This window comes from Ferrovum sp. (genome assembly GCF_027317285.1).
Lineage (GTDB): Bacteria > Pseudomonadota > Gammaproteobacteria > Burkholderiales > Ferrovaceae > Ferrovum.
The window spans coordinates 1-52,610 of the sequence record NZ_DAHVHV010000009.1 but is presented as its reverse complement, the minus strand read 5'-3'; the positions used below and the strand labels follow the sequence as shown (position 1 = coordinate 52,610).

Here is a 52,610-nt window from a genome sequence, read left to right as displayed (position 1 = left end):
AGCCCCGCCAGGCGCAAGCGCGCAAGATCAACCAGGGCCGGTTCCCGGGAATGCTGAACAACCCACTCCAGTTCTCCCTGGGCGTCACCGTCCTTGCCCTGAGCATGGCAGATCGCCGCAGCAATCAGGGCGCCCCGGGTAGCCAGGGCGCTGTCGGGCTGCTGAGACTGCAAGGCGCGGGCAGCCCCCAGAGTGGGCGTCACCGCTCCCGTGCGGGCAGCCACCCGTATGGCTTCAAAGGCGCGTCCGGCTTCCTTGTCCTGACGGTGTCCGTACCAGAGCCAGCCATTGTATCCGCCGACCCCCAGCAGGGCTGCCGCCGTCCCCACCATCACCCACTTGCCATACTGGCGCCACCAGGCTTTCAGAGAATCGATTTGTTCCTGTTCTTCGAGATCGTACATGGATTCACTCACTTGACTTGATTTGTTGGATCGCTTCCATGACATCCAGTGTCGACTGGGCACCCTGACCACGCAACGGCTTGAGCGAAACCTTCTGGTGCGCCGCCTCCTCTTCGCCCAGAATGATGGCCCACCCCGCACCACTGGCGTCGGCACGCTTGATCTGGGACTTGAAATTTCCTCCGCCCGCATGAAAGTGCACGTCCAACCCGGAGGAACGCAGCGTCTCGGCCACGCGCAGGGCCCAGGCTTCCTGCCGCTGGTGCATGACATACACCCCGGGATGAACGCCGAATCGCTGCGCCCAGTGCGGTTGCTGTTCCAGCAAAGCCAGGAGCCGCTCCATTCCAAGGGCAAAACCACAGGCCGGAGCAGGTTTCCCGCCCAACTGCTCCAGCAGCCCATCGTACCGTCCCCCGCCGCAGATGGTGCTCTGGGCCCCCAGCAGGGGAGTCATCCATTCAAACACCGTGGCATTGTAATAGTCCAACCCGCGCACCAGACGCGGATCGATTTGATACGCCACGCCATTCTGCTGCAACAGCCCTTGCAAGGTCTCGAAATGAACGCGGGATTCCTCATCCAGATCATCCATCAGTCGGGGGGCATTCTCGATCAGCCCGGTCATGGCCGGATTCTTGCTGTCCAGGATACGCAAGGGGTTGGTGGCGAGGCGTCGCCGCGAGTCCTCGTCCAGACGATCCGCGTGGGCCGAAAAATAGGTCTGCAGGCGCGTACGGTAACGCGCCCGAGTGGCACTGGACCCAATGGTATTGAGGTGCAGGGAAACATCGCTCAGTCCCAGGCGCTGCCAGAGCCGGGCGGTCATGAGAATCAGTTCGGCATCCATCTCGGGGCCGGCAAAACCCATCGCTTCCACGCCACACTGGTGAAACTGCCGGTAGCGTCCTTTCTGGGGACGTTCATGGCGAAACATGGGGCCCATGTACCAGAGTCGCTGAGGTCCGGCGTGCAACAGATGATGCTGGATGACCAGCCGGGCGCAGGAAGCCGTTCCTTCGGGACGCAAGGTCAAGGCCTCCCCGTTGAGGGAATCCACGAAACTGTACATCTCCTTTTCCACGATATCCGTTGCCGTCCCGATGGAACGGACGAACAGACCGGTGGGTTCCACCACGGGGAACCGGACCTCCCGATACGCGTAAGCACGCAACCACTGGCGAATTTCTTCCTCGAGAAAAGCCCACTGCTCGCTCACCCCCGGGATGACGTCGTTCATCCCGCGGACAGCCTGAAACTGTTCACCTTTCATGTACCCACTCCGTAGCGCCGAGCCACATAGGTCTCCACCAGCGCCTGAAACTCTTCTGCAATCCGTTCGCCCTTGAGCGTTACGGTCTTTTCTCCATCCACATAGACGGGGGCCACCGGACGCTCGCCCGAACCGGGAAGGCTGATGCCGATATCGGCCAGCTTGCTTTCGCCAGGACCATTGACCACACACCCCATCACCGCCACCTGCAGATGCTCCACGCCCGGATACCGATCCCGCCAGAGGGGCATTTGACGGCGCAGGTAAGCCTCGATCTGTTGGGCCAGGGACTGGAAATAGGTACTGGTGGTTCGCCCGCATCCGGGACAGGCCGTCACCTGAGGCACAAAAGCGCGCAGCCCCTGGGACTGAAGAATCTCCTGGGCCACCCGAACTTCCAGGGTGCGGTCGCCGCCGGGCTCCGGCGTCAGCGATACCCTCAGGGTATCCCCGATCCCTTCCTGCAACAGCACAGCCAGGGCCGCCGTGGAGGCCACGATCCCCTTGCTCCCCAGGCCGGCTTCCGTCAAACCGAGGTGCAGCGGGTAGTCACAGCGCCGGGCCAGATCCCGGTAAACGGCGATCAGATCCTGAACCCCGCTCACCTTGCAGGACAGGACGATGCGCTCGGGCGCCAAACCCCAGGCCACTGCCTGCGCGGCACTTTCCAGTGCCGAAGCCACCAGCGCCTGGCGCATGACCCGGGAAACCGGATGGGGCTCGGCCAGACGGGCATTTTCATCCATGAAGCGGGCCATGACCTGGGGGTCCAGACTGCCCCAGTTCACGCCGATCCGGATCGGTTTATCATGGGTCCGCGCGAGTTCGATCAACCGGGCAAACTGCTCGTCGCGCCGGGAACCCTGCCCGACATTGCCGGGATTGATACGGTATTTGGCCAGCGCCCGGGCACACTCGGGAAACTCACTCAACAGTTTGTGTCCGTTGAAGTGAAAGTCCCCCACCAGAGGAACGGCATATCCCGTTCGGTCGAGGGCCTGGCGCAGCGCAGGAACCTGGCGGGCGGCTTCTGCCGTATTCACGGTCACCCGCACCAGTTCCGAGCCTGCCTGGGCCAGGGCCTGGATCTGCTGGAGGGTCGCCTCGAAATCCGCCGTATCGGTATTGGTCATGGATTGCACGACGATGGGTGCATCCCCGCCAATCCACAGGGACCCGACCTGAACCGGACGGGAATGGCGCCGCTGGATCCCTTCCTGCATGGAGCTGCTCATGGCTGCCCCGTCACCGATCCCTGTGGCGGCACAGGGTGCGCGGGGGAAGCAGCGGACGACCGGGGCAGCCTGTCTTCTTCAGAGAGTTTCCCGGCAGGAAGGGGTTGCGCCGGTTCTGCCTGGACGGGTGTGGATTCCAGGGGAGGAAGTGCATTGGAAAAAGGAGACCGGAGGGAAGATGGATGCGCCACGGTGGTCGCTTCCAGGGGATTCTTTCCCGAAAAAACGCCCGTTTGCCAACCCGCCACGCCAGCTGCGCCCAGAATAAGCACGATCAGCAGCACCCCCACCGGGAACGCACGCGGCACCTGTTTCCAGGAAGCCGAAATTTCCCGGCCCCAGGGTCGCTGTCTCCTGGGCTGAACAGGCGGGGAAGTCTGCGGCACGAGGTGCGGGGGGCGTGCATCCTGCCGCTCCCGCTCGAGTTGGGCCAGCAGGGCGGCAGGAGATTCTCCCAGTTGACTGGCATAGGCGCGCACCAGCGCACGCACAAACATGATGTCGGGCAAGGCATCGTAGTCGCCCGCTTCCAGCAACTGCAACTGGTGCGGAGAAAAACGCAGGCGCTGCACCATGTCCTGGAGCGTGAGCCCCTTCTGCTCGCGCAGTGCGGTGAGGCTTTGCCCAACGTGGGACTGTCCGCCACTTTCCTGATTCATATCCGCTCTTCCTCGCGTTTTTCGTGCCGCCGGCTGCGATCCACCACCTTTCCCGCCAACTGACCACAGGCGGCATCGATGTCATCCCCGCGGGTCCTGCGCACCGTCACGACCAGCCCCGCAGCCATGAGGAGGTCACGAAAACGGGCGATTCTTTCCGGTGCAGAGCGTCGATACCCGGACCCCGGAAAGGGATTGAAGGGGATCAGGTTGAACTTGCAGGGGACGTCCCGCACACAATCGATCAATTGCCGTGCCTGCTGGTCGGAATCGTTGACCCCGGCCAGCATCACATACTCAAAGGTGATGAAATCACGGGGCGCGGCCTTCAGATAACGCCGACAGGCCGCCATCAGGGCTGCAAGGGGATATTTCCGGTTGATCGGCACCAGTTGGTCGCGCAACTCGTCGGTGGGGGCGTGCAGGGAGACCGCCAGAGCCACCGGAGCACGTTCGCTCAAACGATCCAGGGCAGGAATCACGCCCGAGGTGGACAGAGTCACACGGCGCCGCGACAATCCATAGCCAAAATCGTCCAGCAGAATATCCAGGGCCGCCACCACCGCGTCATAATTGAGCAGGGGTTCGCCCATGCCCATCAGAACGACGTTGCTGATGACCCGTTCATGCGACTCGTTGGCGCCCAGGGCCTGGTTGGCCCACCAGACCTGTCCGACGATCTCGGCGGTCGTCAGGTTGCGATTGAACCCTTGCCGCCCGGTGGAACAGAAAGAACATTCCAGGGCACAGCCCACCTGGGAGGAGATGCACAGCGTCCCGCGGTGGGCTTCGGGAATGAAAACCGTTTCGATGGCATTCCCGGGGCCCAGAGAGAGAACCCACTTGCGCGTCCCGTCCTCGGCCGTCTGCTCGGAAACCAGGGCGGGCACCTCCACATGGGCGTGTTCTGCCAGACGTTGGCGGGCCGTTTTGGACAGGTCGGTCATCTGGCCGAAATCTGCCACGCCTTCCTGATGAATCCAGCGCATCACCTGCCGGGCGCGAAAAGGCTTCTCCCCCAATCCTGTCAGAAACTGGGTGAGCTCAGCGCGGTTCAAGCCCAACAGGTTGATGGTCATCGTTCATCAAATCAACGGGAATGAATCTGGGCGGCCGGAAAAAAGTAAGCGATTTCAACCGCGGCAGTCTCTGCACCATCAGAACCATGGACGGCATTGGCGTCGATGCTTTCGGCAAAATCCGCACGAATCGTGCCAGGAGCCGCTTTTTTGGGATCGGTGGCGCCCATCAGGTCGCGATGCTTGAGGATCGCATTTTCGCCTTCCAGTACCTGGATCATCACCGGCCCGGAAATCATGAATGAAACCAGATCCTTGAAAAAGGGACGTTCGCGATGGACGGCATAAAAGCCCTCGGCTTCCCGTTGGGACAGCCAGGCCATGCGGGCCGCTATCACCTTGAGGCCCGCCTTTTCAAAGCGGGTGTAAATCTCACCGATCACGTTCTTGGCAACGGCATCCGGTTTCAAAATGGATAGGGTTCTCTCGAGGGACATACAGGGACTCCAAAAAAGTATAGGGAAAACCCTTCGATTCTATCATGAGCCCAAAGAAAACGCAGCCCGTCCTCCCGGATGGATCAGGAAAACTCCTGCCCGGCAGGGGGCGAAATCCGCCAGTATCCCTGACGCCGCACCAGGGTCCAACCGGCCCAGCGAATTTCCGGATGGTGGTCCGGACGTGCCTTGCCCTGGCGCAAAATCTCCTGCAAACGCTGTTCCGAGCAGGCGGGGGCCCCCTGTTGCCGAATCCACCAGCGCAGCAGATGGAGCGCACGAGCCTCCGTCAAGGGCTGCAATGCCGCGACTTTCAGGCCCCGTTCATCGGAAATCTCTTGCCAGTCCTGGGCGGACAGGTCATCGAGGACGGCCTGCGCCTGCGCCAGATGACGCGCGCTGCGACTCAATGTGGCCCGCCAGGCCGGAAAAGCCTCGTCCAGCAAGGGACCCACGCGCTGGCGCAGAAAGTTCCGCGCATGACGGGGATCCCGATTGGAGGGGTCCTCGACCCAGTCCAGCTCCCGTGCCTCGGCGTAAGATTGCAGGACGGCACGCGGAACCCCCAGCAGGGGACGCACCAGGCTCGGTCCGTCCGGACCCAGCAAACGCTGCTGAGGCATGGCCTGCAGCCCCGGCAACCCGGCCCCCCGCAGCAACTGCAGCAATACGGTCTCCGCCTGATCGTCCTGATGATGCGCCAGGGCCACCCACTCCGCCGACTGACGGGCAAAAACCTCATAACGCCGGGCACGGGCCACCGCCTCCAGGCTTTCCCCCCCCTTCCGGGTCACCGTCACGACAGATTCAGCGCAGGGGATCTGCCACTGCTGACATAACCGCGCACAGAATGCCGCCCAGTCGTTGGCCGCAGATTGAAGTCGATGATTGACGTGCACCGCGCTCAAACGGAAGCCCAGTTCGGACTGGAGCCCGCGCAACACATGCAGCAACACGACCGAATCCAGTCCGCCGCTCAGGGCCACCACCAGACGTTGCCCCGGTTGCAGGAATCCGGTCAGTTGCCGGGACACCTGCCGGGACAGGGGATCAGTGGTTTTCCTTGAACTTTCCATACCCCATCAGGCGATCATGACGTCGCGCCAGCAATTCATCCAGGGTCAGGGCATCCAGGGATTTCAAGGTGTCCTGCAGCGCACGACGCAGGTTCTGCATCATGGTCACCGGATCCCGGTGCGCCCCCCCGAGCGGTTCCGCCACCACTTTGTCCACCAGGCCCAGCGATTTCAGACGCGCGGAGGTAATGGCCAGGGCTTCCGCGGCATCGCTGGTCTTTTCGGGCGTTTTCCACAGAATGGCGGCACAGCCCTCCGGAGAGATCACCGAGTAAATTCCGTACTGGAGCATCAAGGTGGCGTCGCCCACGCCCACCGCCAGGGCTCCCCCCGACCCGCCCTCCCCAATCACCGTGCAGATGATCGGCGTTTGCAGGGCCGCCATTTCCAGCAGATTGCGCCCGATGGCCTCCGACTGCCCCCGTTCCTCGGCCCCGATCCCCGGATAAGCGCCGGGCGTGTCGATAAAGGTGAAAATCGGCAGGTGGAATTTCTCGGCCAGACGCATCAGACGCAGCGCCTTCCGGTAACCTTCCGGACGCGCCTGCCCGAAATTCCGGTAGATGCGGTCCTTGGTATCGCGTCCTTTCTGATGACCGATCACCACGACCGGGCGTTCACCAAAACGGGCCACCCCACAGACGATCGCCGGGTCGTCGGAAAAACTCCGGTCGCCATGCAATTCTTCAAACCCCGTAAACAGCGCTTCGATGTAGTCCAGGGTATAGGGGCGCTGGCTATGGCGGGCCACCTGCGCCACCTGCCAGGCCTTGAGGCCCGCATAAATATCCTTGGTCAGGGTCTGACTCTTCTTTTGCAACCGTTCGATTTCCTGGGAGATATCCACCGCCGAATCTTCCTGCATGAAACGCAGTTCCTCGATTTTGGATTCCAGTTCCCCAATGGGTTGTTCAAATTCCAGAAATACCGTTTTCATCGCCCGTCCTCAGAGATAAGCCCAAACCGCCAGCCCACAGCCCACCAACGCTCCCACGCCGGCTGGCCAGAGCAGCCAGCGCCGCTGGGTCAGCGCAGTCACCGAAGCCAGGGCGATGGCAATTTGTATGAAGGTCATGGCCAGCGCCAGGGCATGGTGTGGATGAAAATACTTGTCGGCCAATTCGTTCTCGTAGCGCGATTGTGCCTCAAAAGCCTCGGCCCGCGCCTTGATCTCCTTCTTTTCCGTCTCGTAACGCGCCAGATCGGCCGCATAACCCCGCCGCCGGTCTTCCGGAGCCAACTGGGCCGCCAGGGACATCAGATGGGCCTTGGTGCTCTTGGCCTGATAAAAACTCCACTGATCGCTGGCATGGGCTTTGTAGAGAACCGCTTCATTCTTGTGCATGAGCGATTCATTCTGCGTATTCCCCCCCAGGTAACTGACCACGGCCCCGATCGCCGCCAGAATCGCCGTAAAAATCGCCACCTGCTGGGCCAGCGCCACCGTCCCTCCATGCCCCTGGGCCGCGTGCTCCAGTTCGTGTTCATGAGCGCCATGAACGTGAAAATCATGTTCCATCGTTCATTCCTCCTCGTCTTCCCGGGCCCGCCGGGCCCGCACCGCCATCCCCAACTCTTCCAGGATGTGCGCGGTCTGCGGCATGGCCAGACATCCATCGGTGATGCTCTGACCGTAGACCAGGGGTTTCCCCGAAACCAGATCCTGACGCCCCGAGCGCAGGTGACTCTCGATCATGACCCCCATGATGCGCTGTTCGCCCTGGCGCAACTGCAACGCCACATCGTGCCCCACATGCACCTGGTTCTCCGGATTTTTGGCGCTGTTGGCATGACTGAGATCGATCATGATGCGCGCGCTCAAGCCGCCCTGGGCCAGTTGGCTGGCGGCCTCCTCCACGTGGAGCGCCTGATAGTTGGGCGCTTTTCCGCCCCGCAGGATCACGTGGCAATCTTCGTTGCCTCGCGTCGCCACGATGGCCGAACGACCCGCCTTGGTCACCGACAGGAAATGATGGGGCTGCTGGGCCGCCCGGATGGCATCCACCGCAATCCGCAGGTTTCCGTCGGTTCCATTCTTGAACCCCACGGGACAGGACAATCCCGAAGCCAGTTCGCGATGCACCTGACTTTCCGTGGTACGCGCCCCAATGGCGCCCCAACTGATCAGATCGGCCAGGTACTGAGGGGTGATCAAATCCAGAAATTCAGTCCCCGCGGGAACCCCCATCTCGTTGATGGCCAACAGCAGACGACGCGCCACCCGCAAGCCTTCATTGATCTTGAAACTGCCGTCGAGTCCGGGATCGTTGATCAACCCCTTCCAACCCACCGTGGTGCGGGGTTTCTCGAAATATACCCGCATCACGAGGAGCAGTTCCTGCTGCCAGTGCTGAATCAGGGGAAACAACCCCCGGGCGTATTCCAGCGCGGCGATGGGATCGTGAATCGAGCAGGGTCCCACGATCACCAGCAGACGATCATCCACCCCATGGAGGATGCGATGAACCTGCTGGCGGGTGTCGAAGACCACCCGGGCGGCGGCGGTCGTGCTGGGAATCTCGCGCAACACCTGGTCCGGGGTCACCAATTCCTCGATGCCCTGAACCCTTACGTCGTCGTTCTCTGGTAAAACATCCTTCATTTCCCGAATTCCCGACTGGCCAAAAGCGACATTCTACCAAAGGGGGGGCTAGACCGTCCCGCCCACCGTCAGACCATCGATGCGCAGGGTCGGTTGGCCAACGCCCACGGGCACACTTTGCCCCTCCTTGCCACACACCCCCACCCCGGGGTCCAGCGCCAGATCATGACCGATCATGGAGACCCGGGTGAGCACATCCGGCCCATTGCCGATCAGGGTTGCGCCCCTGACCGGATACAGGCATTTCCCGTTTTCCACCCACCAGGCCTCGGACATGGAAAAAACAAATTTTCCGCTGGTGATGTCCACCTGGCCACCGCCGAAATTCACCGCATAGATCCCCCGGTCCAGGGAGGCAAGGATCTCCTCGGGCGGGCGATTTCCGTTGCGCATGTAAGTATTGGTCATGCGCGGCAAGGGCAGATGGGCGAAGGATTCGCGCCGTCCGTTTCCGGTGGGCGCCATGTTCATCAGGCGGGCATTCAGACCATCCTGCAGATAGCCCCGCAAGATCCCGTCCTCGATCAGCGGGGTACATTGTCCCGGCTGGCCTTCGTCGTCCCACTGCAGGGAGCCCCGTCGTCCCGGCAAGGTTCCGTCATCCACCACCGTCACGCCCGCAGCCGCGACCCGTTGTCCGATTCGTCCGCTGAAGGCCGAGGTTCCCTTGCGGTTGAAATCCCCTTCCAGGCCGTGACCGATGGCTTCATGCAGGAGGATTCCCGGCCAGCCGGACCCCAGGACCACCGTCATGGTACCGGCCGGGGCGGGGCGGGCCTCCAGGTTGAGCAGGGCCTGCTGGACGGCTTGACGGGCATACCCTTCCAGGATGGCGTCACTGAAATATTCGTAGCCGCTGCGTCCGCCCCCCCCCGCCGAACCCTGTTCGCGCACCCCCCCCTGCTCGGCAATCACCTGCAGGGAAACCCGCACCAGCGGGCGGACATCGGCCTGGAATCCCCCATCGCTGCGCGCCACCAGGACCACTTCGTATTCGCCGGCCAGCGAAGCCATGACCTGGACGACCCGCGGGTCGATCCGGCGCGCCATTCCCTCCAGACGCTCCAGAAGCCGTACCTTGGCTTCGTCGGGCAAGGTCGACAGGGGGTCCTGGGGGGCATAGAGAAGTGCCGCCGGGTGTGGTTTCGCACGCAACAGGGGACAGACCGCCTCCTGACCGGAACGTCCGATGGCTCGCGTGGCCCGGGCCGCCTGTTCCAGCGCCTCCCTGTGAATGTCGTCGGAATAGGCAAACGCGGTCTTTTCTCCGCTGATGGCGCGAATGCCCACCCCCTGCTCGATATGGAAGGACCCCGACTTGACGGCCCCCTCCTCCAGGCTCCAGCCTTCCGAGCGGGAATACTGGAAATACAGATCGGCATAATCCACATCGTGGGTCAGCATCAAACCCAGGGTTCGGGACAAATCTTCCTCTTCAAGGGCAAACGGTGCCAGCAACGTCGCTTTGGCAATCGAAATGGGGTCCATGGACATGATCCTAAATATTCCTGTACGAGATGAAATGAGGCGCCGCCATGCAATCAGACCCGCCCTTTTTCCCAGGGAACCCGGCGCCGGGACAAGGCGGGCAACTGACTGCGCAGATCGGCCTGATGGACGGGATTGACGCCGGCCATCACCACCCCCGACCCCCGCGCCAACTGATCCAGAATCACGCCCCAGGGATCGACGATCATGCTGGCGCCGTGGGTTTCCCGCCCGTTCATGTGGTAGCCGCCCTGGGCCGGCGCCACGACATAGGCCAGATTCTCGATGGCCCGAGCCCGTACCAGAGGTTCCCAGTGAGCCCGACCGGTGGTTTCCGTGAAAGCCGATGGAATGAAAATCAGGTCCACTTCGCCCATGGCGCGGTACAGTTCCGGAAAGCGCAGATCGTAACAGACGGATAACCCGATCCGGCCAAAGGGAGAATCGAAGGTCACCACCTCGTCGCCCGGCTCGATGGTCTGTGCCTCGTCATAACGTTCCTGAGCCCGTTGAAACTCGAACAAATGGATCTTGTCGTAGCGTGCCACGCAATGCCCCTCTTTGTCGTAGACCAGGCAACTGTTACGGATGCGCCGGTCGTCATGCCCCTTGAGGGGCACCGTCCCCCCCACGAGCCAGACCCCGAAGCGGCGTGCGCTGCGCGCCAGAAACTCCTGAACCGGTCCCCGACCGAAGGGTTCTGCGATGTCCACCTTGTCCGAATCCCGCATCCCCATCAGGGCAAAAAACTCGGGTAGGGCCACCAGGGACGCTCCGGCATCGGCCGCCATCTTGATCAGCCGCTCTGCCTCACACAGGTTGGCATCGAGATGGGGGCCCGAGGCCATCTGTATCGCCGCCACCCGGAAACTGCCCGGCAGGGGACGCGCTTTGCCGAACCCGGCATCGATGGACCCTCCGGCCGTTTCAAGAACCCGCTTCATCATTCATTCTCCCTATGGACTGTGTCATTCAAGGATGACCCACAGATTGTATCCGAGGATCGTCCCAAGGTCCCTGAATCGTGTAGGCATAACTCAATACCTGGTCAAAGGGGTTGCCCAGGATCTTCTGCAACACCCAGGAAGCCGCCCCCACCACCGGCCCCCCCACCACGGTGGAAGCCAAAGCCACACTGCCCTCCACCGAGGGGGCCACCTGGGCAGTCAGATCGCTGGTTTCATGGGCCAGATCCACCTTCCCGAACAACTTGACGCGGGCTGCGGGTCCGACCATCTCGAAATCGCGCGTATCCAGTTGGGAATGATCCAGGGCAAGGTCTGCGGTCAGATGATCAAAGGCAAAGCCTGCCGAAAAGACATCGTTGAAATCCAGGGTGATCCGGCGTGGCAACGTTTGCAGGCTGAACAAACTGATCAGACGCCCCAGCCCCCCCGTTTGTACCTTGGAGAACTGTCCATCCTTGAGATCCAGGGATGCGTGCCCCGACAGCCCCGTCAGATCGAAGTCTTCCAGCGCGCCGTCCCACTGGATATGTCCGTGCCCCTCCCCATGCCCACGGGCCACCAGCCCGGGATACCCCAATCCGACCAGGAGGTTCCCCAGATCCTCCGTCTTGACTTCCCATTGGTAGTGATTTTGCGGCTTGGGCTGATCCTGCCAGACCCCTTCCATCTGAATCTGGGTTTCCGGAGAAACCAGCGTCAGGGTCTGCAGATGCCAGATACCTGCGCCCTCCTGGGTGCCCACCAGGTGTGCATGCCCCGCCAACCCGTCCGGCAGGGCCAGATGATCCACCTGCAGGTCCATCGTGGGCATGTGCGCAGCCAGGGCCCGGGAATGATCCTCTGCCCCGGAGGAGGCACCGGGAGGGGAACCCGCCGGAATGACGAGATGCGCCAGATGCCCCGTCAGACGGCCCGGTTCCCCCTGCATCCCGATCAGGTCCCCGGCCACGCTGCGCCCTTCGGTCCGGATCAACCACTGTTTCCCCTCGACCCGGGCATCGACGCCGACTTCCGGCCAGAGTCGCCCGGCCCAGGACACGGCGCCAAACTTCACATGGACATGACTCACCCTGCTCTCGCCGGCTGGAGCAGCCGTCTCCGCGTTCTGGCTCCAGTGCGCCAGATAACGTTGCCAGGCCGTCAGATCCAGCATGGGCCAGGATCCTTCGACGGAAAGACCGGAGTCCAGGGGCGCATGGGGTTCCGCTTTTCCCAGCCACAGTCGCCCCCGTTCGAGTTGCCAGGTCTCTCCCGCTTCCGGTTCCGTTTTTGTGGCACGATACAGTGCCTGAAAAGCCAGTTGATCCCCCAGACTCCCCTCGACTTCCCGCCCCGCTCCGAATAACTGGGCATGGATTTCCAGGGGTCGGGCCGTTGCCGCATCCTTCTGCAACGGCTGCGGAAGATTCAGCGCCATGCCCACCAGAGACGTGTTGATCCACAGTTGAGGATCTTCGTTTTCTCTCTTTTCCAGCCGCCCCGACCAGTCGGTTTTTCCTTGCAAGGCCTCCAGCGGAGCCAATGCCGTCCATTTCCGCAGGGCCGTCGCTTCGATATGCCCGGCGAAGGAAGCCCGCAGGGTATGATGGATGCCCCGGATCGCCACAAAGGTGGTGTGCCCCCCCAACCACAGGGCATCGCCCCGCACCTCGGCGCGCACGTGCTGGTCGTGCAGACGCACATGGCCTTCCCAATTCACCGGCCCTTCCAGGCCCCGGGTCCAGAAGGAGGAGAAATGCCGCTGGAGTGCGCCCAGGGAAGTCGACCCCGCAAACTTCAGGTCGACCCCGCGTTCCGGCTTGGCCAACAACTGAAAAGCAAAGGGTTCGCCCAGATAACTTCCCTGCGTCTGGAGTTGCGCGTCCACCCCCCCATGACCAAAGGCAAACTCTCCCTGCCAGGGCTCCTGCCCCGTCACATCTTTCAGGATGGGTTCGTCATACACCGTCTGCAGCCGGGACCAGTCGCCCTGTCCGCTGGCCTTGAGATGCAGAATCCCGTGCCTGTCCGTGTGAAACTCCAGTGCCGCATCCCCGCCCAGAACGCGAGCCGTCAGGCCTTGGGAATTCAATTCCCGTTCAGTGAAGAGGAGGTGCCCCCTGACCTTGCTCAGGGGGGGAATCCCCAGCCTCCCTTCCGCCAGATCCGCCCCCAGGAATTCATAATCTCCCTGCACGCGGGTTTTCTGGGGCTGATCCAGGGGAATGCCCAGTTGCAGGGTCAAACGCCCATCCCCCTTTCCCGACCAACCCTCCAGTGCCTGGTCGAGCATGGCATTCAGGGGGCTGTGCTGGATGAAAGCCAGGCCGGCGGGCACCGGTCCCTGCGCCTGTCCCGAAACCAGCAGCACGGCGTCTTGCTTCGTCATGTCGGGAAGACGGGCCTGTACGGCGCCGAGGTGCGTGCCCAGCACGTCCCCCGACTGGGTCAGCACGAGCAGTTCGCCGCCCCGGATCTGCAACGTCCCTTCCAGATGGGTGAGGACGGGCCAGGCCGGATCGAAGTTCAGGTTGACGTCATGGAGCTGGGCGTCCACCCGGAAAGTGCCGCCCTGATCCCCCACGAAGGGAAAACGGGACAGATCGCCGGCCACGGAAAACTGCGCCGGACTGGCTTCGCCGCCCTGCAGCGCCTGATGAAGCCAGAGACGCGCCGGGCGCGGGATCACCAGCGGCAGATACTGCCATACCGCATCCGGCCGCGCGTGGGTCAAACTGCCGCTCAGGTGCGCCTGCCCAGGCCCCTGAGGCCCCACATCGAGATCGCCTTCGACGGAACCGGTCAGATCTTCATTGCTTACCTGCAACTGCTTGAGCGTCAGGGCCAGGTGGTCCTGCCGACGCTGCCACCGGGCATCCACCCGGAAGGAATTCGCCTTGAGGGGAACCACGAACAGGTCGGGCAGGTCCCATTGGGCCTCCAGCCCCGCCCCCTTGATCTGCCCCCCCTGCGCGTCACACGTCACCTGTCCTGAAAAGGCCTGCAGGGCAGGCAGGCCGTGCCAGGCATGAACCGACACATGATGCAGGGTCCCCTGGAACCCCAGGGAGTCGGCAAGAACCCCGCCCTCTTTCCAGGTAAGGCGGAGACCTTCCAGTTCTCCGCTGGGTGCCAGATCCTGCCAGATTTTTTGTTGCTCGGGGGAGAGGGGCAGCACCTTGACGAAGGGGTGCAGAACCGCCAGATCCACCCAGGAGGCCTCCATCTGGTTGCCTGTGCCGTCCGTATGAAAACTCACCTCCAGGGGACGCACCCAATGTGCGAAGGAAGGCCCGCTCAGGCGCACCTGATGCAGGGCCCAGGCGCGCACGCCGCCCTGCCAGCGCATCGTCAGTTCGCCCTGCAAGCGGTTGACCAGGAGGGCCTGCTCCGCGCCCGGAATATGCCAGACCAGGGGATGCAAATCCAGATCGGCATGCAGGTCCCAGCCATGCGCGGGGGTCAATTCGCCCACCACATGCAGCCCCCCCCGTGCCTGCTGGACCCCATTCAACACTTCCGCCCAGGGCGCCAAGGCGACCCAGTCCACCCGGAGGGCATCCAGTTGTACCCGGCCCTGCCAATCTGGCCAATGCCCCAGATCCGTTCCCCGGACCCGGCCCTCCAGATGGAGCGGACTGGCGAGGGCGTGGGGCGGCGTCAGGGTCACATCCCAGCGATGTACCCCGCCGCCATTGCTCAAATCCAGCTGGATATCCTGCAGGCGCAGGGGAGGGGCATGGCGGAGATCATCCTGCCAGACCAATTCGCCGCCCCGGACACGAATCTGCCCTTGCCGGGTCAACCATTCGAGAAAGGGGCTGGGTCCCTGTCCGGGAGGGGGCAAAAGGATCCCCGACAGAAACATCTGCCCCTCCGGGCTGCGGCGCAACGTCAGGTGGGGTTCTTCGATCTGCAGGTGGTCGAAATTCACCTGGCCGCGCAGAAAATCCAGCACATCGATGCGCGCCTGCACACGTTTGATGGTGATCCCGGGCTGGTTTTGCGGCGTGAACACGACGACATGATCCAGCACCAGGGTGGGCATCCAGTGGAACGCCCCCGAGGAAAGTCTCCCCACTTCCACCCGACTTCCCGTGGCTTGGGTCAGCAGGGCCATGGCCTGCGGCCGATAACGCCCCACGTCGTGCAGCACGATCCACTGCATCCCCCCCCAGGCGAGCAGGCACAGCAGGACCACTCCCCCCGTCAACCAGAGCAGAGCGCGGCGGGAATGGAAAAGTAAAGCCCGATGACTGATCATGGGACACATTATAAGGCAGTCCCTCTGGAGCCGGGAGAAGACATCCGCTAGAATGGGAAGTTTACAGTTCAGGAGTCATTTTCATGTCCATGTCCGACCGGGATGGTACCCTCTGGCTAGATGGTCGATACATCCCCTGGCGTACCGCCAACACCCACGTTCTCACCCATTCCCTGCACTACGGCATGGCGGTCTTCGAGGGGGTGCGGGCCTACCGGACAGCGGAGGGTACGGCAGTCTTCCGTCTGCGCGAACATACCGAGCGCCTGCTCCGTTCGGCGCACATCCTGCAGATCCCCGTGCCCTTCACGCTGGAGACCCTGATGGACGCCCAATGCCAGGTCGTCTCCCAGAACCGCCTGGAAGAAGGATACATCCGCCCGCTGGTCTATCTGGGCTCGGAAAAAATGGGCGTATCCCCGCGCGGGGCCCAGACCCATGTCGCCATCGCCGCCTGGCCCTGGGGGGCCTACCTGGGCGAAGAGGCCCTGCAACAGGGAATTCGCGTCAAGGTCTCGTCCTACACCCGCCACCACCCCAACATCACCCTGTGCAAGGCCAAGGCCAGCGGCAACTACATGAACTCCATCCTGGCCAACAACGAAGCCACCGCCGATGGCTACGACGAAGCCCTGCTCCTCGATGTGGAAGGATTCGTGGCCGAAGGTTCCGGAGAAAACCTGTTCATGGTCAAGCGCGGAGTCCTGTATACCCCCGACCTGTCCAGCGCGCTGGAAGGGATCACGCGCGACAGCATCATCCAGTTGGCCCAGGAAATGGGGATCACCGTGCTTGAACGACGGATTTCCCGGGATGAACTCTACACGGCTGACGAAGTTTTTTTCACCGGGACGGCCGCCGAAGTCACCCCGATCCGCGAAATCGACCGTCGGGTCATCGGGCGCGGAGCCCGCGGCCCCCTTACGGAAAAACTGCAGTCCGCCTATTTCGATTGCGTCAAGGGGCGCGCGCCCGCGCATCGGGACTGGCTGACCTTTCTTGGAGACTGAGACATGAGTACCCCGCCCACCCGTCCTCCGGTGCAGATCACCGCCGCCGACCTACCCTTCCACTGTCCGCCGCCCAAGGATGCGCTCTGGAACGCCCATCCGCGCGTTTTTCTGGATGTGGCGCGCACCGGACGGATGGCCTGTCCCTACTGCGGCACGGTCTATGAACTGAGCGGTCCGGCCCCTGCCGCCCATTGAAGCGGATCCTGATCGTCGGCGCCGCCTGGGTGGGCGACGCCGTCCTGGCTCAACCCCTTTTCTCCGCCCTGCGCGCGGCCGCCCCTGACGTGCACCTGACGGTGATGGGACCGCGCTGGACCCATGGGGTACTGCAGCGCATGCCCGAGGTGGATGCCCTCCTCGACCACCCCTTTCCCCATGGCCGCCTGGACCTGCCCGGGCGTTGGCGACTGGGACGCACGTTACGCCGTGCGGGCTTTGATCAGGCCATCGTTCTGCCCAATTCCTGGAAATCGGCGCTGGTCCCCTGGTTCGCCAGGATTCCGCAGCGCACCGGATTCATCGGGGAACAACGCCGCTGGTTGCTGAACGATATCCGCCGCCTCGATCCCGAACGTCTGCCGCTCATGGTGCAGCGCTTTCTGTCCCTGGCCGATCCGCAGGGCCGATGCCCCGAACCGCTGCCCCGTCCGCGTCTGGTCATCGATCCAGAGAACCAGTCCCGGACCCTGGAACGACTGCAACTGTCCCGTGCCCAGCCCATCGCCATCCTCTGTCCCGGCGCCGAATATGGCCCGGCCAAGCGTTGGCCCACCGCCCATTTTGCCAGGGTCGCCCAACAGTGGATCGCACAGGGCTGGCAAATATGGATTCTGGGTTCCGCCAGGGATCGTCCGGTGGGCGAGGAGATCGCCCAGCGGGTTTCCGCCCCCCTGCAGAACCTCTGCGGCATCACCGCCCTGGAGGAAGCCGTGGACCTGATGGCCCTGGCACAACGGGTGGTGACCAACGACTCCGGCCTGATGCACGTCGCTGCCGCCTTGGAACGCCCCCTGGTGGCCCTGTTTGGCTCTTCCAGCCCACGCTTTACCCCCCCCCTCAGCGCACAGGCCCGGGTCCTGCGTCTGGAATTGCCCTGCAGCCCCTGTTTCCAGCGCACCTGCCCCCTGGGACACCTGAACTGCCTCAATCTTCTGGACCCGGAACAGGTCCTGGCCTCCTTCCCCGCCCCCCCCTAAAACCAGCGCCCCACCATTTCGCCGCCCCAGCGCAGGCCCTCGCCCAGCGCCAGCGCCAATCCGAACACCGTGCGCAGGGGATGGTCGTAGGCTTCCATCGCCAGCACCCAGGCACAATGGCCCCGGAAACCCTGGCGCAGCCCGTCCGGCACGGGATAATCGCGCCGGGCCTCCGCAGGCCAGTCGGCCCGCTCGAGCAGCCCCATCCACAGGGATCTCCATTCCCGGTCCGTCAGCAGGTAGGGCCGCAGTTTCATGAAGACCGGGTCTTCTCCACTTCCGCCTTGCCATAACTCTTGATCTGCCGGGCCAGCCAGTCATTGGCCCGGTCCATCCGGGTCTGCATGAAGCGCTGGGTCTGCCCGGCGAAACCGGTATCCACCCGCCCGTGCCCGATCAGGGATGCCGCGATCTGGGGGACGTGACTCATGAGGTGGGCAATGATGCTGGCGGTGACCACCAGAAGCAGCGCCAGCGCCATGCTGTCCGCCGGGGAGGCATGCGTCCAGACCCCGGACTGCGCCATCATCCATTGCTGGATCAGGACAAACACCGGTTTGGCCATGACCAGGACCGTCACCGCCACCACCTGGTAAAAACAGGCGATGGAAAGGAAGCGGATCCACCCCAGGCATAACTCGCGGGTACTCTCCCACAACAGCCAGGGAATGAAAAACGGGCCGAGGGCCAGCGCCAGACCTGCCAGGGCATTCCCCATGATATGAATCACCGCCACCAGGGTCAGGGCCACGGTAAACACACAGAGGGCCACGAACAGAAAGGCCATGGTGATCACCCAGCCGCCCAGGGCCGCCCAGAAAGCGCTCGACAACGGGGTGGCGCCCGCCAGATAGCGCCCGGGACTGGACACCATCCCGTCCCAGATCGTCCCGATGAGATCGGCAAACACGCTCCAGGCCGTGGCAAATCCCTGACTCTGTCCCTGCGGTCCGGCGATGGCGCTGGTGAGCGTCACGCACCCCTGGTACACCCCGTCGTAGAAGACAAAATCATAGGAATCCAGGAACCAGCGCGTGAATCCCGCCAGAAAGATGAAGCGGATCAGGTGGGTCAGCACGGCCCCCAAACTCTCGCCCACGCTCGACTCGATCAACAGGTTCACCGTCGACCAGGAAAAGGTCAGAACCAGCAGGGAACCGTACAGGCTGTCTGCCACGCCGCTCATCCGGACGTGCAACTGACGTCCGCCCTCCAGAAGGGCCGTGGCCATCTGATCGATCAGGGACGGGTCGAGGAACAACATGGCGCGTCAGGGTCCCGGTGCCGTCAGGATGCCCCATCCCTGGCCATTTTCAGTCTGTTGCAACTGATCGTGCCATTGCTGGATCTTGAGGTGGTCATTCTGCAGACGTCGCTGCACCGTCTGTGCCGCCGCCGTATTGACCAGGGCGTCCTGTTGCTGCTGGGCCGAAACATTGGCCTGCGCGCTGGCGATCAGGCCCATCAACTGGGCATTCTGTCCCGCCAGCAGGTTGAGGTGCTGATTCGCCGTCTGGAGGCTCTGCTGCATCCCCCCCGTCGTACCGATCTGTCCCTGCAATTGCTGCAGTTGAGCATAGGAACCGGACAGTCCCTGCAGGACCCCCACTTCGCCCTGCAGGGTTGCCCCCAGTCCGTTCCCCTGGGTCTGGGACCACTGGATTTCGCGCGCCAGATAGTCCTGGGGCGTCAACTGGAGCGCGTTCATCTGGCGGGACTGATCGAGCAGGGTCTGTTGCAGGGTCGTGATCTGCTGCCCCGTGACGGCCAGGGTCTGGACCAGGGTCTGGGCCATCGCGCTCTGCTGGGTATAGGGCAACAGGACCTGCGCCAGCACGGCCTGGGGCAGGGTTTGCAGATTCTGCATTTGCGCCCCGAATTGCTGCAGTTGTATCAGGTACGCCTGGACCTGCTGGGCCGTTTGCTGCACGGCGTTGGCGGCGGTCAGAGCCGTTTCGATATGGTTGATGGGGTCGTAGACCACCATCCCCATGGCCTGGAGCGAGCCCGTCCAGAGCAGCCCCACCATTCCTGTCATCCATCCCCTCATGAATTCTTCACTCCCTCTTCTTCCTGTGCCAGCGCCTGAAAATACGCTTCCCGCCCTTCCACTCCCCGCGCCCCGATCCGTACATGCCGGTCGAAGAGACGCTGGGCCTGGACATCGGAACGTAGCCACGCCAGCAGGTCCGCTTCGAAGGTTGCCTCGAGCAGAACACATTCCCCGGGGGTGTGAAGCAGGTAATGACGCTTGGGGCGAGCCCGGGCCAACAGGTCGATCTGACTCTCGAGCAAGCCGAACTGGTTCCGATACAGTTCCCGGTGCACCCGGGCCTGGGCATTGGGCAGGAAGATGCGGGTCGGGACATTGTCGGCCAGAGTTGCAAAAATCTGCGATCCGGACAGGTCGTCCAGAGACTGGGTGGCCAGAATGACAAAGCCCATTTTTTTGGGCAGGGTTTTCAGCCAGTCACGGATGCGCCCGGCAAAAAACGGGTCTGCCAGCATGAACCAGGCTTCCTCGATGTAGATCAGGGTGGGAATGCCCGAATGCTGGGCGAGGCGCTGATCGATGCGATGAAAGGCGTAATCCAGAAAGGCGCGGGCCAGCACGGGATGGCGCAACACTTCCCCCATCTCGAAGCAGGTCAGGGAGGCCCACTGCAGGTCGTCCTCCGCATGGTCGAAATACCCGCCCCATTGCCCGCCCCCCAGCCAGGGCTCCAGTTCCTCCACCAGAAGGCGGGGAAGAAGCCCGGCGAGACTGCGCAGACGATGCAGTTCCGGGGCCCGGAGGCTGAGGTCTTCCAGTGCCTGACGCAGGCCCTGTTGTTCCGGGGAACTCAGGGAATGCCCGCGCGCACCCAGCAACCCCTCCAGCCAGCCCAGCAACCAGAGCCGCTCCGCCGGATCCCGGATCTCTTTCAGGGGGTTCAGTCTCATCCCCTGCCGGGCCACCTCGAAACAGCGCCCGCCCTGCAGCAGGACGGGAATGCGACAGGAGCGATCCTTGTCGAAGATGACCGTATGCACCGGCGCATACCTCTGGAACTGGCTGATCACGAAGTTGACCCAGACCGACTTGCCCGCCCGGGAAGGTCCCACCACGAACGTATGGGCCAGGTCCTGCTGGTGCAGGTTGAACGCATAGGGACTGCCGAAGCGTGTGCGGAATACCGTCAGGGCGGGAGAAAACACCCCCCGCTGCCGGGTCAGATAGGGATTCTCCCGTTGTCCTCCGGGCACGGTCCGCAAGGCGAACAGATCCGCCCAGTTGCTGCTGCTGATGAAATGCCAGCGCACCAGTTCGCCCCACTGTCCGGGCAAGGTGCCGGACCAGGCCGAATTGAGATGGAGCCGCTCGCGCAGAACCAGAAATCCTTCCCCACGAATGGCCTGGGCCACCTGGGTAACGGCCTCGTCCAGGCTGTCGAGGGTGGGACTCCAGACCAGGAGGGTCACATTCACATAGCCGTAGAGACGGCGTTGGGCCGTCATATCCGTCAGTGCCTGGCGCGCCTCGGCGGCCGAAACCGCCCGACCGGTATCGCGCACCACACTCTCCTCGCCGGACAGGGCTTCCCGCACGTAACTGAAGAGCGATTTCTGGAGATTGAGGTGGAACCGCTGGACATTCTTGATGTGGCGCTGGGCCTGGGCCTGGTCCACCAGACGAAAAACCTGGGACAGGGTCAGACTGGCCGGCACTTCCAGAAGACTGTCCAACATGCCCGGAAACGTGTGATCGGGCCAGGCCTTGAGGGTCAGGGCGGCACCATAGCGCACGCCGTGGATGCCGGTGCAGCGCAGATGGTCCGCGCCCACCACCACCTCGTCCTCCCCCAGGGCCCCATCCAGATAAGCCTCCTGCGGGAACGCCAGGGGCAGGTCGCCGGGCACGGAAGGACTGCACATTTCCTGCAGAAACTGCAGCAGGGCCGTGCCTTCCAGACGCTGCGCGCCCAGTGCCGGAACCGCCTGCATGAACTGGGTGAGGATTTCCTCGAACTGTTTCTGGCGCTGTTGCACCTGTTCCCAGGCCCGGGTTCGGACCGGACCATACCCCAGACTTCGGACCCAGAGGTACGCCTTGTGCAGGAGCGATGCCCCCGTTTTCGGGGCGGCCCACAACACGGACAGGTAGTGACGATTCGCCAGATGCCGGTGGCGGGCCAGTCCTTCCCCGTAAATCCTGTCGATGCACCGGCTGGCCTCGTGGCTGAAGCAACCGGGCTGAAACGGCACCACCGGGCGCCGCAGCACCGTGCACCAGAGGGTACAGCGACCTTCCAGGCCGTGGAGGGCCTGCTCCAGATCCTCCACGGCCTGATCGAGGACCTGGGGGTCATGATTTTCCGCGCATAACCCGCGCAGGGAAAAACAGGCCAGGAACCCGCCGTCCTTGTTCAGCACCACCCCGGGGGAAAGCTGGATCAGCCAGGGCAGGATCTCGGCCAGGCCCCGCTCCCGGTTTTTTCCGGGGGGTGACCCCACGTTCAACATGACAGGCCCCTGCCCCAACCCGCCGGGCGCCTTCCCCGAAGGGCGGACACCGGGGGCCAGGGCACATACCGGTCGGCCTGCCAGTTGTAACGGGCATAGATCTGGCGCAGAAAGGGATCACTGGCCGTCAGGTGGCGCATCACGCCATGAAAAAGCACCGCCACGAGCAACCACCCGTAAAAATGCAGATCTCCCACCAGCGCGATGGCCAGGGTGGCGTTGACGATGGCAAACGGTTTTTCCACCCCCCCGATCAGCAGGGGTTCCCACAAACACCGGTGGCAGGGGGACCGACGGCGAGGCGTGCTCATCACAGACATCCGGGCATCACCACCCCGGGGAACAGGGCCGTGATGATGCTCACCACGGAGAGCGCACAGGACATGCCCAGCAACCAGCTGGCAATGCGCGCCACCACGCCGCCCGTTTCCGCATACATGAACATGATCCCGATCATGATGGTGGCCACGACCGACAACACCACCGCCACCTGCCCTTTCAAACTGCTGGCCACCATGCAGATGGGGCCCTCCCAGGGCATCGGGGTATACATCGCCATGGCCAGGGGAGCCGCGCACAGAAGCCCGCAGAACACCCCCTGAACATACCCCCTCACCCGCCGATTTTTCGCCCCCTTGGGGGTAATCCCGATATTGCCCATGCGCCTACCCTCCCACTCGTTGAATGTGATCGACCCGCCGCCGTCCCTCCACCCGCCCCAACTGGATGATGCCCCCGATGGTGCGCCCAACCTGTCGTGCAATCGACTCTTCCGTCCAGCCCATGCCCGCCTGCAAGACCAGCTGGACGAGACGATGCAGTGCTTCCCCGGCGCTGTTGGCGTGGAGCGTGCCCAGACACCCCTCATGCCCCGTATTCATTGCCTGTAACAGATCGAAGGCCTCCGCCCCCCGCACTTCGCCGATGATGATCCGGTCCGGGCGAAAACGCAGCGCCTGGCGCACCAGATCGCGCAGGGTGACGCCCGCGGCAGGATGGGCCTCGAAAATCACCCGGTTGGGATGCTCCACCCGGAGTTCCCGTGTGTCCTCGATCACCACCAGGCGCTGGGTTTCCGGAATCTGGGCAATCAGGGCATTGAGCAGGGCGGTTTTTCCGGTTCCGGTCCCGCCGCTGACCAGCAGATTTTTTCTGTCCCGGATCCAGTGCAGCAGTTGGTCATGGAGGTCGGGTCGATGGGGAGCATCGAAAGCCGGGGGAATCGTTTCGCTGCCGACGGAAGCCCCGTCCGTAAACTGCTGGAGAGGAAAAATTCTTCCTCCATGCTTGCGCAGGCAGAGCGTGGGACCCCGTACCGCCACCGGGGGAAGCACGGCAGAAACACGCCAATCGCGGAAACCCAGATCGAGCAGGGGGCGCGTCTGTTCGAAACCCGCCGTGCGGGCGGACAGGGCCGCCAGCACCTGGATCACGGTACGCGTGGCCGCTGCGCTGAAGTTCAGGGAAACCGGCTCCAGGCGCCCGGCCCGTTCCACCCAGACGTCATCCGGGGCATTCACCATCACCTCGCGGACGTCCGCCTCGTCCAGCAACCGGGAGAGGTCGCCCAGGGCGTCATCCAGCAGGGATTCGAGATAGGAAGGTTCGTTCCACATGCCCCCATCATAGGGCAGCCCCCTCCACCAGACCTGCGGAGAAACGACCTGGAATTCCCCTATTCCGGAACGGTCAACCCACCGTGCAACGCGCTGCCCGTTGCACCCCGCACACCAGTTCGTAGGCCAGCGTGCCGCAACAGTGGGCCAGGGTACTGACCGAAACCCGATCTCCCCACAGTTCCACTTCCGTGCCCACCGTCACCCGGGGGGCATCGGTCAGGTCCACGGTGAGCATGTCCATGGACACCCGTCCCGCCAGGGGCACGAAATCTTCCCCGGCGCTCACCCATGTCCCCTGGGGGGCCGTACGGGGATAACCATCGGCATAGCCGCAGGGGATGACCCCGATGCGGACCGGGCGACGCGCCTGAAACAGTCCACCATAGCCCACGCTGTCGCCCGTTTTGATCCAGCGCTCGACCATGATCCGGGAACGCAGGGACATGACGGGACGAAGCCCGGCACGCACCGGCTGCCCGGGAGCGGCAGGATCGAGACCATAGAGCATCAGTCCGGGGCGACCCCAATCGCCCCGCGCTTCCGGATACCCCAGAATGGCCCCGGAATTGGCCAGGCTGGTTCGGACCGAAAGCCCCTGGATCGCCTGACGAAAAAGGGTCAGGGCCGGATCCAGCGCTCCGGGATTCACCCCGTCGGCATGGGCAAAATGGGTCATGACCGTGACCGTGACCCCGGGAAATTTGCGCCGCAACTGGTCCACCGCCCAACGCAGTTCGGATGCATCCAGACCCAGACGGTGCATCCCGCTGTCGAACTTGAGCCAGAACCCGCCTGCCGGGGGAACTGACTGCCCCAGCAGGAGTTGCACCTGCCAGGGTTGATGCAGAACGGCCGTCAGGGCCTGATGCTGGACCTGGCCCAGATCCGTGGAAGAAAAAATGCCTTCCAGCAGGACGATGGGCTGCGTGATGCCTGCCGTGCGCAGTTCCGCACCCTCTTCCAGGGTCGCCACCGCAAACCCCTCCGCCTGGGGGGCCAGGGCCCGGGCGCAAACCACCGCGCCATGCCCGTAGGCGTTGGCCTTGACCACCGCCAGCAGGGCCCCGCCATGAAGGCGTCGTGCGCCTTGAAAGTTTTCGCGCAGACGTTCCAGGTTGACATGAATGGAGGTAGGACGGGACATCCGCGCACTTTACCCCAATTCCTTCCCTTTCGCCGGTTGTCAGCGCGTATACTCGAAGGGTTTTCATTACGTGCCCCAGGTCGTCATGTTGCGTCCCCCTCCCGTCCCGTTCCCGCCTCCCCCCTTTTCCCCTTCCTTCTGGCTCCGCAACCCCCATCTCCAGACCATCGGCGGGGCGCGCTGGATCCCGGTCCCGCGCCCTCTCTGGCGGCAGGAAATCTGGGCCAGCCCGGACGGGGATATCCTCCAGGTCGAGCGCCTGGCCGGCGCCTCGGACCGGCCCGTCCTGACCCTCTTCCATGGTCTGGAAGGGAGCGCGGAATCGCCCTACATCCGCGCCCTGGCCAATGCCGCCCAGGCCCTCGGATGGAGCGTGGTGGCCCCCCACTTCCGGGCCTGCGGCTCGCGCCTCAATCTCCGCCCCCGTCTCTACCACGCCGGGGACAGCCCGGAAATCCACTGGATCCTCCGGCGCGTCCAGGCCGAATACCCGCATGTGCTGCGTCACGCCGTCGGGTTCTCCCTGGGGGGCAACATGCTCCTCAAATGGCTGGGGGAACAGGGCGAGGATGCCGGACAATGGATCGACCGCTGCGTGGCCGTGGCCACCCCCTTCGACCTGACCGCCGTGGGCGACCATTTGACCCGGGGCCTGAACCGGTTCTACGGCCTTCATTTCCTGACCACCCTGAAAGCCAAGGCACGGGCCAAGCACGCGCAATTCCCCGGCTCATTCGACCTCGAAGCCACCCTGGCGGCGCGTACCCTGCGCCAGTTCGATGACCATTGCATGGCGCCCCTGCACGGCTTTCGCGATGCCAGCGAGTATTGGGAACGCAGCAGTTGCCTGCCGCTGCTGCCCCATATCCGTCGCCCCACGCTGCTTCTGCAGGCGCGGGACGACCCCTTCATGCCCCCCTGCGCGCTGCCCTCCCGCCAGGTCCTGCCGCCGGGCGTCACGCTGGATCTCCAGGACCAGGGAGGACATGTGGGATTCATCTCCGGGATCCTGCCGCCCAGGGCCGACTGGATGCCTGCCCACCTGCTGGATTATCTGGGGCGTTTTCTGCCCCCTTCACAGAACGGTCACAATCCTTCAGAATAACCCTTTCCCCTCCCGCAAGGACCCGCCATGCGCCCACCCAAAGAGATATTCAAGGCCTACGACATCCGGGGTATCGTCGATCAGACCCTGACTGTTGCAGGCGTCACCGCCATCGGCCGGGCCATCGGCTCCGAGGCCCGGGAACGGGGACTGACCAGCATCTCCATCGGGCGTGACGGACGTCTCTCCGGACCGACCTTGAGCGATGCGCTGGCCCAGGGCCTGAAAAGCACCGGTTTGAGGGTCGTGGATGTGGGCATGGTCGCAACCCCCATGTTGTACTACGCGGCTCATACGCGTACCCATGGTTCCGGGATCATGGTCACCGGCTCCCATAACCCCCCCGAATACAACGGGCTCAAGATGATGCTGGGCGGAGAAACCCTGTCCGGCTCCACGATCCTGTCCCTCCACGAACGGCTGTGCCGGCAGCGCCTGGTGTCCGGCTCGGGAACGCTGGAATCCCTCGATATCAGCGAGGACTACCTGAGACAGATCACGGACACGGTGCGCCTGGCCCGCCCCATGAAAATCGTGGTGGACAGCGGAAACGGGATCCCCGGACGTTTTGGCCCCGAACTCTACCGGCGTATGGGCTGTACCGTGGTGGAACTGTTCTGCGACGTGGATGGCCATTTCCCCAATCACCACCCGGACCCCTCCCAACCCGAAAATCTGCAGGACCTCATCCTGGCCCTGAACCAGGGACGGGGCGAACTGGGATTGGCCTTTGACGGCGATGGGGACCGTCTGGGCGTGGTCACGCGGGAAGGTCATATCATCTACCCCGACCGCCAGTTGATGCTCTTTGCAGAGGATGTCCTGTCCCGCAATCCGGGGGCCGAAATCATCTTCGACGTGAAATGCACCCGCAACCTGTTTTCCTGGATTCGTTCCTGCGGCGGGAAACCCCTCCTCTGGAAGACCGGCCATTCCCTGATCAAAACCAAGATGAAGGAAACCGGCGCATTGCTGGCAGGCGAGATGAGCGGCCATACTTTCTTCAAGGAACGCTGGTTCGGATTCGACGACGGCCTGTATGCCGGCGCCCGCCTGCTCGAAATCCTGAGCCGGTTCAGCGACCCGGGCGCGGTTCTCGATGCCCTGCCCGATGCCGTCGCGACGCCGGAACTGCAGATTCGCCTGCAGGAGGGCGAGAATTTTCGCATCATCGCAACCCTCCAGGAAGACGGGGATTTTCCTGACGCACAGGAACGCATCACCCTGGACGGACTTCGTATCGAGTATGCCGACGGCTTTGGCCTGGCACGTTCCAGCAACACCACCCCGGTGATCGTCCTGCGTTTCGAGGCGGAAGATGCCGCGGCCCTGGCACGCATCCAGCAGGACTTCAAACGGGAGATCCTGAAGATCAAACCCGAGGCGATCTTTCCCTACTGAAGAGCCGCCCGAATGAAAAGCTTCGCTCCCCCCCTTGAATTTTTCCGCATTCTGGAGGATCATAGGCCTCTGGCGGGTCTCCCCGCATTGCAGAGCGGTGAATCGGGTCAGGTCCGGAAGGAAGCAGCCACAGCCGAATCCTGCAAGTGCCGGGGGTCGGGCTCGCCACCTCACCGATCTTTTTTTACCTTGTCGACGAGTTTTCCGATGACGCGTTTCTTTTCGCGCTGCCTGCCTTCATTGATCGCGGCGGGCTTTCCGTTGGTCGTATCCTTTCCTGCGCCAGCCGCCCAGGACCCTTCCCCACCCCCATCCCCCTGGGAATCCCCGGTCTCCGTGCCCATACGGGATGCCGTCTCGCTGGAGGCCGGTTACGGTTACCATACGGAAATGGAACGGATTTCCTTTTCCCGCTCCTGGGGCACCCGCTGGTTCAGCGACCAGACCTGGGCGCTGAGCGGCTACTGGGATGCCAGCGTGGGACGCTGGACGCCCCATGCCGCCTCGGGCGGAAATCATGAAGTCAACGACTATGGCATCACGCCCGTGTTCCGCTACGCGCCCACCACCCCCTCGGGCGATTGCATCCCCTTCCTGGAAGCCGGGGTTGGCGTCCATTACCTCAGCCAGCACGACCTCTATGCGGGACACGACATGACCACCTACTTCCAGTTCGGCGACCACATCGGCGCCGGCCTCACCCTGGGGCCCCAACATGACTGGGATGTCATGATGCGGCTTCAGCACCTGTCCAATGCCGGCATACAAAACCCGAACCCCGGCATCAATTTCCTGCAACTGCGCGTGTCCCACTGGTTCTGAAGTGAACACGCCCCCCTCCTCCCAGGTGCTGGCGCGCAAGTGGCGTCCCCGCACCTTCGACGACATGGTGGGGCAGGAGACGATCGTACAGGCCCTGAGGCATGCCCTCCGGAGCGGACGCCTGCATCAGGCTTATCTGCTCACGGGAACCCGCGGCGTCGGAAAAACCACCCTGGCACGCCTCATGGCCCGGGGGCTCAACTGTGAACAGGGCCCCACCGACGTTCCCTGCGGGCACTGTCCGGCATGCATCGGCATCGAGCAGGGGCGTTTTCCCGACCTGCTGGAAGTGGATGCCGCCACCAATACCCGCGTCGAGGAAATGCGCGAATTGCTGGAGAACACCCAGTACCTGCCCGTGGCGGGCCGTTTCAAGGTGTACCTCATCGACGAGGTCCACATGCTGTCCCGTTCGGCCTTCAACGCCATGCTCAAAACCCTGGAAGAGCCCCCTCCCCACGTCAAGTTCATTCTGGCCACCACCGACCCCCAGAAAGTCCCCGTCACGGTGCTTTCCCGCTGTCTGCAATTTTCCCTGCGCCCCTTGCCGCCCGCCCAGATCGCGGACCGCCTGCGCCACGTGCTCGAACAGGAACAGTTGCCCTTCGAGGCTTCGGCCCTGCCCTTGCTGGCCGCCGCCGCCCAGGGCAGCCTGCGCGATGCCCTGAGCCTGCTCGACCAGGCCCTTGCCTTCGGCGGCGGCGAAGTGCGCCAGGAGCCGGTCCGGGCCATGCTCGGCACCCTCGAGCGCAGCGCCCTGCTCGATCTGGTGCGCGCGCTGGCCGAGGGGGATGGAGAAACCCTGATCGCCTGCGCCGACACCCTGGCCGAACATAGCCTGTCCTTCGACCACGCCCTGCAGGAACTGGCCGTCCTGTTTCATGATCTGGCGCTCCTGCAGGCCATTCCCAACGCGCCGGCCCTGCAGGACAGTGCCCGGGAACTGGGGGCCTGGCAGGCACGCTGGCCTGCCGCCACCCTGCAATTGCTGTACCAGATCACCGTGCAGGCACGCCGCGACCTGCCCTTTGCGCCCGATGAACGCGCCGGATTTCGCATGGCATTGCTGCGCCTCCTGGCCTTTCAACCCGGACCGCCCGGACCGCTCCCTGCCCCGCCGCCTCCTTCCGCCCCTCCCTTGCCGAATCTGGCGCCCGCGCCTGCACCCGCCCCTGCCCCCCCGCAACGCGCCCACCTCCCCCCCGCCATCGACGACTGGGCCGGCCTGGTGGAGCGCCTGCAACTGATGGGCATGACCCATGAACTGGCCCGCCACGTGGAATGGTTGGGCATGACCCAGCACCAGATCCACCTGCGTCTGGCGCATAAATTCGCCCATCTGCTGCCGTACCAGGAGAAGTTGCGTACCGGTCTGGAAAGCGTGCTGGATTGCGACCTGAACCTGTCCATCGAGTTGGGCGAGGAGGAAGGCACCAGCGTCGCCCAACAGGAAGACCGAACCCAGGCCCAGGCCCACCAGCAAGCCCTTCAGACCCTGACCCGGGATCCTTTCGTTCAGGCGGTTCGTGACGAACTGGGGGGGGCGCTGGTAGAATCCAGCGTCAAACCGCTTCCCCAAGGAGAAAAATCATGATGAAAGGTGGACTCGCCGGGCTGATGAAACAGGCCCAGAAGGTACAGGAGAACCTGCGCCGTGCCCAGGACACCCTGGCCCAGATCGAGGTGGAAGGCAGCGCCGGTGCGGGCGCCCTCCGGATCCGCGGCACCTGTACCCACGAAGTCCGCCAGGTCAGTATCCACGAAAGCCTGATGGGTGACCGGGAAATGCTGGAAGACCTGCTGCTGGTGGCACTCAAGGACCTGCACCGGAAAATCGACGAGGTGTCCCAGCAACACATGTCCGGACTGACCGGGGGCATGGGCCTGCCTCCAGGTATGAAATTGCCCTTCTGACCGTCCATGTCCCGCGCCCACCCCCTGTCCCGGCTCATCGATGCCCTGCGCGTATTGCCCGGCGTCGGACCCAGGACGGCGCAGCGCATGGCCTACCAGTTGCTCCAGCGCCAGCGCAGCGGCGCCGAGCAGTTGCTGGCCGCCCTGGTGCATACCCTGGACCGGGTCATCCAATGCAGCCACTGCAACAATTATTCCACCACGCCGGTCTGCGAACTGTGTCAGGACGAGTCCCGCGATCCGCACCTGTTGTGCGTGGTGGAAACGCCCACCGATCTCCTGATGATGGAACAGACCCTGGCCTATCAGGGCCATTATTTCGTGCTCATGGGACACCTTTCCCCGCTGGACGGAATCGGACCGCAGGATATTTACCTCCCTCGCCTGGTGACGCGCATTCAGGGTTCCCCCCTGGAAGAAGTGATCCTGGCGACCAATCTGACGGCAGAAGGGGAAGCCACCGCCCACGCCATCGCCACCCTGCTGCGCCCGCTCGGACTGCGCCTGTCCCGTCTGGCCCGGGGCGTCCCGGTGGGCGGCGAACTGGAGTACACCGACAGCGGCACCCTGGCCCAGGCTTTGCGGGAACGGCGTCAGGCCCTCAACTAAGTCACAGGAGACTTTACATGCTGGACATTCAATGGTTGCGCAACGATCTGGAGCGAGTCACCGAAAGGCTGGGGACGCGCGGCTACCCCTTCGACCCCGCCCAGTTTCAGGCGCTGGAAAGCGAGCGGAAAGAGGTTCAGGTTCGCACCCAGGCCCTCCAGTCCGAACGCAACCAACTGGCCAAACACATCGGTCAATGCAAGGCGCGCCAGGAGGATGCCACGGACGCTCTGGAGCAGGCGGCGGCCGTCAACCAGCAGTTGGGCGAACTGGAGGCCCGTCTGGTCGACCTGCAGAAGCGCCTGGAAGCCCTGCTCCTGATGCTGCCCAACCTGCCCCACGAGTCCGTTCCCGTGGGCCGTGACGAGCAGGACAACGTGGAATTGCGCCGGGTGGGTACCCCTCCCGTCTTCGATTTTCCGGTGCGCGACCACGTGGATCTTGGCGAAACCCTGGGGTTGCTCGATTTCAAGGCCTCCAGCAAACTGTCCGGAGCCCGCTTCTCGGTCCTCAAGGGCGGCCTGGCACGCCTGCACCGGGCCCTGGCCCAGTTCATGCTCGACACCCATACCCGGGCCCATGGTTATCTGGAAGCCTATGTCCCCTATCTGGTGAATGCCGAAACGCTGCGCGGCACCGGTCAACTGCCCCGCTTCGAGGCCGATCTGTTCGCGGTCCCGCGCGGCGAACAGGAAACCCACTACCTGATCCCCACGGCCGAGGTCCCGCTCACCAATCTGGTGCGCGACGAGATTCTCAGGGAGACTGACCTGCCCCTGCGCCTCACCGCCCACACCCCCTGTTTTCGTTCCGAGGCCGGAGCCTATGGCAAGGATGTTCGCGGTCTGATTCGCCAGCATCAGTTCGACAAGGTGGAACTGGTCCAGATCGTCCATCCCGACCGTTCCTACGAGGCCCTCGAAGAGCTGACGGGGCATGCCGAGCGCATCCTTCAACTGCTCGAACTGCCCTACCGGGTCATCGCCCTGTGCACCGGCGACATGGGTGCCGGCTCCAGCAAGACCTATGACCTCGAAGTCTGGTTGCCGGCGCAGCAGACCTACCGTGAAATCTCTTCCTGCAGCAACTGCGAGGCTTATCAGGCACGCCGCATGCAAGCCCGTTTCCGCAATCAGGCGGGGCGCACGGAACTGGTCCACACCCTGAACGGTTCGGGCGTTGCCGTGGGACGCGCCCTGGTCGCCGTCCTGGAAAACTACCAGACCGCCAGCGGGGCCGTACGCATCCCGACGGTACTGCGCCCCTACATGGGCGGCGAGGAACTGATCGGCCCGTGACTTTCCCCGACAGGAAAGGCGCGCGACTTCGACTCGAAGTGCACGAGGACGTCGTAGTAGCCCCGTACGTTCTCCACCAGACGCACGGGCTCTCCGCCCCGTGCAAACCCGTGCCGCACCTGCTCGTAATAGCGCGCTTCCGCCAGTAGCGGCAAGGTCTGGCGCAGAGCGTTCCAGGTCCGGTCATCCAGTCCCCGCTGCCGCGCCAGCCGGCGGGCATCCTCCACATGCGCCAAGCCCACGTTGTAGGCCGCCAGGGCGATCCAGGTCCGGTCCGGTTCCCCGATCGAAAGCGGAAGTTCGTTGCGGATTTGCGCCAGATAGAGCGCAGCGGCAGGCACTGCCTGGTTCGGGTCGAGCCGATCCTTCACGCCCAGACGATCGGCCGTATCCGCCGTGAGCATCATCAATCCCCGCACTCCGGTGGGGGATACGGCCTGATTGTTCCAGCGCGATTCCTGAAAGGACAGGGCCGCCAGCAAACGCCAGTCCAGTCCCGACAGACGTTCTGCCGCCCGGAATACCGGGCTCAGGCCGGGCAGACGGATCACCCGTTTCTGTAAAAATTCCAGGGCATCGTCATGGGACAGGGCGCCCACCGATCCGTAATAACGTTCCACCACCTGAGCCAGCCCTCCGCTGTTCCGGAACCCCTCCATGAAATGCAGGGCCGCCTCGTACAACAGCGAGGACCCGACGGGAAAAGCCCACGCCAGAGGCGTTTCCCGCCCGATGTCAAAAGCCACCGCCAGGTCGGGGTAGTCATTCTGGGCCAGGGCAATCTCCTCCGAAGCCCCCACGGCATACACCACCTGCCCCTCATACACCTGACGCAGCAAGTCCTCTTCGCGCAGGCCTCGGGGGGCCCATTTCCAACGCAGGGCAGGAACCTGGGTGCGCAGGTTTTGCAACTGGGTTTCCATTTGCAGGTCGTGAATCAGGGTCAGCGGCTCCTTCGCGAGATCGGCCAGCGCGTGCGGCGCAGACTGGCGCAACGCATTGAAGACGACCTGAAAACGACTGTGGTAGTAAGGCGGGGTGAACATGAAGCCCAGTTCGGCGGACTCCTTTCCCCCTTCGGGCATGGCCGCGAAATGGGCCTTGCCCGTGCGCAATGCGCGCACGACCTGCTCCTGATCATCGAGCACCAGAAAATGCACCGGTTTGCCCAGAAACGCCCCCAACCCGAGGGCCAGATCATGCTCGATGCCCAGCGTCCGTCCGTCCGGCTCCGTCCAGTAACTGCCGGGCGCCCGACGGGTGGCCACCACCAATTCGGGCAAGGCGCTCAGGGCCGTCACCGGGGGAAGCACCGGCGCATCTTCCAGCGCCTGTTCCCCAGGGTCGGGCGGATGCTCGCTATGGCGCAACCATACCCCCCCACCCAGCACCAGCAGGACCAACAGCAGAAGCCGCTCGGGACGACGCCACAGGCGCGCGCCCAGCCACTGACCCAGGGTCATCACCCGGGCTTGTGTTACCATTCCGTGTTGTCCTTTTTCAAGATCGATCATGTCTCCTTGCGTGGTGATTATCCCTGCCGGCGGCTCGGGAAGCCGGTTTGGCGGTCCGGTTCCAAAGCAGTTCTCCCTGCTCGGGGGGGTTCCCCTCCTGCATCATACACTCCGTATTTTTGAGGCACACCCACACATTTTCAAGATTTACCCCGTGCTCTCCGCCTTGCCCGAAGCCCTCGGCCTGGCCTGGCCCTTCGCTTCCGCACGGATCCAGCCCCTGGCCTGCGCCGGCCCCACCCGGGCCCAGACCGTGCTCAACGCCCTTCAAGCCCTCCAGCCCCTGCACGCGCCCGACACCTGGGTGCTGGTCCACGATGCCGCGCGCCCCTGCCTGTCCCGCAGCGCTCTCGACCGGTTGATCCAGACCCTGCAGGACGACCCGCTGGGCGGACTGTTGGCCGTGCCCCTGAGCGATACCCTCAAGCGCCAGAACGACCAGACCTGCGTGGCAACCACCCTGGATCGCACCGGACTGTGGGCAGCCCAGACTCCCCAGATGTTTCGTCTGGGGAGTCTGCTCGAAGCCCTGCGCGCGCACCCCGCCGCCACCGACGAATCCTCCGCGCTGGAGGCCTCGGGATACGCGCCCCGTCTGGTGATGGGTGAAACCACCAATCTGAAGATCACCTGGCCCGCCGACCTGAAATTGGCCCAGGCCATCCTGGAGGTTCGCGATGCGCATCGGTCAGGGATTTGACGTACACGCGCTGGTGCCCGGACGTCCACTCATCCTGGGCGGCGTGACCCTCCCCTTCGAACTGGGTCTGGAGGGACACTCCGATGCGGATGTCCTGCTGCACGCCATTTGCGACGCCTTGCTGGGGGCTGCGGGGCTGGGCGATATCGGACATCATTTTCCGGACAGCGACCCAGGCTGGAAAAACGCCGACAGCCGTGTCCTGCTCCGTCACGTTTACCGGCGCGTCAAGGAACGGGGCTATCGTCTGGGCAATCTGGACGCCACGCTGATCCTGCAGGCGCCCAAGGTCGCCCCCTATCTGGCACAGATGCTGGACCACCTGGCCGCCGACCTGGAAACGCCCCGCGGCCAACTCAACCTGAAAGCCACCACCACTGAAAAACTGGGGTTTACCGGACGGGGCGAAGGCGTCGCGGCGCAGGCCGTGTGCCTGCTCATGCCCCTCTGATTCTAGAGATCGAGCCAATGTCCCAGGCGCTGGCGCTTGGTTTCCAGGTAGGTGCGGTGTTCTTCGTCCACCGCCACCTGCAGGGCCACCCGTTCCACGATTTCCAGCGGAGGCTGTTCCAGCTGGCGGATCTTGTCCGGATTGTTGGTCAACAAACGCAGTCGACGCACCCCCAGGGTGGTCAATATCTCCACCACGCCTTCATAACTGCGGGCATCCACGGGAAGTCCCAGGTGCAGGTTGGCATCCACCGTATCCAGCCCCTGATCCTGCAAGGCATAGGCCGCCAGTTTGGCCCGCAACCCGATCCCGCGCCCTTCCTGTCCGCGCAGGTACACGAGCACCCCGGCCCGGGCCTGCCCCAGCAATTCCAGGGAGCGCGCCAACTGGGGGCCACAGTCGCAGCGCCGGGAGAAGAGGGCATCCCCGGTCAGGCACTCGGAGTGGATCCGCACCAGCACGCCGGGGGTGGCCGGATCCCCCCGTCTGAGCACCAGATGTTCCTCGTCCCGCACGGAGAACACCCGGGCACTGAATTCGCCATAAACCGTCGGCATCCGCACCCAGGGCATCGCGGAAGAATCGAAGGACATCCCTAACCTCCAGAACCTGATGAAAAAATCATCAAAAGGACCATTCTAGCAAATCCTTGCGGCCCCCATTCAGGAACGCAGGCGCAGAATCCCCACCAGACCCGCACAGAAGAGTGAGAAAAGCAGCGGCGCATGGGGCCAGTGCCCCCAGGACAGCCGCTGCCAGAGGCTGTCGCTGGCCAGCATCTCCCCGCCGACCTGGGCGAGCAGGACGGCACCCAGCACCACCATCCAGGGAAATCGTTCGAAAAGGCGCAGCAGCAGGGAACTGCCCACCACCACCAGGGGCAAACTGGTCAGCAGGCCCAGCACGAGCAGCAGATGATCGCCGCGCGCCACGCCCGCCAGAGAAAGCACATTATCCAGACTCATGAACAGGTCGGCCACCAGGATGGTGCGAATGGCCCGCCAGCGTCCTTCCACCGGCGTATCGCCGGCAACCGGCGCCTCTTCCGGCGCCCCCAACCCGTAGGCCACCCAGAGCAGCACCGCGCCGCCCAGCAGTTGAATCCCCGGCCAGGCAAGCAGGGAAGCGGCCAAAAAGGTCAAGCCGATGCGCAGCCCCACCGCGCCCAGGCTGCCCCACCACAGAGCGATGCCCCGCTGGGCTGGCTCGAGCCGGTGGGCCGCCAGGGCGATGACCGCCGCATTATCTCCGCTCAGGATCAGGTTGATGACGATGATCTGTCCCAGGGCCAGCCAGAACGTCATGTCCATGCCAGGATCAGGCGGTTTCCACGGTCAGGACGATCTTGCCGGTATGGGCGCTGGATTCCATCAGTTCATGGGCCTGGGCCGCGTGTTGCAGCGGGAAGGTCCGGTAGATCACCGGCTGGATGAGTTTCTGGTCCAGCAGCGGCCAGATGCGTTCCTGGAGCCGTTGGGCAATCTCGCCCTTGAATCCGGTGGAACGGGAACGCAGGGTGGACCCCGTGACCGTCAGACGCCGGCGCATCAGGTCGGCCAGATCCAGTTGCCCCTTGGAACCCCGCAGGAAAGCGATCAGCACCAGCCGGCCATCCTCTGCCAGGGCCTTGATTTCCCGGGGCAGATAATCTCCCCCCACCATGTCGAGAATGACATCGACCCCCCTGCCGTGCGTGACTTCCCGGATCACCTCCAGAAAATCTTCTTCCTTGTAATGGATGGCGCGCTCGGCGCCCAGGGCGACACAGGCCGCACATTTTTCAGCCGACCCCGCCGTGACGAAGACCCGGTGTCCCAGATGATGCGCCATCTGGATGGCGGTGGTCCCGATGCCGCTGGACCCTCCCTGAACCAGCAGGGTTTCTCCGGGCTTGAGCGCGGCCCGCTCAAACACATTGCTCCAGACGGTGAAGAAAGTCTCGGGCAGGGCAGCCGCCATGACTGCGCTGAAGTCGCGGGGCCAGGGCAGACAGGTCAGGGCCGGCGCCACACAGTATTCGGCATACCCCCCTCCCGCCAGCAGAGCGCAGACCCGATCGCCTTCCTCCCACAGGGTCACGCCTTCGCCCACGGCCACCACTTCTCCGGCCACCTCCAGGCCCGGCAGGTCGGAAGCATCGGGCGGCGCGGGATAAAACCCGGCGCGTTGAAAACAATCCGGGCGATTGACCCCCGCGGCCTCCACGCGAATCAGGACCTCTCCCAACCCCGGGCGCGGCACCGGACGATGGGTCCAGACCAGAACCTCGGGCCCCCCTGCCCTGGAAATTTCCACACACCCCATGTTCACCGGTCCATCCCACATAGCCTTTCCCTCCCTGACGAAATCCTCCAGGCGAGCCACTCGCCCATCCTGCAGGCGGAGCATAGCATGTCTGTGGGATAATCCGCCCATGAACCACGGTCATTTCCCCGCCCTGCCCCCGGACCCCTGGTTGGCTCGACTCTTGCGCTCAAACCTGTGCCGAGCCCATCGATCCTGGCTGACCACGCCGGACTCCCTCACGGCCGCGCTCAGGACCGTCTGCCCCCGGTTCCAGGTCAGGATCCTGGAACCGGGAACCCGCTTTCCCTTTCCCGACGAGGCGCGCCTGCTCGGGATCTCCTGCCGCCAACCGGTCTGGTGCCGTGAAGTGCTGTTGTGCGAGGGAGCCCTGCCCCTGGTGTTTGCCCGCAGCCTCCTGCCTCTGAAGGATTTGCCACGCGCCTGGCCCACCCTCGATGCCCGCGATCCCCGCCCCCTCGGGGAACACCTCTTTACCGATCCCCAGGTTCGACGCACGCCCCTGCATTTCCGGAAACTTCCCCGCTACCATCCACTGTCTCTGCGACTGCGCCGGTTTCCCCTGGACCTGCCCCCCTGGGCGCGCCGTTCCCTGCATGTGCGTCAGGGAGCTCCCCTGCTCGTCACCGAAATTTTTCTTACTCTCCCCCCCGAGCGTGCCGATCCCGCCCAGGCCCAGTCTTTTTTTGCATAATCTTAAGGTTTTCTTATATACTTAAGGCGCTTATTCTGGTACCCCTATACCCCATCAAACTTTCGGCCTCAAGGAGTTATGTCTGAAAAAATAAAAGTTCTGGTGGTGGACGATCACGCCATCATTCGCAAGGGAGTCATCCAACTCCTCCGGGACACTGAAGACATGGAAGTGGTGGCCGAGGCACAAAACGGTGCGGAGGCCCTGCAACTGATCCGTGACAACCCCTATGACGTCGTCCTGCTGGACATCAGCATGCCCGGCGAACATGGCATCGACATACTGATCAAGATCAAGGACCTCAAACCCAACCTGCCCGTCCTGATGCTCAGCATGTATCCCGAGGACCAGTACGCCATCCGTTCGCTCAAGGCCGGCGCGGCGGGGTACATCAACAAGCAGGATGCCCTGAGCCAGATGGTGATCGCCATTCGCCAGGTCTCCACCGGACGCAAGTACATCAGCAGCGAACTGGCCGTCCAGTTGGCGGAAAACCTGACCCATCAGAACCATGACCTCCCCCACCAGACCCTGTCTCACCGGGAATATCAGACCCTGTGTCTGATCGCTTCCGGGAAAAAACTGAGCGAGATTGCCGAGACCATGATCCTGAGCGCCAAAACGGTGAGCGTCTACCGTGCCCGCCTCCTGGAAAAAATGAAAATGCGCACCAACGCCGAGTTGATCCATTACGCCATCACGCACCACCTGGTGCTCTGATCGCGTCCTCAGCGCAGGATTGAAGTAGGCCACGGCCAGCCAGTGGGCATATTCCGCAGTCGGCCAGGTGGAGGCCGGCGTCACGGGCGGGTCTGGTTGGGCCCTGAACCGGGCGTCTTGAGCCATTTCCCCAGCCGGGAAAAAGGCGATTCCACCGCCTTTTCCAGGGCCTGAACCAGGGTGCGCGCCAGGACCCCCCCCACTGAAAACTGGGGATCATCCAGCGATCCGGCAATGGGCAAGTTCATCGTGATCCTGCCCTGGGGATCCTGCAGCAGGGCAACGGCCAAGGCCACGGGAAAGCGGGTGATCCCCGGACTGGCCACCGGTTTCCCGAAAGTCAGTTCGTTCAGGACCAGATGATTGGTGGCTTGCAGGTCGTGGTTGCGAACCGAATAATGCGCGTCGAAGGACAGTTTTCCCCGTTCGATATCATACCCCACATATTTGCCCGAATAGGGGCTGAACTGCGTCAGATCCATTCCGGTCACCTGGGCGGTCATGTCCAGAAACAGGTTCTGCGCCAGCGGATTGATCTGTCCCTCGATCAGCAGCGGAGCCTCGTGAACGCGTCCCCGCAGTTCCAGACGGGCCGTGGTATTTTCCGCCGAGGACAGACCTTCGATCTCCCCGCCCAGACGGGTCAGGTTGGCTTCATAGGGGGGATGCACATAGTCGTCCCGATAGTGGATCGTCCCTCCCTGCAAGGTGATCTTGCGGATCACCACCGCCGCCCGGGCCGTCACCGGCGCCCCCCCGGACGGGACCGGAACCGCCTCCCCGGGGGGCGGAGCGCCCCTGGATTCCGGCGCAGAGACAGGCGGGGAATTCAGCAAATTCACCCAGTTCAGGGTTGCGTCCGGCAACAGGTGGAGCCGGGCATAGAAGTCGCTGAGCGCCACCTGGTCCAGGCGCAGACGCAGGGGATTCAGGTTGGCCTCCCCCTGCACGAACAGGGTCTTGCTGCGCCACAGCAGTTGACCGTGTCGCCCCTCGCGCAGCGCCAGGTCATCGGCCTGACCCCGCCCTCGATAGCGCCCCTGCCAGGTCTGTGGCGAAGCGAAAGTCCCGTCCAGCACCCCCGCCAGGGATAACTGCCCGCGTTCCAGCCGGACCTGGGCATAGCGCGCCAGCCAGGGCTGGATGACCCGTAAATCCAGGTGTCGGGCAGCGACGGTCAGATGCACCGCATGCGCCGCCAGATCCACGGGGCCGGTCATTTGAAGATGGCCCTGCGCCCCCACCTGCAACGCCAGGGACAGGGCTAGCGGAGTCCGCGCCGAGACGGGCCAGGCCAGTTTTTCCACGGTTCCCTCGATCCCACTCAGCAACAAGGGTGGGAACGCCGCTTCAGACAGCCCCACCGGGTGGATCTGCCCGTCATGCCCCGTCAGACGAACCGTCCCGAAATTCACCTGTCCTCCGGCATAATCCACCCGCCGGGCGCTCAGTTGCACCCCCTGCCACCGGGTCTCCAGGCCGGCAACCGTCCCCCCGACCTGGGGAACGCTCAACCGGAGACCGCTCAATTCACCCTGCAACGCGCCCCAACTGGGCCCCCGGAAGGCAAAGCGCGTGGACAGGGCGCTGGGGGAAACCGACCAGGGTGATAACCAGTAGGTCAGATCGAGGCCCTGTACGGACAACTCCCCTTCCCCCCTCAATTCGGCGGCAAAGGGTCGAATCCGTGCCTTCAGGGCCAGCGAGGCCCCATCCACCTCGGCGCGAAGGGAAGGAGACAGCCAGGCGTCCTCATCCCGAAGCCGGGAAGACAGTTGAGGCAGGTCGAATTGAAGATGGCGGATGTCGTGATGGGTATTGCTCCCCTGGTCCCAGACCGTTCCTTCGCCACGCACGATCCGGAAGTTTTCCACGAGGAGTGGGAACCCGCCGCCGCCCGTAGCGGGTCCGGCCAGACTGGCCAGGTTCCAGGCGCCCGCAGGGTTGCGCACCAGGTGTACGACCGGATGGGTGAGTGTCAGTTCGTCGATGACGGGGAAGGGAGGCAGGCCCGAATGGAGCGCCAGATGTCCCTCCAGTTCTTCGAACCCCAGGACGGGCGTCTGTCCGTCGGCTTCGTAGAGCCGAACCTCACGGATCCGGACCCGAACAGGAAAAATCCCCACCTGTATCGAGCCGATCACCAGTCGGTGACGGGTCCCCTCGGCCCAGTGCTGTGCTTCCCGGTGGATCAACCCGGGCAACCACTCAGGCGCGGTCAGCATCCCCCCCAGCAGGCCGCCCAGGAGAATTCCGACCCCCCACCCCAGTTTGCGCACGGTTCAAACAGCCTTCAGGACGGCTCCCGCAGCATCCACCACGGTCATCCGCACCGGAATCCCCTGGGCCACACTGCGCCCCACCGTACAGAATTCCTCAAACTGACCCAGAGTGCGGTCGAGATGGGCGTATCTCGCCGCCGCCTGAGGCAGGTGCAACGCCACCCGGATCTCCAGCACGCGCAGGCGCCCGGCCGGGTTGCGCCCGATCCCTGCCTGGCCCTCCGCCCTCAATGCCCCTTCCAGATCCGGATTGAACTTGTGCAGGGCAAAATACAGGGCATCCGCCAGACAACTGGACACGGCGGCCACCAATAATTGCGCTGGCGTGGGGCCCTTGCCCTGCCCCAGGGGAGGGGACTCGTCGCCCAGCCAGACGGGGCCTCCCGTGCCGAATCGAATTTCGAAACAAAAGCGCTCCTGCTGGACCAGCGTCACGCCCTGCACCGCATCCTCCGGACTCACTGGGGTTTTCCACCCATATCCAGAGGCTTGCCCTGCGCCAGACTGGTCACGTACACGGTCAGAGCCGTCAGTTCATCGCTGCCATAGGCGGGCGCCTTGCCCTCGAGCGCCATGCCCACACAGCCCCGGATCTGGTCCTGCAACGTGAATACCCGCCCCGCCTTCGCCTTGTAACGGGGGAAGATGGCCGCCGCATTGGTCAGACTGGGAATGGCCTGCCCGTCGGGACGACGTCCCGGTCCCACCCCGCCATTGCGATGGCAGGATTCGCACACCGCGCCATTCCCGTCAAAGGTCGCATGACTGAACAGGTCTTTCCCCTGTTGCACCACCTTGTCCAGTTCGGGATCCAGCCCCGCCCCCTGTGCCACCACCATCCAACCTCCCAGCACCAGCCCCAGCATCCCCCTGAGATTCACTTTTCCCGTCATGATCTTCCCTCCGCAATTGAACCCGATGATCTTCCCCCGTCTGATAATAATACCCCAGAAATTCCGCCGGTTCCGCCTCGAGGCCCCCGGATACCATCCGGGGGGTCCACCCGCAGTCCGGATTTCCCTGAAACAGCGGGATGAAAGCGCCTGGAATCAAGAGGATTTGCTCATACGTTGACACACCCATCAAACAAGAGCATATTTATTGACAGAACAAGTTGGAAACCTGCCTGATGCGCAAACCTATGGACACTCTTGCGACCCTGATTTTCAGTTCTGCCGAAGATCAGGCGAATGCACAACGCGTTTCCAGACTGGCACGCGCCGGGCGGCTGCGCGCCATTCGTCGGGGCATTTACACCAGCGATCTGGAAACGCCTCTGGAACAGATCGTGCGCCCCCACTGGCGACAGATCGCCGAGTATCTTTATCCAGGAGCGGTGCTCGGCTATCGATCGGCACAGGAGGGGAAACCCGATCCGGAGGGGCGGGTTTTTCTGGTTCAGGGAAACCGGGCACGACGCACTGAATTACCCGGCCTCACCCTGATGACGATCCCCGGCCCCGGTCCTGTCCTGGGCCTGGAACCGGCACTGAACGACACCCCTTACGGCAAACTGTATGTCTCGTCCGAAGCTCGCCGTCTTCTGGAAAATCTTTATACCGGTCGGAATGCTGCCATCCGGACGATGGGGCGCGCCTGGGTGGAATCCCACCTGAGTCGGCTGTGCACACTGCGCGGCGAATACAAGGTCAACGACCTGCGCGACACCGCCCGGAAACTGGCCGAGATCCTGGGACTGGATGCCCAGTTCAAAATCCTGAACGGCATCGTCTCGGCATTGATGCAGACCGGCGGAGCCAGATGTTTGAGCGCCGTTGATGCGCTCGCGCGTGCCGCAGGAAAACCCTACGATCCCGATCGCCTGGTTATTTTTGATATGCTGTTTGCAGCGCTTCGGCAGCCGTTTCCGCATGTACCCGATCCAACAACCCCCGGGTTGAGCAGCATCAACTTTGCATTCTTCGAGTCCTATTTCTCCAACTACATCGAGGGCACGACCTTTACCGTAGAGGAAGCCAGCGAGATTATTTTTGAAGGCAGGATGATCGAGAAACGTCCCGAGGACTCGCATGACGTGCTCGGCACTTATCAGGCCATCACCCAGCAACCTTTCCGATCAACCCCTCCGGGCAACGAGGATGAATTTCTGGATTGGCTGAAACGTGCCAACCATAGGGTGCTGTCCAGTCGACCCGAGAGAAATCCCGGACAATGGAAAGAAAAACTCAATCAGGCTGGCTCAACCTTGTTCGTTCATCCCGAACTGGTGCAAGGCACCCTGCGTGAAGGATTCAAACGTATTGCGCTGCTGGAAGACCCCTTTGCGCGCGCTTTGATGGCCATGTTCGTCGTGACCGAGGCACACCCCTTCGAGGATGGTAATGGCCGGACTGCCCGTCTGGCCATGAATGCCTATCTGACTCAGGCAACTGCCTGTCGCATCCTCATCCCGACAGCATACCGCGAGGATTATTTACTCCCTCTCAAAGCACTATCCAGGAATGCCGACCCGGTCCCATTTCTCCGTTCAATGACTCGCGCTCAGGCATGGTCGGCGGCATTCGACTATTCCGAATTTCGGAATACATGGAAACAGATGGCTGCCTGCAATGCTTTTGCCGACGACATAACCCGAAACAGATTACTGCACCCTCACGAAATACGCAGCCTTGTTGACAAAACCGATCCAAATAACAAACTTTATTGACAGAACAGCGGGCCGGTGTGCGCACATTTGCCGTTCCGTTGACGACCGTGAATGATTTGCGGCACAGGTATCAGAATTATTGATAAACGTCAATGTTGACAAATATCAAAAATTCAGGCAAACTGAACATACCGAGCAACGGTCCGCTCGAAAAACCCTTAAAATAGGGGGCTATCATGGGATACATCGGACATGAGACGCTGGTTTGGGTAGAAATTCTCTCGGTTTTTGGCTTCGCAGTGCTGGTCACCATACTGGACACCCTGGAATGGGACAGTTGTATCGAAGAAGACAAAGCCGATCTGATCCATCATTGACTCACCAGCGGATGACGCAAACCCTCCCTTGCCTGACCGCGTGGGAGCCGGGGGTCGGAGAGACCCCCACCGTGACGCCCGACGATACCGATCGTCGGGCGTTGGTACTTCCGGGCCCCGATCATGCAGCGGGTTTGATCGGCAGGAACTCGTCGATGCGCCCCTGATCCCCTCCGCCGCCTGAAAAAAATTCCAGGTTGTTGCTTCTCGGATCATGACCAGGCGCTTCCGTCTTATAGCGCCGATTGACGAACAAGGCGTCTCCCTGAATCAGTTTGGCCTGCTTTTTGGCTTCTGAAGCAATCTTGGAGACTTCCATGTAGGACGTAAAGTGGCCTGGAGGCACCACCACGGCGCCGATGGACAGGGAGACCAGGGGGTGAAACTCCCGTTCGAAGCGGCGGTTCTCGGTGCAATACCCGCCCTGGATACGGTCTTCCTCGGTAAAATGCCGGACCACGGTATCCGCGAACCGCCCGAGGATGCGTTGACAGCGGCTCTCCCAGTCGAGACTGCGAAACAGGATGATGAAGTCATCTCCGCCGATATGCCCCAGAAAATCCAGATCACAGTCGCAAAACTGGGCCAGGACGTTGGCCGTCATCTGGATCACCCCGTCCCCGGCACTGAAACCATACACGTCGTTGAAGGGTTTGAAATGATCCAGGTCGCAGTAACAGGCATAAAACGGGACCCGCAACCGCAGCAGGTTGTCGAGATGCTCATGAACCGGCACGTTTCCCGGCAGTTGAGTCAGGGGGTTTGCGTATTTGGCGGCCTGAATCTGCATTTCGGTGATCACCCGGATCACATCCTGACCATGGGCGAGCCCAAAGTAGTGACCATTGTCCGTGACGATGAATTCCTGCAAAAAATGACGGCGCTCGGCATTGCCCAGCATTTGGCTGATGTTCTGTACCGAAATCCTTTTGTCGACGATCAGGGGTTTGTCGTCCATGTACTGGGTGCAGGATTTGCGCCCATACAATTCACGGCGGTAGGGCTGGGCAAAACTGCCGATCAGGGCGGTGCGGGCCAGCAGACCGATCGGCAGTCCATCGTCCCTGACCACGGGCACGACATCCGATCCCGGATTGGCCTCGAACCAACCCATCGCAGCCTCATTGCTGATGGCCGGCGTCAGACAGGGCGTCATCTGAATGATGTTGCGCCCGGCCAGGGAATCCCGCCCCCAGACCACTTCGGCCATGGGCTTCGAAGGAACCGCCTGGCTCCGTAAAAAGGCCGCAGCCTCGTCCGTGAGACAGGTCATGGGGGTGGCATGGGGACGAGAAAAATGGAATCCCTGTCCGAGATCCACACCCAGACTCTTGATCAGGAGCAGTTCGGACACGGTCTCGATGCCCTCGGCGATCACCGTAGATTTGGTCTGACGCGCAATCTCCACGATGGAACGGACAAACTGGGCCTTGACCGGATCGTTCTCGATGTTCTGAACAAAATGGCGGTCGATCTTGACGTAGTCGGGACGCAATTCCGACCACAGTCGCAGGCTGGAGAAACCTTCGCCAAGGTCATCGATCGCCACCCCAATGCCTTCGTCACGACAGCGTTTGACCGCCTCCTGAAGCAACTCCGGCCCGTAACCGAGAATCCGTTCGCCTTCCGTGATTTCCAGGACGACCTGGTGGGCTTGCTCGAGCGGTTCCGCCAACCACATGGATTCCGACCGTTTGTCGAGGCTGCGCTGGACCAGCACGTCGGGACTGATGTTGAGGAACAGTTTTCCCGGCAGTCCGAGACGCCGAAAAGACCGATTCAATACTTTGTGACAAAGCCATTCCATTTGCCCACGCAGACCACAGTCAGTCGCAACGCGCAACAGGACTTCGGGAGAATGCAGCATGCTGCTGGAGGGACCACGAATCAACCCCTCGTATCCGTGAATCTGAGCCGTCGTCAAATCGACCACCGGTTGAAAGAGCGCCGTCAGTTGCTCATTTTCGAGAATGTCAGCCAACTGTTCATGATCTTCCAGTTCCAGATACCACACCATCCGTGTCAATTCCCCTTGAGCGATTCTGCACGAAACCCGACCTTTCCAGCCTGACGCAACCCGTCAAAAAACCTTCAAGAACTCAAGGATCAATCTAACACCGGCATATTAAGATCCCGTGACAGACGAGACGAGCGTCTACCGGGGTGTGGACCCGGAAAAGCACTTGGATTCAGGACACCATTTGAGGTATCCTTTGACAAAACGGTGCACCATACCAAGCCACCATCCGGTGTTGCACTCTCCCGAAGAGACGGTTCGGGCACGTAAACTCTCGGCAAATCGTTCAACGAACCATCGTTGAATGATTCGTTTTCTACCCTTGCGAGGAAACCAACTTTGTCCTGGTACCTGTTGTATACCCGACCACGGCAAGAAAAGGTGGCCCACCAGAACCTCCTGCAGCAGGGATATGAGAGTGTATTGCCCCTGCTCACCACAGAAAAAATCCAGCAGGGCCGGTTGGTCATCACAGAAGAACCCCTGTTTCCCCGTTACCTGTTCGTGCGCCTGGAACAGGATCTTTCAGGAAAAAGCTGGACCCCTCTCCGGTCCACCCGGGGCGTGAGTCGGCTGGTCACCTTCGGCAACCAGCCTGCCCGTGTGGAGGACAGGCTGGTGGAAGCCTTGCAGGTTCGCAGCACACGCCAGCAACAACAACCCCAGCGCCTGTTTTCCCCAGGGGATGCAGTCACCATCGATGCGGGGCCTTTCAAGGGGCTTGAAGCGATCTACCAGATGACCGATGGCGAACAGCGGGCGCTCGTACTCATCGAACTGCTCAGCAAACCCACCCCGCTCAGAATCCCCCCGGCCCACCTTTCCCGAACGAAAACCCTCTGACCTGTCGGCACACGTGGACGCCCACTTCATCCGAAAAAACATTGCGCAGTTTCTGCGCCCCCCATCGTGAGTGGGTCACCTCTTTTGGGTTTAATGCGCGGTCGGGCCAAACAAGTCATTCAGGCTCTTGGCATCAAGGATCTGATACAGCCACCCGTCAATTTGCTCAATCGTCGCAGCCGAGATCTTCTCCAGAATATCCGCCGGTATGGCGCCAAAACGCTTGGTCAAGCGAATAAGGCTCTCACTCTTCCAATATCCCCGGGGTCAAATTCATGATTTTTTTCCGGCTGCCACATCCAACCCTCCCAGCGCAGCCCATCATGCCGAATCGCCTCAATTACGCCATCTTCACTACGCGCCAGCACCCTAAAGTCCGGGGGACAATCCTCCAGGCAGAACTGATGGTAGCTGTTGACCGTCCCACTTATTTCTCCTTGTACTGTGTGATAACCTCCAATATGCCCATTGACCGACTTCAAGCGAATTAAATTTGCACGCGCAATCATTTGCATACCACGACCTATCCCCAGCAACGGCAAGTTGCATTGCTCGGCATATCGCATCATCAGCTCCTCCGTAAAATCCCGATCACGTACCGTTCCAATATCATTCCCTCCAGATAAAACCAGACCGACAGGCTGTAGTACATCCAGCCAACCACTGACTTCCTCACCAAAAGCCAGCCGATTCGGTACGGGAAAAGGAAGAAACCCTGCGGCATGCAACCAAATGCTCATATTCTGATCCAGCGCATCACGCCGCTCATTCCGCTCAGGATAAACATCCACACGTTGACTCACTGCCACAATCTTCATGCTAATACCTCCACTCAACGCCTAGCGCAATCCGGATGCAGGCGCGCAATCAACCTGACCAGAAGCAATATGGAACGCCACCAGCCAGTTGCAGGCTCGTTCGAAAGCGTCCCACAATTGCTCGCCAGAGGTGAAGAACTGGGCGGTCTGCACCACAGTTACCGCTGGGCGGCGTAATCCCGTCCTGAATTGTAACTTTCCCTTGGTCTTCGGTGCCGTCAGCCGACGGCTTTATCACGCCGCTCTTCGGCAAAATCCCACACATTCCTCTGATATGCCAACGACCCTGCACGACATGTTGTTTAATTCTATAACTTTTTAGCATCCCAAACCACCCACCAGATCCTTGCCCCTTATAATTTCCTTCACAGAGATCGACTCCATTTCCAAAACATTGTATAGTGTACCCATGTGTACACATTTGGAGGGCCAGGATGGAAACTCTCAAAGTAGGTATTCGGGAATTCAGGAGCCAGTTACCGCACTATCTTTTGGATGCGGGTCGGCCAGTGGCTATTACCCGTCATGGTGAAATCATCGGCTACTACATACCCAGCCGGGAAATTGAACAGAAAACTGGGGCGGAGTCTTTGAAGGTTGCAGCAAGCAAACTCGATGCCCTCCTAAAGGCAGCCCAACTCGACGAGGCGGAGGTATTGGCTGAATTTAACAGCAAACGACATATTAAATGATGGTGTCCCATCGTCGCGCGCTGGTTCTTGATGCCAACATTCTTATCCGTGCCGTGTTAGGTCCACGGGTACGTAATCTCGTCATTGAGAATATGAATCGGGTGCAATTTTTTACGCCGGTAGAGTGTATCCATGACGCGAAAAATTATCTCCCAGTCATCCTGCGTTCGAAAGGCGTTGACCCAATTCCTGCCATGGAGGTTCTCAATCTTATTCTCAATGAGATTCATGGTCTTGAAAATGAATGGCTTGAAGACTACGAGGCTGAGCGATGACGGTTTCCGCGCCCTGCAAAACACTCTGATGAAGAACCCAGGGGCTGGCGGCATCATTGAAGGCAGCGGTGGTTTGCGCAAACTGCGTTACGCTGATGTCAAACGAGGCAAGGGAAAGCGCGGTGGGTTGCGCGTAACCTACTTCTGGTGGAATGCTGGTCAGCAACTCTGGCTTTTCACCCTATACGACCGTAACGACGTCCTCGAAGACCTGCGCCTGCTCACCAACTATGCCATGGATTCCGAGCGCCCTGGCCAAAACCCGCCAGGTCAGCGCCGCACATGTGGAAAGTGCTCTTGAGGAAATCCGGCCATGAGTTCTCGCCCCAAGATAAAAAACCCTCCGTCTCTTACGCAAATAGTCATCGATCCTGATGCCATGTACGGGCATACCCAAGTCAAGACAACTCAGCGGTATGCTCACCTGAGCCAGGACACGCTCATCGATGCCGCCATGAAGTATCCAAGGCTGTGCCTCTGACACTGGCCATGCCAAAGACCGTCGAGCAGGTGACGTTGGTGCGGGTGTGACTTGGCTCAACCATCCTGGACAGCGATCCGGGATGGTCAGTTCTTGGGGTTAGTGCGTGGTCGGGCCGAACACTTCATCGTAGCTGCTGGCATCTATGGCTTGATCGAACCAAACTTCGATTTGTTCCTGTGAGGCCGATGCAATCCTTGCCAAGGTTTCCGGTGTAATCCCGCCAAAACGCTTGGTCAGCAATTTCTGCAGGGCCAACGACTCGCCCTGCTGCAAGCCCTGCAACACGCCCCGCTGCACACCTTTGGCCTCGTGCTGATGGGCCCATTCTTTCATCCGTTCAGATAGCATAATTCTCAACTCCTGTAAATCGTCTACCTCTGGTAAGAGTATACGGTACTCCGGTTTCCGCATCAATGTGGCCCTGAGCCAGCGGGCAATCATCCTACGCAGGCCAGGCTGGTCCACCAACCACACCTCCAGCAGAGCAATCAATTCTTCGATCTTTTCCGAACTGACGGGATGCTCAAACCGAAAAATGGCCGCAACCAGATTCTTGAGCGGGGTCAGTTCGCTGTCGGGGTAGTCGTTCTCGTCCACCAGCAGGTATTTCGCCCTGGGCTTGAACTGCTCCACCAATCCCGGCACCGGCGGAATCAGATCAAATACATCCCTTGCCGCCGTCCAACGCTGGCTACCGTTGTACAACACGATGGGCAAGACCGGCGGCAGGCGTCCATCGGACAACACCTTTCCCTGCTTGATCAGGTCCTGGTACAGCAACCCCTGATACACCATCATGCGCAGGGCCATGTATTTATCGACGGTACTCTGAAACTCGATGAGCAGGTAGAGATAAGCCCATGCGCCGCCCACCTTGATCCGCCAGACAATGTCATCCGCCCGTCCACGAAAATCCTCAGTGATGTAACTGCCGTCCACCCTCTCCAGGGTTGCGTAATCCAGACGGTGCAGCCACTCGTCCGGCACGAACCCCATGATCAGGTCACGCACCATCTCCGGGGCGGAAAAAAGATACTTGTAACTGCTGTCGTGGTCGAGGCTCATCCAGGCATTCTAGCCGCCCAAATCCAAAACAGAGTTCCCCAACACACCCACAAATTTTCCCTTATCGTCTCTGCCAAGTCGCTAAAGAATGGAAAATGCGCGGTCTGCACCACAGTTGCCGCTGGGCGGCGTAATCCCGTCCTGAATTGGCAACTTGCCCCGGATCTTCGGCGCCGTCAGCCGATGGCTTTGTCATGCCGGTCTTCGGAAAAATCACACATTCCGCTGATATACCCACGGGTAACCCCTGAACGACTGTCGCCATCACGGCCATTTCTTCCATGAAAAATCCGAGGAATCCAACCCAAACTCAGCCACGTCGAAACATAAAAAGTGACCTATGGGATTTTTTCACTATCACAGTTCCGGAAGTTTTAAGGGTAGACCTCTTTGCCTTTTTTCCCACACCCGTGCCACTACCGAAAAAGGTTATATCTGCGATTCGGGCTGCGTTTGATTTCTCGATACATTGTGTCTGGTGCCAAATCGAGACCATTTGGCCAGACAACCACACCATTTTCTACCTGCGCGCTACCTACAAGTTGATCATTACGCAGTGGATCAAACACCCCGGTGCAAAATGACAAATCAATGTGTAGTACCCCGCTCAGTCCATCCTCGAACTGGACAGCCAACTCACGGGGGGCGATAGAGCGAACCTCAATGACATCCCAGTACATAATGGCACCTATGCTATTTCAAAGGATCGATCGGATTAGGATGCTGGTTGGCTTGACATAGATCCCAATCAGCCAACAACTCTGCCTGGTGCAATTCAGCCCAGTCAAGGACCAACTGTCTTGCACGACGCGGCAATTCACCCTCGCTGATGCACAATTCTCTGATATTGACGGTCGCCTTATATTCCCCGTAAGTTGCATGAAAATGTGGGGGAACATGCTCATCCCAAAACATTTGGATAAGAATTCCGTAGAACATGCTGATAGTTGGCATAACTTGCGATCCGCATATTTGATGCGGCGAGTATAGCAAGAAATCTCTTTATCGCCATGCCGGAAGTATCCAAGGCTGTACCTCTGACACTGGCCATGCCAAAGACTGTCGAGCAGGTGGCGTTGGTCGGGTGTGAACTTGAGAGCAAACCATCCTAGACAGAGATCCGGGGTGGTCAGCTCTTGGGGTTAGTGCGTGGTCGGGCCGAACAAGTCGTTCAGGCTCTTGGCATCAAGGATCTGATACAGCCACCCGTCAATTTGCTCAATCGAGGCAGCCGAGATCTTCTCCAGAACATCTGCCGGTATGGCGCCAAAACGCTTGGTCAGCAATTTCTGCAGAGCCAAAACTTCGCCTCTCGCCTCACCCCTCGCCTCACCTTCCGCCTTATACTGACGCGCCCATTCTTCAAGTCGTTCAGAGAGCATAATCCTCAACTCCTGTAAATCATCCACCTCTGGCAAAAGTATACGGTACTCCGGTTTCCGCATCAACGTGGCCCTGAGCCAGCGGGCAATCATCTTGCGTAGGCCAGGCTGGTTCACCAACCATTCCTCCAGCAGAGCAATCAATGTATGAATGGTTTTCGGGTCGACGGGGTGCTCAAACCGAAAAATGGCTGCAACCAGATTCTTGAGCGGGGTCAGTTCGCCGTCAGTGTAGTCGTTCTCGTCCACCAGCAAATATTTCACCCTGGGCTTGAACTGCTCCACCAATCCCGGCACCGGCGGGATCAAGTCAAATACATCCCTTGCCGCCGTCCAACGCTGGCTACCGTTGTACAACACAATGGGCAAAACGGGGGGCAGGCGTCCATCGGACAACACCATTCCCTGCTTGATCAGGTCCTGATACAGCAACCCCTGATACACCATCATGCGCAGGGCCATGTATTTGTCCACCGTACTCTGAAACTCAATGAGCAGATACAGATAAGCCCATTCGCCGCCCACCTTGATCCGCCAGACATGGGAGATTTACGAATGGGTTGGCCAGGCAATCTGGATATCGCCCCTGAAACGCTGTACGACCGATCCGTTCCCCTCATAGAGCCCAGCCCCTCCTTGTGTTAGAATTCCCTTCATGCTGGTTGCCCGGCAGGGCGGTAGCGTGGGCAATCCTCTCCATTCAGATCCATCCTCATGCTGTTTCAGAAAGCCATCCATCCCGTATTATCCCTTCCGCGCCTGACCAAACGGTTACTGGTGCTGACCGTGGACGCCTGTCTCTGCGTGCTCACGGTATGGCTGGCCTATTACCTGCGCCTGGGTGAATGGGTCTTCCTGTCCGGCCCCCCCTTGCTGGCGGCGATCGCCTCCGTCCTGCTGGCCCTGCCCGTATTCATTGCCTTTGGGCTCTACCGGGCCATTTTTCGTTATTCCGGATGGCCGGCCCTGATGGCCGTCACGCGGGCCTCCTTCGTATACGGCCTGCTGTTCGCCGCCCTTTTCACCGCCATCGAGATCCCTGGGGTCCCGCGCACCGTGGGACTGATGCAACCCCTGCTGCTGTTGCTGTCCGTCGGGGCTTCCCGGGCCCTGGCGCGCTTCTGGCTGGGCGGGGAATACCAGAACCTGCTGAAACACGATACCCTGCCCCGGGTCCTGGTATACGGGGCCGGAACCTCGGGACGACAGTTGGCGGGCGCCCTGGCCCACAGCCATGAAATGCGCGTGGTGGGATTTCTCGACGACGACAACCGCCTGCCGGGCAATGTGCTGGAC

57 protein-coding genes and 1 other RNA gene are annotated in these 52,610 nt (G+C 61.9%); 23 read left to right on the top strand and 35 right to left on the bottom strand.

Annotation, left to right across the window (positions count from 1 at the left end):
- From M6F29_RS03895 to M6F29_RS03835, 13 genes are all read right to left on the bottom strand, one after another.
- On the bottom strand, nt 1–404 hold a 404-nt coding region (locus M6F29_RS03895), incomplete at its 3' end, for a YfgM family protein (RefSeq protein WP_298157625.1).
- A gap of 4 nt (nt 405–408) precedes the next feature.
- Complete coding sequence (gene hisS / locus M6F29_RS03890) at nt 409–1,677, bottom strand: histidine--tRNA ligase (protein ID WP_298157624.1); 1,269 nt, start codon at nt 1,675–1,677, stop codon at nt 409–411.
- Nucleotides 1,674–2,900 (bottom strand): flavodoxin-dependent (E)-4-hydroxy-3-methylbut-2-enyl-diphosphate synthase, encoded by a 1,227-nt coding sequence (gene ispG / locus M6F29_RS03885; RefSeq protein WP_366525934.1) that lies wholly within the window; start codon nt 2,898–2,900, stop codon nt 1,674–1,676. Before ispG ends, hisS begins: the two co-directional genes overlap by 4 nt.
- 8 nt (nt 2,901–2,908) lie before the next feature.
- Nucleotides 2,909–3,571 (bottom strand): helix-turn-helix domain-containing protein, encoded by a 663-nt coding sequence (locus M6F29_RS03880; RefSeq protein ID WP_298157622.1) that lies wholly within the window; start codon nt 3,569–3,571, stop codon nt 2,909–2,911.
- The gene (gene rlmN, locus M6F29_RS03875) at nt 3,568–4,650 is read right to left on the bottom strand and encodes a dual-specificity RNA methyltransferase RlmN (RefSeq protein ID WP_298157621.1); all 1,083 of its coding nucleotides are present in this window, start codon (nt 4,648–4,650) and stop codon (nt 3,568–3,570) included. The genes M6F29_RS03880 and rlmN overlap by 4 nt, the downstream gene beginning before the upstream one ends.
- 11 nt (nt 4,651–4,661) lie before the next feature.
- Entirely contained in the window at nt 4,662–5,087 is a 426-nt protein-coding gene (ndk, locus tag M6F29_RS03870; protein WP_297480477.1) for a nucleoside-diphosphate kinase, read from the bottom strand.
- An 83-nt stretch (nt 5,088–5,170) separates the two neighbouring features.
- A complete protein-coding gene (gene tilS / locus M6F29_RS03865) occupies nt 5,171–6,163 on the bottom strand; it encodes a tRNA lysidine(34) synthetase TilS (RefSeq protein WP_298157620.1) in 993 nt (330 codons plus the stop codon).
- The gene (locus M6F29_RS03860) at nt 6,138–7,100 is read right to left on the bottom strand and encodes an acetyl-CoA carboxylase carboxyltransferase subunit alpha (protein WP_297480483.1); all 963 of its coding nucleotides are present in this window, start codon (nt 7,098–7,100) and stop codon (nt 6,138–6,140) included. The genes tilS and M6F29_RS03860 overlap by 26 nt, the downstream gene beginning before the upstream one ends.
- Nucleotides 7,101–7,109: 9 nt before the next feature.
- Nucleotides 7,110–7,682: a DUF4337 domain-containing protein gene (locus M6F29_RS03855; RefSeq protein WP_297480486.1), complete on the bottom strand. Its 573-nt coding sequence runs from the start codon at nt 7,680–7,682 to the stop codon at nt 7,110–7,112.
- A 3-nt stretch (nt 7,683–7,685) separates the two neighbouring features.
- Nucleotides 7,686–8,765 (bottom strand): 3-deoxy-7-phosphoheptulonate synthase, encoded by a 1,080-nt coding sequence (locus M6F29_RS03850; protein ID WP_298157619.1) that lies wholly within the window; start codon nt 8,763–8,765, stop codon nt 7,686–7,688.
- 48 nt (nt 8,766–8,813) lie between these two features.
- On the bottom strand, nt 8,814–10,253 hold the full coding sequence (gene tldD, locus M6F29_RS03845) for a metalloprotease TldD (RefSeq protein ID WP_298157618.1): 1,440 nt from the start codon (nt 10,251–10,253) through the stop codon (nt 8,814–8,816).
- Between the two features lie 53 nt (nt 10,254–10,306).
- A complete protein-coding gene (locus M6F29_RS03840) occupies nt 10,307–11,200 on the bottom strand; it encodes a carbon-nitrogen hydrolase family protein (RefSeq protein WP_298157617.1) in 894 nt (297 codons plus the stop codon).
- A gap of 25 nt (nt 11,201–11,225) precedes the next feature.
- Nucleotides 11,226–15,464, bottom strand: a complete 4,239-nt coding sequence (locus M6F29_RS03835; protein ID WP_298157616.1) for a YhdP family phospholipid transporter — start codon at nt 15,462–15,464, stop codon at nt 11,226–11,228.
- A gap of 83 nt (nt 15,465–15,547) precedes the next feature.
- Between M6F29_RS03835 and M6F29_RS03830 the strand changes: the two genes are divergently transcribed.
- From M6F29_RS03830 to waaF, 3 genes are read left to right on the top strand one after another with little or no spacing between them, the layout of a single operon-like run.
- Nucleotides 15,548–16,474: a branched-chain amino acid transaminase gene (locus M6F29_RS03830; RefSeq protein WP_298157615.1), complete on the top strand. Its 927-nt coding sequence runs from the start codon at nt 15,548–15,550 to the stop codon at nt 16,472–16,474.
- 3 nt (nt 16,475–16,477) lie between these two features.
- Complete coding sequence (locus M6F29_RS03825) at nt 16,478–16,672, top strand: zinc-finger domain-containing protein (protein WP_297456369.1); 195 nt, start codon at nt 16,478–16,480, stop codon at nt 16,670–16,672.
- A complete protein-coding gene (waaF, locus tag M6F29_RS03820) occupies nt 16,669–17,673 on the top strand; it encodes a lipopolysaccharide heptosyltransferase II (protein WP_298157614.1) in 1,005 nt (334 codons plus the stop codon). Before M6F29_RS03825 ends, waaF begins: the two co-directional genes overlap by 4 nt.
- Here the strand turns inward: waaF and M6F29_RS03815 are convergent.
- The 8 genes from M6F29_RS03815 to alr form a co-directional block, all read right to left on the bottom strand.
- Nucleotides 17,670–17,930: a hypothetical protein gene (locus M6F29_RS03815; RefSeq protein WP_297456373.1), complete on the bottom strand. Its 261-nt coding sequence runs from the start codon at nt 17,928–17,930 to the stop codon at nt 17,670–17,672. The genes waaF and M6F29_RS03815 overlap by 4 nt on opposite strands.
- Complete coding sequence (locus M6F29_RS03810) at nt 17,927–18,937, bottom strand: type IV secretion system protein (protein ID WP_298157613.1); 1,011 nt, start codon at nt 18,935–18,937, stop codon at nt 17,927–17,929. The genes M6F29_RS03815 and M6F29_RS03810 overlap by 4 nt, the downstream gene beginning before the upstream one ends.
- A gap of 6 nt (nt 18,938–18,943) precedes the next feature.
- A complete protein-coding gene (locus tag M6F29_RS03805) occupies nt 18,944–19,723 on the bottom strand; it encodes a TrbJ/VirB5 family protein (protein ID WP_297504676.1) in 780 nt (259 codons plus the stop codon).
- A complete protein-coding gene (locus tag M6F29_RS03800) occupies nt 19,720–22,176 on the bottom strand; it encodes a VirB4 family type IV secretion system protein (protein ID WP_298157612.1) in 2,457 nt (818 codons plus the stop codon). Before M6F29_RS03800 ends, M6F29_RS03805 begins: the two co-directional genes overlap by 4 nt.
- A complete protein-coding gene (locus M6F29_RS03795; protein ID WP_297480512.1) occupies nt 22,170–22,487 on the bottom strand; it encodes a VirB3 family type IV secretion system protein in 318 nt (105 codons plus the stop codon). Before M6F29_RS03795 ends, M6F29_RS03800 begins: the two co-directional genes overlap by 7 nt.
- Nucleotides 22,487–22,837: a TrbC/VirB2 family type IV secretion system protein gene (locus M6F29_RS03790; RefSeq protein WP_297456383.1), complete on the bottom strand. Its 351-nt coding sequence runs from the start codon at nt 22,835–22,837 to the stop codon at nt 22,487–22,489. Before M6F29_RS03790 ends, M6F29_RS03795 begins: the two co-directional genes overlap by 1 nt.
- Nucleotides 22,838–22,841: 4 nt before the next feature.
- Nucleotides 22,842–23,792, bottom strand: a complete 951-nt coding sequence (locus M6F29_RS03785; protein ID WP_297484739.1) for a TadA family conjugal transfer-associated ATPase — start codon at nt 23,790–23,792, stop codon at nt 22,842–22,844.
- 73 nt (nt 23,793–23,865) lie between these two features.
- Nucleotides 23,866–24,939: an alanine racemase gene (gene alr / locus M6F29_RS03780; protein WP_298157611.1), complete on the bottom strand. Its 1,074-nt coding sequence runs from the start codon at nt 24,937–24,939 to the stop codon at nt 23,866–23,868.
- 70 nt (nt 24,940–25,009) lie between these two features.
- On the opposite strand from alr, the gene M6F29_RS03775 reads away from it, so the two are divergent.
- The 8 genes from M6F29_RS03775 to serS all read left to right on the top strand — a co-directional run bounded on the left by M6F29_RS03775 (nt 25,010) and on the right by serS (nt 32,088).
- A complete protein-coding gene (locus tag M6F29_RS03775) occupies nt 25,010–26,044 on the top strand; it encodes a YheT family hydrolase (RefSeq protein WP_298157610.1) in 1,035 nt (344 codons plus the stop codon).
- A 27-nt stretch (nt 26,045–26,071) separates the two neighbouring features.
- Nucleotides 26,072–27,445: a phosphomannomutase/phosphoglucomutase gene (locus M6F29_RS03770; RefSeq protein WP_298157609.1), complete on the top strand. Its 1,374-nt coding sequence runs from the start codon at nt 26,072–26,074 to the stop codon at nt 27,443–27,445.
- A 71-nt stretch (nt 27,446–27,516) separates the two neighbouring features.
- Nucleotides 27,517–27,615: signal recognition particle sRNA small type (ffs, locus tag M6F29_RS03765), an RNA gene on the top strand.
- Nucleotides 27,616–27,652: 37 nt separating this feature from the next.
- Nucleotides 27,653–28,267 carry an acyloxyacyl hydrolase gene (locus M6F29_RS03760; protein WP_298157608.1) on the top strand — a complete coding sequence of 205 codons (615 nt, stop codon included), beginning with the start codon at nt 27,653–27,655 and terminating at the stop codon, nt 28,265–28,267.
- Nucleotide 28,268: 1 nt separating this feature from the next.
- Nucleotides 28,269–29,861 (top strand): DNA polymerase III subunit gamma/tau, encoded by a 1,593-nt coding sequence (dnaX, locus tag M6F29_RS03755; RefSeq protein ID WP_298157607.1) that lies wholly within the window; start codon nt 28,269–28,271, stop codon nt 29,859–29,861.
- Complete coding sequence (locus M6F29_RS03750; protein WP_297457454.1) at nt 29,858–30,181, top strand: YbaB/EbfC family nucleoid-associated protein; 324 nt, start codon at nt 29,858–29,860, stop codon at nt 30,179–30,181. Before dnaX ends, M6F29_RS03750 begins: the two co-directional genes overlap by 4 nt.
- Nucleotides 30,182–30,187: 6 nt before the next feature.
- Complete coding sequence (gene recR, locus M6F29_RS03745) at nt 30,188–30,790, top strand: recombination mediator RecR (RefSeq protein ID WP_297480530.1); 603 nt, start codon at nt 30,188–30,190, stop codon at nt 30,788–30,790.
- Nucleotides 30,791–30,807: 17 nt separating this feature from the next.
- Nucleotides 30,808–32,088, top strand: a complete 1,281-nt coding sequence (gene serS, locus M6F29_RS03740) for a serine--tRNA ligase (RefSeq protein WP_298157606.1) — start codon at nt 30,808–30,810, stop codon at nt 32,086–32,088.
- Here the strand turns inward: serS and mltF are convergent.
- Nucleotides 32,055–33,602 (bottom strand): membrane-bound lytic murein transglycosylase MltF, encoded by a 1,548-nt coding sequence (gene mltF / locus M6F29_RS03735; RefSeq protein WP_298157605.1) that lies wholly within the window; start codon nt 33,600–33,602, stop codon nt 32,055–32,057. The genes serS and mltF overlap by 34 nt on opposite strands.
- Between mltF and ispD the strand changes: the two genes are divergently transcribed.
- On the top strand, nt 33,601–34,302 hold the full coding sequence (gene ispD, locus M6F29_RS03730; protein WP_298157604.1) for a 2-C-methyl-D-erythritol 4-phosphate cytidylyltransferase: 702 nt from the start codon (nt 33,601–33,603) through the stop codon (nt 34,300–34,302). The genes mltF and ispD overlap by 2 nt on opposite strands.
- On the top strand, nt 34,280–34,753 hold the full coding sequence (ispF, locus tag M6F29_RS03725) for a 2-C-methyl-D-erythritol 2,4-cyclodiphosphate synthase (RefSeq protein ID WP_298157603.1): 474 nt from the start codon (nt 34,280–34,282) through the stop codon (nt 34,751–34,753). Before ispD ends, ispF begins: the two co-directional genes overlap by 23 nt.
- Nucleotides 34,754–34,755: 2 nt before the next feature.
- On the opposite strand, the gene ribA is transcribed toward ispF, so the two are convergent.
- From ribA to M6F29_RS03710, 3 genes are all read right to left on the bottom strand, one after another.
- Nucleotides 34,756–35,346, bottom strand: a complete 591-nt coding sequence (gene ribA, locus M6F29_RS03720; protein ID WP_297504978.1) for a GTP cyclohydrolase II — start codon at nt 35,344–35,346, stop codon at nt 34,756–34,758.
- Between the two features lie 69 nt (nt 35,347–35,415).
- Entirely contained in the window at nt 35,416–36,063 is a 648-nt protein-coding gene (locus M6F29_RS03715) for a YjbE family putative metal transport protein (RefSeq protein ID WP_297498213.1), read from the bottom strand.
- Nucleotides 36,064–36,070: 7 nt separating this feature from the next.
- Entirely contained in the window at nt 36,071–37,057 is a 987-nt protein-coding gene (locus tag M6F29_RS03710; protein ID WP_366525932.1) for an NAD(P)H-quinone oxidoreductase, read from the bottom strand.
- Between the two features lie 109 nt (nt 37,058–37,166).
- Here M6F29_RS03710 and M6F29_RS03705 point away from each other — a divergent pair, with 109 nt between their 5' ends.
- On the top strand, nt 37,167–37,751 hold the full coding sequence (locus M6F29_RS03705; RefSeq protein WP_298157601.1) for a chorismate--pyruvate lyase family protein: 585 nt from the start codon (nt 37,167–37,169) through the stop codon (nt 37,749–37,751).
- Nucleotides 37,752–37,829: 78 nt separating this feature from the next.
- Entirely contained in the window at nt 37,830–38,471 is a 642-nt protein-coding gene (locus tag M6F29_RS03700; protein ID WP_298157600.1) for a response regulator, read from the top strand.
- 80 nt (nt 38,472–38,551) lie between these two features.
- Here the strand turns inward: M6F29_RS03700 and M6F29_RS03695 are convergent, their stop codons facing one another.
- From M6F29_RS03695 to M6F29_RS03685, 3 genes are read right to left on the bottom strand one after another with little or no spacing between them, the layout of a single operon-like run.
- The gene (locus tag M6F29_RS03695; RefSeq protein WP_298157599.1) at nt 38,552–40,750 is read right to left on the bottom strand and encodes a DUF748 domain-containing protein; all 2,199 of its coding nucleotides are present in this window, start codon (nt 40,748–40,750) and stop codon (nt 38,552–38,554) included.
- Nucleotides 40,751–40,753: 3 nt separating this feature from the next.
- A complete protein-coding gene (locus tag M6F29_RS03690) occupies nt 40,754–41,215 on the bottom strand; it encodes an OsmC family protein (protein WP_297457477.1) in 462 nt (153 codons plus the stop codon).
- Nucleotides 41,212–41,646, bottom strand: a complete 435-nt coding sequence (locus tag M6F29_RS03685; RefSeq protein WP_298157598.1) for a c-type cytochrome — start codon at nt 41,644–41,646, stop codon at nt 41,212–41,214. The genes M6F29_RS03690 and M6F29_RS03685 overlap by 4 nt, the downstream gene beginning before the upstream one ends.
- A gap of 236 nt (nt 41,647–41,882) precedes the next feature.
- Between M6F29_RS03685 and M6F29_RS03680 the strand changes: the two genes are divergently transcribed.
- Complete coding sequence (locus M6F29_RS03680; RefSeq protein WP_298157597.1) at nt 41,883–43,421, top strand: Fic family protein; 1,539 nt, start codon at nt 41,883–41,885, stop codon at nt 43,419–43,421.
- A 176-nt stretch (nt 43,422–43,597) separates the two neighbouring features.
- Complete coding sequence (locus tag M6F29_RS03675) at nt 43,598–43,738, top strand: hypothetical protein (protein WP_297457483.1); 141 nt, start codon at nt 43,598–43,600, stop codon at nt 43,736–43,738.
- 121 nt (nt 43,739–43,859) lie between these two features.
- Here the strand turns inward: M6F29_RS03675 and M6F29_RS03670 are convergent, their stop codons facing one another.
- Complete coding sequence (locus M6F29_RS03670; RefSeq protein WP_298157596.1) at nt 43,860–45,755, bottom strand: GGDEF domain-containing protein; 1,896 nt, start codon at nt 45,753–45,755, stop codon at nt 43,860–43,862.
- A gap of 339 nt (nt 45,756–46,094) precedes the next feature.
- Here M6F29_RS03670 and rfaH point away from each other — a divergent pair, with 339 nt between their 5' ends.
- On the top strand, nt 46,095–46,598 hold the full coding sequence (gene rfaH / locus M6F29_RS03665; protein ID WP_298157595.1) for a transcription/translation regulatory transformer protein RfaH: 504 nt from the start codon (nt 46,095–46,097) through the stop codon (nt 46,596–46,598).
- A gap of 90 nt (nt 46,599–46,688) precedes the next feature.
- On the opposite strand, the gene M6F29_RS03660 is transcribed toward rfaH, so the two are convergent.
- Nucleotides 46,689–46,829, bottom strand: a complete 141-nt coding sequence (locus tag M6F29_RS03660; RefSeq protein WP_298157594.1) for a hypothetical protein — start codon at nt 46,827–46,829, stop codon at nt 46,689–46,691.
- A complete protein-coding gene (locus tag M6F29_RS03655) occupies nt 46,826–47,416 on the bottom strand; it encodes a gamma-glutamyl-gamma-aminobutyrate hydrolase family protein (protein ID WP_298157593.1) in 591 nt (196 codons plus the stop codon). Before M6F29_RS03655 ends, M6F29_RS03660 begins: the two co-directional genes overlap by 4 nt.
- Nucleotides 47,417–47,850: 434 nt before the next feature.
- Here M6F29_RS03655 and M6F29_RS03650 point away from each other — a divergent pair, with 434 nt between their 5' ends.
- The 4 genes from M6F29_RS03650 to M6F29_RS03635 are packed head-to-tail and all read left to right on the top strand — an operon-like array spanning nt 47,851 to nt 48,864.
- A complete protein-coding gene (locus M6F29_RS03650; protein ID WP_298157592.1) occupies nt 47,851–48,108 on the top strand; it encodes a hypothetical protein in 258 nt (85 codons plus the stop codon).
- Nucleotides 48,105–48,383, top strand: a complete 279-nt coding sequence (locus tag M6F29_RS03645; RefSeq protein WP_298157591.1) for a PIN domain-containing protein — start codon at nt 48,105–48,107, stop codon at nt 48,381–48,383. Before M6F29_RS03650 ends, M6F29_RS03645 begins: the two co-directional genes overlap by 4 nt.
- Nucleotides 48,384–48,411: 28 nt before the next feature.
- A complete protein-coding gene (locus tag M6F29_RS03640) occupies nt 48,412–48,684 on the top strand; it encodes a hypothetical protein (protein WP_366525931.1) in 273 nt (90 codons plus the stop codon).
- 12 nt (nt 48,685–48,696) lie between these two features.
- The gene (locus M6F29_RS03635; protein ID WP_298157589.1) at nt 48,697–48,864 is read left to right on the top strand and encodes a hypothetical protein; all 168 of its coding nucleotides are present in this window, start codon (nt 48,697–48,699) and stop codon (nt 48,862–48,864) included.
- Between the two features lie 99 nt (nt 48,865–48,963).
- On the opposite strand, the gene M6F29_RS03630 is transcribed toward M6F29_RS03635, so the two are convergent.
- From M6F29_RS03630 to M6F29_RS03620, 4 genes are all read right to left on the bottom strand, one after another.
- Nucleotides 48,964–49,932, bottom strand: a complete 969-nt coding sequence (locus M6F29_RS03630; RefSeq protein WP_298157588.1) for an Rpn family recombination-promoting nuclease/putative transposase — start codon at nt 49,930–49,932, stop codon at nt 48,964–48,966.
- Between the two features lie 416 nt (nt 49,933–50,348).
- Entirely contained in the window at nt 50,349–50,612 is a 264-nt protein-coding gene (locus M6F29_RS12225) for a DUF2442 domain-containing protein (protein ID WP_366525930.1), read from the bottom strand.
- Nucleotides 50,613–50,625: 13 nt separating this feature from the next.
- Complete coding sequence (locus tag M6F29_RS03625) at nt 50,626–50,886, bottom strand: DUF4160 domain-containing protein (RefSeq protein WP_298157587.1); 261 nt, start codon at nt 50,884–50,886, stop codon at nt 50,626–50,628.
- A gap of 188 nt (nt 50,887–51,074) precedes the next feature.
- Nucleotides 51,075–51,839, bottom strand: coding sequence for an Rpn family recombination-promoting nuclease/putative transposase (locus M6F29_RS03620; protein WP_298157586.1), 765 nt, complete (start codon nt 51,837–51,839; stop codon nt 51,075–51,077).
- A 189-nt stretch (nt 51,840–52,028) separates the two neighbouring features.
- Here M6F29_RS03620 and M6F29_RS03615 point away from each other — a divergent pair.
- Nucleotides 52,029–52,610 (top strand): nucleoside-diphosphate sugar epimerase/dehydratase (locus tag M6F29_RS03615; RefSeq protein WP_298157585.1); only part of this gene is annotated, 582 nt, incomplete at its 3' end.

What these genes read in the sequence shown, in the direction of transcription:
- serS (WP_298157606.1), top strand. Translation starts at nt 30,808, where the DNA reads ATGCTGGACATTCAATGGTTGCGCAACGATCTGGAGCGAGTCACCGAA.
- M6F29_RS03860 (WP_297480483.1), bottom strand. Translation starts at nt 7,100, where the DNA reads ATGAAAACGGTATTTCTGGAATTTGAACAACCCATTGGGGAACTGGAA.
- M6F29_RS03630 (WP_298157588.1), bottom strand. Translation starts at nt 49,932, where the DNA reads ATGAGCCTCGACCACGACAGCAGTTACAAGTATCTTTTTTCCGCCCCG.
- M6F29_RS03805 (WP_297504676.1), bottom strand. Translation starts at nt 19,723, where the DNA reads ATGAGGGGATGGATGACAGGAATGGTGGGGCTGCTCTGGACGGGCTCG.
- M6F29_RS03800 (WP_298157612.1), bottom strand. Translation starts at nt 22,176, where the DNA reads ATGTTGAACGTGGGGTCACCCCCCGGAAAAAACCGGGAGCGGGGCCTG.
- hisS (WP_298157624.1), bottom strand. Translation starts at nt 1,677, where the DNA reads ATGAAAGGTGAACAGTTTCAGGCTGTCCGCGGGATGAACGACGTCATC.
- M6F29_RS03810 (WP_298157613.1), bottom strand. Translation starts at nt 18,937, where the DNA reads ATGTTGTTCCTCGACCCGTCCCTGATCGATCAGATGGCCACGGCCCTT.
- ispG (WP_366525934.1), bottom strand. Translation starts at nt 2,900, where the DNA reads ATGCAGGAAGGGATCCAGCGGCGCCATTCCCGTCCGGTTCAGGTCGGG.
- M6F29_RS03650 (WP_298157592.1), top strand. Translation starts at nt 47,851, where the DNA reads ATGGAAACTCTCAAAGTAGGTATTCGGGAATTCAGGAGCCAGTTACCG.
- M6F29_RS03640 (WP_366525931.1), top strand. Translation starts at nt 48,412, where the DNA reads ATGAAGAACCCAGGGGCTGGCGGCATCATTGAAGGCAGCGGTGGTTTG.
- recR (WP_297480530.1), top strand. Translation starts at nt 30,188, where the DNA reads ATGTCCCGCGCCCACCCCCTGTCCCGGCTCATCGATGCCCTGCGCGTA.
- M6F29_RS03635 (WP_298157589.1), top strand. Translation starts at nt 48,697, where the DNA reads ATGAGTTCTCGCCCCAAGATAAAAAACCCTCCGTCTCTTACGCAAATA.
- M6F29_RS03685 (WP_298157598.1), bottom strand. Translation starts at nt 41,646, where the DNA reads ATGACGGGAAAAGTGAATCTCAGGGGGATGCTGGGGCTGGTGCTGGGA.
- M6F29_RS03645 (WP_298157591.1), top strand. Translation starts at nt 48,105, where the DNA reads ATGATGGTGTCCCATCGTCGCGCGCTGGTTCTTGATGCCAACATTCTT.
- M6F29_RS03670 (WP_298157596.1), bottom strand. Translation starts at nt 45,755, where the DNA reads ATGGTGTGGTATCTGGAACTGGAAGATCATGAACAGTTGGCTGACATT.
- ndk (WP_297480477.1), bottom strand. Translation starts at nt 5,087, where the DNA reads ATGTCCCTCGAGAGAACCCTATCCATTTTGAAACCGGATGCCGTTGCC.
- M6F29_RS03700 (WP_298157600.1), top strand. Translation starts at nt 37,830, where the DNA reads ATGTCTGAAAAAATAAAAGTTCTGGTGGTGGACGATCACGCCATCATT.
- M6F29_RS03880 (WP_298157622.1), bottom strand. Translation starts at nt 3,571, where the DNA reads ATGAATCAGGAAAGTGGCGGACAGTCCCACGTTGGGCAAAGCCTCACC.
- M6F29_RS03815 (WP_297456373.1), bottom strand. Translation starts at nt 17,930, where the DNA reads ATGAAACTGCGGCCCTACCTGCTGACGGACCGGGAATGGAGATCCCTG.
- M6F29_RS03655 (WP_298157593.1), bottom strand. Translation starts at nt 47,416, where the DNA reads ATGAAGATTGTGGCAGTGAGTCAACGTGTGGATGTTTATCCTGAGCGG.
- tilS (WP_298157620.1), bottom strand. Translation starts at nt 6,163, where the DNA reads ATGGAAAGTTCAAGGAAAACCACTGATCCCCTGTCCCGGCAGGTGTCC.
- M6F29_RS03675 (WP_297457483.1), top strand. Translation starts at nt 43,598, where the DNA reads ATGGGATACATCGGACATGAGACGCTGGTTTGGGTAGAAATTCTCTCG.
- M6F29_RS03710 (WP_366525932.1), bottom strand. Translation starts at nt 37,057, where the DNA reads ATGGGGTGTGTGGAAATTTCCAGGGCAGGGGGGCCCGAGGTTCTGGTC.
- rlmN (WP_298157621.1), bottom strand. Translation starts at nt 4,650, where the DNA reads ATGACCATCAACCTGTTGGGCTTGAACCGCGCTGAGCTCACCCAGTTT.
- M6F29_RS03795 (WP_297480512.1), bottom strand. Translation starts at nt 22,487, where the DNA reads ATGAGCACGCCTCGCCGTCGGTCCCCCTGCCACCGGTGTTTGTGGGAA.
- alr (WP_298157611.1), bottom strand. Translation starts at nt 24,939, where the DNA reads ATGTCCCGTCCTACCTCCATTCATGTCAACCTGGAACGTCTGCGCGAA.
- M6F29_RS03855 (WP_297480486.1), bottom strand. Translation starts at nt 7,682, where the DNA reads ATGGAACATGATTTTCACGTTCATGGCGCTCATGAACACGAACTGGAG.
- ispF (WP_298157603.1), top strand. Translation starts at nt 34,280, where the DNA reads ATGCGCATCGGTCAGGGATTTGACGTACACGCGCTGGTGCCCGGACGT.
- M6F29_RS12225 (WP_366525930.1), bottom strand. Translation starts at nt 50,612, where the DNA reads ATGTACTGGGATGTCATTGAGGTTCGCTCTATCGCCCCCCGTGAGTTG.
- M6F29_RS03705 (WP_298157601.1), top strand. Translation starts at nt 37,167, where the DNA reads ATGAACCACGGTCATTTCCCCGCCCTGCCCCCGGACCCCTGGTTGGCT.
- M6F29_RS03785 (WP_297484739.1), bottom strand. Translation starts at nt 23,792, where the DNA reads ATGTGGAACGAACCTTCCTATCTCGAATCCCTGCTGGATGACGCCCTG.
- M6F29_RS03625 (WP_298157587.1), bottom strand. Translation starts at nt 50,886, where the DNA reads ATGCCAACTATCAGCATGTTCTACGGAATTCTTATCCAAATGTTTTGG.
- M6F29_RS03835 (WP_298157616.1), bottom strand. Translation starts at nt 15,464, where the DNA reads ATGATCAGTCATCGGGCTTTACTTTTCCATTCCCGCCGCGCTCTGCTC.
- M6F29_RS03830 (WP_298157615.1), top strand. Translation starts at nt 15,548, where the DNA reads ATGTCCATGTCCGACCGGGATGGTACCCTCTGGCTAGATGGTCGATAC.
- M6F29_RS03680 (WP_298157597.1), top strand. Translation starts at nt 41,883, where the DNA reads ATGCGCAAACCTATGGACACTCTTGCGACCCTGATTTTCAGTTCTGCC.
- M6F29_RS03760 (WP_298157608.1), top strand. Translation starts at nt 27,653, where the DNA reads ATGACGCGTTTCTTTTCGCGCTGCCTGCCTTCATTGATCGCGGCGGGC.
- ispD (WP_298157604.1), top strand. Translation starts at nt 33,601, where the DNA reads ATGTCTCCTTGCGTGGTGATTATCCCTGCCGGCGGCTCGGGAAGCCGG.
- tldD (WP_298157618.1), bottom strand. Translation starts at nt 10,253, where the DNA reads ATGGACCCCATTTCGATTGCCAAAGCGACGTTGCTGGCACCGTTTGCC.
- M6F29_RS03750 (WP_297457454.1), top strand. Translation starts at nt 29,858, where the DNA reads ATGATGAAAGGTGGACTCGCCGGGCTGATGAAACAGGCCCAGAAGGTA.
- M6F29_RS03790 (WP_297456383.1), bottom strand. Translation starts at nt 22,837, where the DNA reads ATGGGCAATATCGGGATTACCCCCAAGGGGGCGAAAAATCGGCGGGTG.
- ribA (WP_297504978.1), bottom strand. Translation starts at nt 35,346, where the DNA reads ATGTCCTTCGATTCTTCCGCGATGCCCTGGGTGCGGATGCCGACGGTT.
- M6F29_RS03840 (WP_298157617.1), bottom strand. Translation starts at nt 11,200, where the DNA reads ATGATGAAGCGGGTTCTTGAAACGGCCGGAGGGTCCATCGATGCCGGG.
- M6F29_RS03825 (WP_297456369.1), top strand. Translation starts at nt 16,478, where the DNA reads ATGAGTACCCCGCCCACCCGTCCTCCGGTGCAGATCACCGCCGCCGAC.
- mltF (WP_298157605.1), bottom strand. Translation starts at nt 33,602, where the DNA reads ATGATCGATCTTGAAAAAGGACAACACGGAATGGTAACACAAGCCCGG.
- M6F29_RS03850 (WP_298157619.1), bottom strand. Translation starts at nt 8,765, where the DNA reads ATGAAGGATGTTTTACCAGAGAACGACGACGTAAGGGTTCAGGGCATC.
- M6F29_RS03770 (WP_298157609.1), top strand. Translation starts at nt 26,072, where the DNA reads ATGCGCCCACCCAAAGAGATATTCAAGGCCTACGACATCCGGGGTATC.
- M6F29_RS03715 (WP_297498213.1), bottom strand. Translation starts at nt 36,063, where the DNA reads ATGGACATGACGTTCTGGCTGGCCCTGGGACAGATCATCGTCATCAAC.